Source organism: Ensifer sp. Root278, assembly GCF_001429285.1.
Taxonomy (GTDB): Bacteria; Pseudomonadota; Alphaproteobacteria; order Rhizobiales; family Rhizobiaceae; genus Ensifer.
The window spans coordinates 166,616-224,286 of the sequence record NZ_LMJJ01000044.1 but is presented as its reverse complement, the minus strand read 5'-3'; the positions used below and the strand labels follow the sequence as shown (position 1 = coordinate 224,286).

Annotated in this window: 48 protein-coding genes, 3 tRNA genes and 1 pseudogene (1 of these 52 cut by a window edge); 14 read left to right on the top strand and 38 right to left on the bottom strand. The window is 61.5% G+C overall.

What is annotated here, in order from left to right:
* Positions 1 to 31 precede the first annotated feature (31 nt).
* Together ASE60_RS32715 and ASE60_RS32710 are read left to right on the top strand one after the other, a co-directional pair.
* Positions 32 to 106, top strand: a tRNA-Glu gene (locus tag ASE60_RS32715).
* A gap of 207 nt (positions 107 to 313) precedes the next feature.
* A tRNA-Glu gene (locus tag ASE60_RS32710) sits at positions 314 to 388 on the top strand.
* 60 nt (positions 389 to 448) lie between these two features.
* Here the strand turns inward: ASE60_RS32710 and recJ are convergent.
* From recJ to ASE60_RS32690, 4 genes are all read right to left on the bottom strand, one after another.
* Positions 449 to 2,251, bottom strand: a complete 1,803-nt coding sequence (gene recJ / locus ASE60_RS32705) for a single-stranded-DNA-specific exonuclease RecJ (protein WP_057255864.1) — start codon at positions 2,249 to 2,251, stop codon at positions 449 to 451.
* 236 nt (positions 2,252 to 2,487) lie between these two features.
* Positions 2,488 to 3,810, bottom strand: coding sequence for a homoserine dehydrogenase (locus tag ASE60_RS32700; RefSeq protein ID WP_057255863.1), 1,323 nt, complete (start codon positions 3,808 to 3,810; stop codon positions 2,488 to 2,490).
* A 150-nt stretch (positions 3,811 to 3,960) separates the two neighbouring features.
* Positions 3,961 to 5,178 (bottom strand): LL-diaminopimelate aminotransferase, encoded by a 1,218-nt coding sequence (locus tag ASE60_RS32695; protein ID WP_057255861.1) that lies wholly within the window; start codon positions 5,176 to 5,178, stop codon positions 3,961 to 3,963.
* Positions 5,179 to 5,303: 125 nt separating this feature from the next.
* Positions 5,304 to 5,612 carry a hypothetical protein gene (locus tag ASE60_RS32690; RefSeq protein ID WP_057255859.1) on the bottom strand — a complete coding sequence of 103 codons (309 nt, stop codon included), beginning with the start codon at positions 5,610 to 5,612 and terminating at the stop codon, positions 5,304 to 5,306.
* Between the two features lie 108 nt (positions 5,613 to 5,720).
* Between ASE60_RS32690 and phaC the strand changes: the two genes are divergently transcribed.
* The 4 genes and pseudogenes from phaC (at position 5,721) to radC (ending at position 9,966) form a co-directional block, all read left to right on the top strand.
* The gene (phaC, locus tag ASE60_RS32685) at positions 5,721 to 7,571 is read left to right on the top strand and encodes a poly(3-hydroxyalkanoate) polymerase subunit PhaC (protein WP_057255856.1); all 1,851 of its coding nucleotides are present in this window, start codon (positions 5,721 to 5,723) and stop codon (positions 7,569 to 7,571) included.
* A 19-nt stretch (positions 7,572 to 7,590) separates the two neighbouring features.
* On the top strand, positions 7,591 to 8,310 hold the full coding sequence (gene sfsA, locus ASE60_RS32680; RefSeq protein ID WP_057255854.1) for a DNA/RNA nuclease SfsA: 720 nt from the start codon (positions 7,591 to 7,593) through the stop codon (positions 8,308 to 8,310).
* Positions 8,311 to 8,341: 31 nt separating this feature from the next.
* Positions 8,342 to 9,181, top strand: coding sequence for a type I methionyl aminopeptidase (gene map / locus ASE60_RS32675; RefSeq protein WP_057255853.1), 840 nt, complete (start codon positions 8,342 to 8,344; stop codon positions 9,179 to 9,181).
* Positions 9,178 to 9,966, top strand: a pseudogene (gene radC, locus ASE60_RS32670) (DNA repair protein RadC). Before map ends, radC begins: the two are co-directional and overlap by 4 nt.
* A gap of 14 nt (positions 9,967 to 9,980) precedes the next feature.
* On the opposite strand, the gene ASE60_RS32665 reads toward radC, so the two are convergent.
* Entirely contained in the window at positions 9,981 to 11,024 is a 1,044-nt protein-coding gene (locus ASE60_RS32665) for a magnesium and cobalt transport protein CorA (RefSeq protein WP_082616300.1), read from the bottom strand.
* Between the two features lie 202 nt (positions 11,025 to 11,226).
* Here ASE60_RS32665 and sthA point away from each other — a divergent pair, with 202 nt between their 5' ends.
* Together sthA and ASE60_RS32655 are read left to right on the top strand one after the other, a co-directional pair.
* Positions 11,227 to 12,642, top strand: coding sequence for a Si-specific NAD(P)(+) transhydrogenase (sthA, locus tag ASE60_RS32660; RefSeq protein ID WP_057255851.1), 1,416 nt, complete (start codon positions 11,227 to 11,229; stop codon positions 12,640 to 12,642).
* Between the two features lie 187 nt (positions 12,643 to 12,829).
* Complete coding sequence (locus ASE60_RS32655) at positions 12,830 to 13,654, top strand: endonuclease/exonuclease/phosphatase family protein (RefSeq protein WP_057256075.1); 825 nt, start codon at positions 12,830 to 12,832, stop codon at positions 13,652 to 13,654.
* 86 nt (positions 13,655 to 13,740) lie between these two features.
* Here ASE60_RS32655 and tig read toward each other — a convergent pair whose 3' ends face one another.
* From tig to ASE60_RS32635, 4 genes are all read right to left on the bottom strand, one after another.
* On the bottom strand, positions 13,741 to 15,219 hold the full coding sequence (gene tig / locus ASE60_RS32650) for a trigger factor (RefSeq protein WP_057255849.1): 1,479 nt from the start codon (positions 15,217 to 15,219) through the stop codon (positions 13,741 to 13,743).
* Positions 15,220 to 15,397: 178 nt separating this feature from the next.
* Positions 15,398 to 15,482 (bottom strand) — tRNA-Leu (locus ASE60_RS32645).
* A 183-nt stretch (positions 15,483 to 15,665) separates the two neighbouring features.
* The gene (locus tag ASE60_RS32640; RefSeq protein ID WP_057255847.1) at positions 15,666 to 16,253 is read right to left on the bottom strand and encodes a GDYXXLXY domain-containing protein; all 588 of its coding nucleotides are present in this window, start codon (positions 16,251 to 16,253) and stop codon (positions 15,666 to 15,668) included.
* A complete protein-coding gene (locus tag ASE60_RS32635; protein ID WP_057255845.1) occupies positions 16,250 to 17,359 on the bottom strand; it encodes a DUF2157 domain-containing protein in 1,110 nt (369 codons plus the stop codon). The genes ASE60_RS32640 and ASE60_RS32635 overlap by 4 nt, the downstream gene beginning before the upstream one ends.
* A gap of 938 nt (positions 17,360 to 18,297) precedes the next feature.
* On the opposite strand from ASE60_RS32635, the gene ASE60_RS34295 reads away from it, so the two are divergent.
* From ASE60_RS34295 to trmFO, 3 genes are all read left to right on the top strand, one after another.
* Positions 18,298 to 18,441 carry a DUF1127 domain-containing protein gene (locus ASE60_RS34295; RefSeq protein WP_065376908.1) on the top strand — a complete coding sequence of 48 codons (144 nt, stop codon included), beginning with the start codon at positions 18,298 to 18,300 and terminating at the stop codon, positions 18,439 to 18,441.
* A gap of 420 nt (positions 18,442 to 18,861) precedes the next feature.
* Positions 18,862 to 19,005, top strand: a complete 144-nt coding sequence (locus ASE60_RS36260; RefSeq protein ID WP_082616298.1) for a DUF1127 domain-containing protein — start codon at positions 18,862 to 18,864, stop codon at positions 19,003 to 19,005.
* 100 nt (positions 19,006 to 19,105) lie between these two features.
* On the top strand, positions 19,106 to 20,524 hold the full coding sequence (trmFO, locus tag ASE60_RS32630; RefSeq protein WP_057255843.1) for a methylenetetrahydrofolate--tRNA-(uracil(54)-C(5))-methyltransferase (FADH(2)-oxidizing) TrmFO: 1,419 nt from the start codon (positions 19,106 to 19,108) through the stop codon (positions 20,522 to 20,524).
* Between the two features lie 85 nt (positions 20,525 to 20,609).
* Here trmFO and ASE60_RS32625 read toward each other — a convergent pair whose 3' ends face one another.
* From ASE60_RS32625 to yajC, 5 genes are all read right to left on the bottom strand, one after another.
* Positions 20,610 to 21,077, bottom strand: a complete 468-nt coding sequence (locus tag ASE60_RS32625; RefSeq protein WP_057255841.1) for a hypothetical protein — start codon at positions 21,075 to 21,077, stop codon at positions 20,610 to 20,612.
* A gap of 143 nt (positions 21,078 to 21,220) precedes the next feature.
* Positions 21,221 to 22,063, bottom strand: coding sequence for a phytoene/squalene synthase family protein (locus ASE60_RS32620; RefSeq protein ID WP_057255840.1), 843 nt, complete (start codon positions 22,061 to 22,063; stop codon positions 21,221 to 21,223).
* 22 nt (positions 22,064 to 22,085) lie between these two features.
* Positions 22,086 to 22,472, bottom strand: coding sequence for an Mth938-like domain-containing protein (locus ASE60_RS32615; RefSeq protein WP_057255838.1), 387 nt, complete (start codon positions 22,470 to 22,472; stop codon positions 22,086 to 22,088).
* Position 22,473: 1 nt separating this feature from the next.
* Positions 22,474 to 25,044 (bottom strand): protein translocase subunit SecDF, encoded by a 2,571-nt coding sequence (gene secDF, locus ASE60_RS32610; protein ID WP_057255836.1) that lies wholly within the window; start codon positions 25,042 to 25,044, stop codon positions 22,474 to 22,476.
* A 47-nt stretch (positions 25,045 to 25,091) separates the two neighbouring features.
* Complete coding sequence (gene yajC, locus ASE60_RS32605; RefSeq protein WP_057255835.1) at positions 25,092 to 25,427, bottom strand: preprotein translocase subunit YajC; 336 nt, start codon at positions 25,425 to 25,427, stop codon at positions 25,092 to 25,094.
* Between the two features lie 302 nt (positions 25,428 to 25,729).
* Here yajC and ASE60_RS32600 point away from each other — a divergent pair, with 302 nt between their 5' ends.
* Positions 25,730 to 26,605 (top strand): ATP-binding protein, encoded by an 876-nt coding sequence (locus tag ASE60_RS32600; RefSeq protein WP_057255833.1) that lies wholly within the window; start codon positions 25,730 to 25,732, stop codon positions 26,603 to 26,605.
* 221 nt (positions 26,606 to 26,826) lie between these two features.
* Here ASE60_RS32600 and ASE60_RS32595 read toward each other — a convergent pair whose 3' ends face one another.
* The 15 genes from ASE60_RS32595 to ASE60_RS32525 form a co-directional block, all read right to left on the bottom strand.
* On the bottom strand, positions 26,827 to 28,380 hold the full coding sequence (locus ASE60_RS32595) for a peptidoglycan DD-metalloendopeptidase family protein (protein WP_057255831.1): 1,554 nt from the start codon (positions 28,378 to 28,380) through the stop codon (positions 26,827 to 26,829).
* Between the two features lie 219 nt (positions 28,381 to 28,599).
* Positions 28,600 to 29,244 carry a hypothetical protein gene (locus ASE60_RS32590; protein ID WP_057255829.1) on the bottom strand — a complete coding sequence of 215 codons (645 nt, stop codon included), beginning with the start codon at positions 29,242 to 29,244 and terminating at the stop codon, positions 28,600 to 28,602.
* A 181-nt stretch (positions 29,245 to 29,425) separates the two neighbouring features.
* Positions 29,426 to 30,079, bottom strand: coding sequence for a protein-L-isoaspartate(D-aspartate) O-methyltransferase (locus ASE60_RS32585; RefSeq protein ID WP_057255827.1), 654 nt, complete (start codon positions 30,077 to 30,079; stop codon positions 29,426 to 29,428).
* Positions 30,080 to 30,847 (bottom strand): 5'/3'-nucleotidase SurE, encoded by a 768-nt coding sequence (surE, locus tag ASE60_RS32580; RefSeq protein WP_057255825.1) that lies wholly within the window; start codon positions 30,845 to 30,847, stop codon positions 30,080 to 30,082. It lies immediately after the preceding gene.
* A gap of 27 nt (positions 30,848 to 30,874) precedes the next feature.
* Positions 30,875 to 32,158: a serine--tRNA ligase gene (gene serS / locus ASE60_RS32575; RefSeq protein ID WP_057255822.1), complete on the bottom strand. Its 1,284-nt coding sequence runs from the start codon at positions 32,156 to 32,158 to the stop codon at positions 30,875 to 30,877.
* Between the two features lie 46 nt (positions 32,159 to 32,204).
* Complete coding sequence (gene tatC, locus ASE60_RS32570; RefSeq protein WP_057255820.1) at positions 32,205 to 33,047, bottom strand: twin-arginine translocase subunit TatC; 843 nt, start codon at positions 33,045 to 33,047, stop codon at positions 32,205 to 32,207.
* The gene (gene tatB / locus ASE60_RS32565) at positions 33,044 to 33,721 is read right to left on the bottom strand and encodes a Sec-independent protein translocase protein TatB (RefSeq protein ID WP_057255818.1); all 678 of its coding nucleotides are present in this window, start codon (positions 33,719 to 33,721) and stop codon (positions 33,044 to 33,046) included. Before tatB ends, tatC begins: the two co-directional genes overlap by 4 nt.
* Before the next feature lie 74 nt (positions 33,722 to 33,795).
* Positions 33,796 to 34,002 carry a twin-arginine translocase TatA/TatE family subunit gene (locus tag ASE60_RS32560; protein WP_057255816.1) on the bottom strand — a complete coding sequence of 69 codons (207 nt, stop codon included), beginning with the start codon at positions 34,000 to 34,002 and terminating at the stop codon, positions 33,796 to 33,798.
* 93 nt (positions 34,003 to 34,095) lie between these two features.
* On the bottom strand, positions 34,096 to 35,208 hold the full coding sequence (locus ASE60_RS32555; RefSeq protein WP_057255814.1) for an ABC transporter ATP-binding protein: 1,113 nt from the start codon (positions 35,206 to 35,208) through the stop codon (positions 34,096 to 34,098).
* A 76-nt stretch (positions 35,209 to 35,284) separates the two neighbouring features.
* Positions 35,285 to 36,016 (bottom strand): SMC-Scp complex subunit ScpB, encoded by a 732-nt coding sequence (gene scpB / locus ASE60_RS32550; RefSeq protein WP_057255812.1) that lies wholly within the window; start codon positions 36,014 to 36,016, stop codon positions 35,285 to 35,287.
* Positions 36,009 to 36,827, bottom strand: coding sequence for a ScpA family protein (locus tag ASE60_RS32545; RefSeq protein WP_057256073.1), 819 nt, complete (start codon positions 36,825 to 36,827; stop codon positions 36,009 to 36,011). Before ASE60_RS32545 ends, scpB begins: the two co-directional genes overlap by 8 nt.
* An 84-nt stretch (positions 36,828 to 36,911) precedes the next feature.
* Positions 36,912 to 37,928, bottom strand: a complete 1,017-nt coding sequence (gene nagZ, locus ASE60_RS32540) for a beta-N-acetylhexosaminidase (protein WP_057255810.1) — start codon at positions 37,926 to 37,928, stop codon at positions 36,912 to 36,914.
* A gap of 154 nt (positions 37,929 to 38,082) precedes the next feature.
* A complete protein-coding gene (locus tag ASE60_RS32535; protein ID WP_057255808.1) occupies positions 38,083 to 40,998 on the bottom strand; it encodes an SPOR domain-containing protein in 2,916 nt (971 codons plus the stop codon).
* A gap of 63 nt (positions 40,999 to 41,061) precedes the next feature.
* The gene (argS, locus tag ASE60_RS32530) at positions 41,062 to 42,822 is read right to left on the bottom strand and encodes an arginine--tRNA ligase (RefSeq protein WP_057255806.1); all 1,761 of its coding nucleotides are present in this window, start codon (positions 42,820 to 42,822) and stop codon (positions 41,062 to 41,064) included.
* Positions 42,823 to 42,918: 96 nt separating this feature from the next.
* Positions 42,919 to 44,136 carry a deoxyguanosinetriphosphate triphosphohydrolase gene (locus ASE60_RS32525; protein ID WP_057255805.1) on the bottom strand — a complete coding sequence of 406 codons (1,218 nt, stop codon included), beginning with the start codon at positions 44,134 to 44,136 and terminating at the stop codon, positions 42,919 to 42,921.
* A gap of 213 nt (positions 44,137 to 44,349) precedes the next feature.
* Between ASE60_RS32525 and erpA the strand changes: the two genes are divergently transcribed.
* Positions 44,350 to 44,682 carry an iron-sulfur cluster insertion protein ErpA gene (erpA, locus tag ASE60_RS32520; protein WP_057255803.1) on the top strand — a complete coding sequence of 111 codons (333 nt, stop codon included), beginning with the start codon at positions 44,350 to 44,352 and terminating at the stop codon, positions 44,680 to 44,682.
* A gap of 33 nt (positions 44,683 to 44,715) precedes the next feature.
* On the opposite strand, the gene ASE60_RS32515 is transcribed toward erpA, so the two are convergent.
* Entirely contained in the window at positions 44,716 to 46,179 is a 1,464-nt protein-coding gene (locus tag ASE60_RS32515; protein WP_057255801.1) for a phospholipase D-like domain-containing protein, read from the bottom strand.
* Between the two features lie 206 nt (positions 46,180 to 46,385).
* Between ASE60_RS32515 and xth the strand changes: the two genes are divergently transcribed.
* The gene (xth, locus tag ASE60_RS32510; RefSeq protein ID WP_057255799.1) at positions 46,386 to 47,177 is read left to right on the top strand and encodes an exodeoxyribonuclease III; all 792 of its coding nucleotides are present in this window, start codon (positions 46,386 to 46,388) and stop codon (positions 47,175 to 47,177) included.
* Between the two features lie 58 nt (positions 47,178 to 47,235).
* Here the strand turns inward: xth and exoR are convergent, their stop codons facing one another.
* The 8 genes from exoR to exbB form a co-directional block, all read right to left on the bottom strand.
* Positions 47,236 to 48,042 carry an exopolysaccharide production regulator ExoR gene (exoR, locus tag ASE60_RS32505; protein WP_057255798.1) on the bottom strand — a complete coding sequence of 269 codons (807 nt, stop codon included), beginning with the start codon at positions 48,040 to 48,042 and terminating at the stop codon, positions 47,236 to 47,238.
* A gap of 474 nt (positions 48,043 to 48,516) precedes the next feature.
* Positions 48,517 to 49,797, bottom strand: coding sequence for an OmpP1/FadL family transporter (locus ASE60_RS32500; RefSeq protein ID WP_057255795.1), 1,281 nt, complete (start codon positions 49,795 to 49,797; stop codon positions 48,517 to 48,519).
* A 488-nt stretch (positions 49,798 to 50,285) separates the two neighbouring features.
* Positions 50,286 to 53,126 carry a valine--tRNA ligase gene (locus ASE60_RS32495; RefSeq protein ID WP_057255793.1) on the bottom strand — a complete coding sequence of 947 codons (2,841 nt, stop codon included), beginning with the start codon at positions 53,124 to 53,126 and terminating at the stop codon, positions 50,286 to 50,288.
* Between the two features lie 122 nt (positions 53,127 to 53,248).
* Positions 53,249 to 54,064 carry a PopZ family protein gene (locus ASE60_RS32490; protein ID WP_057255791.1) on the bottom strand — a complete coding sequence of 272 codons (816 nt, stop codon included), beginning with the start codon at positions 54,062 to 54,064 and terminating at the stop codon, positions 53,249 to 53,251.
* A gap of 180 nt (positions 54,065 to 54,244) precedes the next feature.
* Entirely contained in the window at positions 54,245 to 55,615 is a 1,371-nt protein-coding gene (locus ASE60_RS32485; RefSeq protein ID WP_057255789.1) for a TolC family outer membrane protein, read from the bottom strand.
* 286 nt (positions 55,616 to 55,901) lie between these two features.
* Positions 55,902 to 56,567, bottom strand: coding sequence for a protein-L-isoaspartate O-methyltransferase (locus tag ASE60_RS32480; protein ID WP_057255786.1), 666 nt, complete (start codon positions 56,565 to 56,567; stop codon positions 55,902 to 55,904).
* A gap of 237 nt (positions 56,568 to 56,804) precedes the next feature.
* Positions 56,805 to 57,230: a TonB system transport protein ExbD gene (exbD, locus tag ASE60_RS32475; RefSeq protein WP_057255784.1), complete on the bottom strand. Its 426-nt coding sequence runs from the start codon at positions 57,228 to 57,230 to the stop codon at positions 56,805 to 56,807.
* A 3-nt stretch (positions 57,231 to 57,233) separates the two neighbouring features.
* Positions 57,234 to 57,671: the 3' end of a tonB-system energizer ExbB gene (gene exbB, locus ASE60_RS32470; protein ID WP_057255781.1), read on the bottom strand. 636 nt of this gene lie beyond the right edge of the window; the window shows 438 of its 1,074 coding nt (coding positions 637-1,074); the start codon falls outside the window, past its right edge; the stop codon is at positions 57,234 to 57,236.

Sequence of the window (57,671 nt, the reverse complement as noted above, 5' to 3'; positions counted from 1 at the left end):
TCGCTGGCTATAAGGCGCCCACACAGCGAGTGCGCCCTTCGTCTATCGGTTAGGACACCAGATTTTCATTCTGGGAAGAGGGGTTCGACTCCCCTAGGGCGTGCCACTGTGTTGAATTTCTCCCCCACATCTCCAATATAGCTACGCAGCAAACTTGCGCTTGCGGCTCACTTTCGATCGAATCTCGCGACCTTGTCGCCGGAGCGATGCAGTTGGATTTATGTCGTCGTTTGCGCTGAAAAAGCATAATATCCGCAGCTGAATTGCTCACGGCCGCAAGACTGCGTTGCAAGTTCATCAGTCAGAAGCATGGGCGCCCATCGTCTAGCGGTTAGGACGCCGCCCTCTCACGGCGGCAACACGGGTTCGAGTCCCGTTGGGCGTGCCAATCCCTGCTCGCAAGAGCACCAGCCGCCGCTCAAATCTGAGCGATTCCTGTTCGGCGAGGTTACAGGGCCCTCGCCGCATCCGTGACGCGTAGCTGCACGCGGCGCTGGCCTTGCCAAAGGTCCGCCGAGACCGAACCTGCCACATGAATAGACGTGCCGCGGCTCGCGAGCAGGAAATCGCCGAGTGGCGTCTCCGTTGCCCGGAACGCTATGCCGTCGAGCCGGCTGCCGTCCTGGCCCTCCAGCGTCACCTTGATGTGGTTAGCGCCCACCTGCCGGCTGTCGCGCAGCCGATGCTGCGGGAAGGCAAAGACCGGTTGCGGGTGCGCCGAGCCATAGGGGCCGGCTTGTTCCAGGAGATCGATAAGCTCCAGCGTCGCGCCGGAGGCGGCGAGCGCGCCATCGACCTTGAGCGTCTGGATGGCGACGAGATCGCGCACCGCAGATTCCGCACGCTCCTCGAAGAATTGCCGGAGTTTGCCGAGCTTCGCACGCTCCACCGTGAGGCCGGCGGCCATCGCATGACCGCCCCCTTTGACCAGCAGGCCCCCATCGACGGCCGCCCGGACCATCTTGCCCATGTCGAAGCCATTGATCGAACGGCCAGAGCCGGTGCCGCGCCCATTCGGATCGAAGGCGATGGCAAAGGTCGGCCGGCGGAATTTTTCCTTGATGCGGGCGGCGAGCAGCCCGACGATGCCGGGGTGCCAGTTTTCGCGCGCTGTAACGATCACCGAGGCGCCCTCGCCGGTGCCGTATTCCGCCAGAACCTCGGCCTCGGCCTCGGCCAGCATGGCGGCTTCCATGGCCTGGCGTTCGCGGTTGAGTTCATCAAGCTGCGCAGCGATCTTTTCCGCCGCTCCGGCATCGTCCATCGCCAGAAGGCGGCTGCCGAGCGCTGCGTCGCCGATGCGGCCACCGGCATTGATTCGTGGCCCCACCAGAAACCCCAGGTGATAGGGCGTGACCGGACCGCCGATCGCCGCCTTCCTCAGCAGCGCCGCGAGCCCAACATTTCCCATGTGCCGCGCGGCAATCAGTCCCTTGACGACATAGGCCCGATTGAGCCCCTTGAGCGGCACGACATCGCAGACGGTCGCCAGTGCCACCAGATCGAGCTGGGCCAGCAGATCGAAGGATGCAACACGGACATCGCCGGCATTGCGCAGAACGCGCAGCGTGTTGACGAGAACGAGATAGACGACGCCGGCGGCGCAGAGATGTCCTTGTCCGGAAAGATCGTCCTCCCGGTTGGGATTGACGAGCGCATGACAGGCCGGCAGCGCTGAGCCAACCTGGTGGTGGTCGATGACGACCACATCGATGCCGCGTTTCGCCGCCACCGCGAGCGCTTCATGGCTCGTCGAGCCGCAGTCGACGGTCACGATAAGTTCGGCGCCGTTGTCGATCAGTTGTTCGATGGCCGCGGGATTCGGCCCGTAGCCCTCGAATATCCGATCGGGAATATAGATCTCCGCATCGATGCCGAAATGACGGAGGAAGCGGGTCATCAGTGCCGAAGAGGCGGCACCGTCGACGTCGTAATCGCCGAAGACCACGACCTTTTCGCGCCGCTTGATGGCCACTGCCAGGCGATCGGCGGCCTTGCGGCAATCGGTGAGCGAATCGGGATCCGGCATCAGCGACCGCAGCGTCGGATCGAGGAAGCTCGCCGCGTCGTCAAGCACGACACCGCGGCCGGCAAGCACGCGACCGAGCAGATCGGAATAGCCGTGGACCTGGCTGATGGCGAGCGCCCGGTTCTGGCCGGCCTGATCAAGGCGCGACACCCAGCGCTGGCCGCTGATCGACTGCTCGACGCCGAGAAAGGCCCGCTGTACCGGATCCACCAATTCATCCATGCTCGTCCACCCGCCTGCGCTTATCGCTTCTTAGCGCATAACCCCGAAAATCGTGACCGTTTTTGGAACGGCATACACAGAGATCCACGTTCCTCGCCCGTTTTCGGCACCGCCCGCCTGAAATGCCCAAATAGGAAAGCCTCGCCGGCATGCTTGCACGACGAGGCTTCCAATCTATCGGTGGCAATCCAGCGCTACGCGCCGACTTGCCTTGCTGCCTGAGGTCTATGCCGTCCTCAGTTCGCCTTCGGGCGTTCGATGCGGATGACCTGCGGTTCGCCGACGAGATAACCCTCGCCCTTGATCGCCTTGATGGCATCGCGAACGGAATGCTCCGAGGTCGCATGCGTCACCAGGATGATCGTCTGCGGCTCGCCGCCTTCCATGAGTTGCTTGGAGTGCTGCATGATCGATTCCAGCGAGATGCCGTTGTCCGCCATGCGGGTGGCGATGCTGGCGAAAACGCCGGTGCGGTCGACGACCTTCAGGCGGATGAAGTAGCCGCCTTCGTGGCTCTGGATCTGCGCGCGCTTGTAGGGAAGCAGCGCATGGGTCGGGCGGCCGAAGGCCGGAACGTGCTGGGCGCCGGGACGGCTCTTCGCAATGTCGGCGATATCGCCGAGCACCGCCGAGGCGGTTGCATTGCCGCCGGCACCGGGGCCGACCATCAGCAATTCGCCGAGAATGTCGGATTCGATTGCGACCGCATTGGTCACGCCGTCGACCTGCGCGATGACGGAATCATAGGGCACCATCGTCGGGTGGACGCGCTGCTCGATGCCGCTGTCGGTGCGCTGTGCGACGCCCAGAAGCTTGATCCGGTAACCGAGATCGGCTGCCGCATGGATGTCGTCGATCGAGATGTTGGTGATGCCTTCGAGATAGATGTCGTCGGCCGCAATCGCCGTTCCGAAGGCAAGGCTCGTGAGGATCGACAGCTTGTGCGCCGTGTCGTTGCCCTCGATGTCGAATGCGGGATCCGCTTCGGCATAGCCGAGGCGCTGCGCTTCCTTGAGGCAGGCTTCGAAGGAAAGCTCTTCCTTCTCCATCTTCGTCAGGATGTAATTGCAGGTACCGTTCATGATCCCGTAGACGCGCGAGATCGTGTTGCCGGTCATGGACTCGCGCAGAGCCTTGATGACCGGGATACCGCCGGCAACCGCCGCTTCGTAGTTAAGCAGCGCGCCCTTCTCCTCGGCGATCTTGGCGAGCTCGATGCCATGGGCAGCAAGCAGCGCCTTGTTGGCGGTCACGACATGAATGCCGCGCTCAAGCGCCGCCTTGACGGCTGAATAGGCCGGATCGCCCGAGCCGCCCATCAGCTCGACGAAGACGTCGATATCGGCGTCCCGCGCCAGCGAAACGGCATCTTCGAACCAGGTCGCCTTCGAAAGATCGACGCCGCGATCCCTGTTGCGGTCGCGCGCGGTTACGGCCGTGGTCTCGATTGCCCGCCCGCACGTTGTCGCAAGCATCTCGTGACGATCCTGGAGGATTCGCACGAGCGAGGCACCGACGGTACCTAAGCCCGCAATGCCGATTTTGAGGGCATCTGCCATAGCCATTTCCTAACATGTAGAGGGCGAGCCGCGAGAACCGCGGTGCCGGCGTGGAAGGAGGCGCACACGAAGCGCGCCGCCCGTCTTGGATCATAAGTTAAGCGGGATGCGGGCGGAAAACCGAGTACACTTTTCCTCATCCCGCTCCAATCACCTGTGCGCGTTGAGCGAGATGACGTTGTGCATCGTCTCGTCGGCGGTCGACAGGAATTTCTTGATGTTGCGCGCCGCCTGGCGAATGCGGTGTTCGTTCTCGACGAGAGCGAGACGCACGTAGTCGTCGCCCTGCTCGCCAAAGCCGATGCCCGGAGCAACTGCCACATCAGCCTTCTCGACCAGGAGCTTCGAGAACTCGAGCGAACCGAGATGACGGAACTTTTCCGGGATCTTCGCCCAGGCAAACATGGTCGCTGCCGGCGGCGGCACGTCGAAGCCGGCCTTGCCGAAGCTTTCGACCATCACGTCGCGACGGCGCTTGTAGATGTTGCGGACTTCGGCGATGTCGCTGCCGTCGCCGTTGAGCGCCTGTGTGGCGGCAACCTGGATCGGCGTGAACGCACCATAGTCGAGGTAGGACTTCACCCGCGTCAGTGCCGCGATCAGCCGCTCGTTGCCGACGGCAAAGCCCATGCGCCAGCCGGGCATCGAAAATGTCTTCGACATCGAGGTGAATTCGACCGTGCAGTCGATCGCGCCCGGAACTTCCAGGACCGACGGCGGCGGCGCGTCGTTGAAGTAGATTTCCGAATAGGCGAGATCGGAAAGCACGATAATGTCGTGCTTCTTCGCGAACGCGATTACGTCCTTGTAGAAGTCGAGCGTCGCCACCTGCGCCGTCGGGTTCGACGGATAGTTGAGGATCAGCGCCAGCGGCTTCGGGATCGAGTGCCGCACGGCGCGTTCCAGCGGCCCGAAGAACGTTTCGTCGGGTTCGACCGAGATCGAACGGATAACGCCGCCCGCCATCAGGAAGCCGAAGGCGTGGATCGGATAGGTCGGGTTGGGGCACAGGATCACGTCGCCGGGCGCGGTAATCGCCTGCGCCATGTTGGCGAAGCCTTCCTTGGAGCCAAGGGTGGCGACGACCTGCGTATCCGGGTTCAACTTGACGCCGAAGCGACGGGCGTAGTAGGCGGCCTGGGCACGACGCAGCCCGGGAATGCCCTTCGACGACGAATAACGATGCGTGCGCGGGTCCTGAACGGCCTCGCAGAGCTTGTCGACAATCGACTGCGGAGTGGGAAGATCCGGATTGCCCATGCCGAGGTCGATGATGTCAGCACCGGCCGCTCGCGCGCTTGCTTTCAAACGGTTGACCTGTTCGAAAACATAGGGCGGCAAACGCCGGACTTTGTGAAACTCTTCCATCTCCAAACCTCATTTGGCGCACGCTCCCGCCAGCGGCTCAAGCCTTGGGAAACCGTGCGCTGTGGTGAACGGCCGTCCATGCGGCCATTGAACGCTTTGCGTCCAAATCACCGGAAAGGCAAGCGCTAATTCTGGATCTCTTTCAGCGTGTCGGTACCGTGCTGTTCGGCGAGTGCACGCATTTCCTTCAGGCGCCGCTGATATTCGGCTTCCGAGATCGCGCCGGACTTGCGCGCAGCGCCAAGCGACGTCAGGCGCGCCTGCATGTCGGCCGCCTCCTCATTGGTCATCTGCGTCGTTGCGGCCGGCTTCTGGCCATAGACCGAAGGATAGTTCTCGAAGTTTGTCTTCTGACTGTTGCAGCCTGCAAGCGTACCTAGCAGAACGATCCCGGCAAGCCAGGTGATGGAACGCTGTTTTCCGACGGCAAGCATACTGAAGACGACCTCTGTTTTGACACGCGACGATGCGCTAGCCCTTGTAATCATTTTCGGGCAGAATGTAAAAATACAAAACAAACAAGATGCTGTGGAGGACGCCGGGTGACAGCAGAGAGGAAAACGGAAGGCACCGCTGGCAAGGACGGCTTCACGGGATTCGACCCCAAATCCGTCGAACCTTATATCGTCAAGGACCCGGAAAGCCTCGCCGTCAACCTCGCCCGCGCCATGGAGCAACTCGGCAAGGCAGCCTCCGCCTGGCTGGCGCCGCGTGAATCGGGGCAGAAATCGGACGTCTTCTCCGAACCCGTCACCGACATGGTGAAAACGCTCTCCAAGGTCTCCGAGTACTGGCTTTCCGATCCCCGGCGCACGCTTGAAGCGCAGACGCACCTGATGGGCAGCTTCTTCGAGATCTGGTCGCGGACGCTCCACCGCATGTCCGGCGACGTCGGAATGCCGGAGCCTGCGGCTCTCCAGCGCACTGACAAGCGCTTTACCGACGAGGATTGGGTGAAGAACCCGTTCTTCGATTTCATCCGGCAGGCCTATTTCGTCACGTCGGATTGGGCCGAGCGCATGGTCGAGGACGCCGAAGGGCTCGACGATCACACCAAGCACAAGGCGGCTTTCTACGTACGCCAGGTTTCGAGCGCGCTCTCGCCCACGAACTTCGTCACCACCAATCCGCAACTCTATCGCGAAACCGTCGCATCGAACGGCGCCAACCTCGTCAAGGGCATGCAGATGTTCGCCGAGGACGTCGCCGCCGGCCGCGGCGACCTCAAACTGCGGCAGACGGATACCAGCAAGTTCGCGATCGGCGAGAATATCGCGATCACGCCAGGCAAGGTCATCGCCCAAAGCGACGTCTGCCAGGTGCTGCAGTATGAAGCGACGACGGAGACCGTGCTGAAGCGACCGTTGCTGATCTGCCCGCCGTGGATCAACAAGTTCTACGTTCTCGATCTCAACCCGCAGAAATCCTTCATCAAATGGGCCGTCGACCAAGGGCACACGGTGTTCGTGATCTCCTGGGTGAACCCGGATGAACGGCACGCAACCAAGGACTGGGAAGCCTATGCGCGCGAAGGCATCGGCTTTGCGCTCGATACCGTCGAGCAGGCGACCGGCGAGCGCGAAGTCGATGCTATCGGCTATTGCGTCGGCGGCACCTTGCTTGCGGCGACCCTCGCGCTGCATGCCGCCGAAGGCGACGATCGCATTCGCTCCGCGACCCTCTTTACCACGCAAGTCGATTTCACCCATGCGGGCGATCTCAAGGTCTTCGTCGACGAGGAGCAGATTCGCCAGATCGAACAGAACATGAGCGTGACGGGCTATCTCGACGGCTCGAAGATGGCGACCGCCTTCAACATGCTGCGCGCCTCCGAGCTGATCTGGCCTTACTTCGTCAACAACTACCTCAAGGGGCAGGATCCCCTGCCCTTCGACCTGCTCTACTGGAATTCCGATTCGACAAGGATGCCGGCCGCCAACCACTCCTTCTATCTGCGCAATTGCTACCTCGAGAACAAACTCTCGAAGGGCGAGATGATGCTGGCGGGCCGGCAGGTGTCGCTCGGCGACGTGAAAATCCCGATCTACAATCTCGCCACCAAGGAAGACCACATCGCCCCGCCGCGGTCGGTTTTCCTCGGCAGCTCTTCCTTCGGCGGCAAGGTCACCTACGTGCTTTCCGGCTCCGGTCACATTGCCGGCGTCGTCAACCCGCCGGACAAGGGCAAGTATCAGTTCTGGACCGGAGGCGCGCCCAAGGGCGAGTTTGACGATTGGTTCAAGGCTGCGAAGGAAACGCCGGGATCCTGGTGGCCGCATTGGCACCAATGGATCGAGAAGCTCGACAAGAGACGCGTTCCGGCCCGCAAGCCCGGCGGCCCGCTGAATTCGCTCGAGGAAGCGCCGGGCTCGTACGTTCGCGCCCGGGCATGAAACAGTTGCAGGACATGTCTTGATCTTCGACCCGCCGCTCGCACAGGCAACCCTCGTGCAGCGCTACAAGCGCTTTCTCTTCGATGCGATCCAGCCCGACGGTACCGCCATGACCGGCTCCTGCCCGAACACAGGCTCGATGCGAGGCCTGACGACGCCGGGCTCGCGCATCTGGATGTCGGAACACGACAGCCCGACGCGGAAATACCGTCACATGCTCGAAATCGTCGAAGCCGACGGCACACTGGTCGGGATCAATACCGGCTTGCCGAACCGACTCGCTGAAGAAGCCATTCGACTGCGCCTCGTTTCCGATCTGCATACATATCAAGGCTTCGCGCGGGAACAGAGATACGGCCGCAATTCGCGGATCGATATCCTGCTCAGCGACGCCGATCGAGGCCTTGCCTATGTCGAGGTGAAGAACGTGCATTTCAGTCGCACGCCCGGTCTCGCGGAGTTTCCAGATAGCCCGACGGCACGCGGCGCCAAACATCTCGACGAACTCGGCGACATGATCGCAGCCGGTCACCGCGCCGTCATGATCTATCTTGTGCAGCGCGGCGACTGCGACCGTTTGAGAATCTGCCGCGATTTCGATCCGGCCTATGCGCAAGCCTTCGATCGCGCCATGGCGCGTGGGGTCGAGGCCTATGCGATCAAATGTCAGGTATCGCCGACGCAAATCCGTCCGACCGGATTGATGGCAGTGGACGAAGGCGCCCTCGCTGCTCTATGAAATCCGACTTGGAACAAATGAAAGCTTTGGAATGGTGACTTACATCGAGGCAGGGTCGGCCCCCTACAAAAACACCGGCGTTATCCGGCTCTACGCACCGGAAGATTTTGAGGGCATGCGCAAGGCCTGCCAGGTGACGGCGCGCTGCCTCGACGAACTCGTTTCGCGCGTTCAGCCGGGCGTCACGACCGACGAGATCGACCGCTTCGTCTTCGAGTTCGGCATGGACAATGGCGCCCTGCCCGCGACGCTGAACTACCGCGGCTACACGAAGTCCTCCTGTACCTCGATCAATCACGTCGTCTGTCACGGCATCCCCAACGACAAGCCGCTACGCGAGGGCGACATCGTCAATATCGACGTTACCTATGTCGTCGATGGCTGGCATGGCGACTCGAGCCGCATGTATCCGGTCGGCGAGATCAAGCGCGCGGCCGAGCGGCTGCTCGATGTCACCCATGAAAGCCTGATGCGCGGCATTGCCGCTGTACGCCCGGGTGCTCGCACCGGTGCCATCGGCGAGGCGATCCAGACCTATGCCGAAGCGGAACGTTGCTCGGTCGTGCGCGATTTCTGCGGCCACGGCGTCGGCAAGCTTTTCCACGACGCGCCGAACATCCTGCACTACGGCCGCGCCAACGAGGGCCCCGAATTGCGCGAGGGCATGATCTTCACCATCGAGCCGATGATCAATCTCGGCCGTCCGCATGTGAAGGTGCTCTCGGATGGCTGGACCGCCGTTACCCGCGACCGGTCGCTTTCGGCGCAGTACGAGCACACGGTCGGCGTGACCGCCGAGGGGTGCGAGATCTTCACGCTGTCGCCGGCCGGCCTGTTCAAGCGGGGTCCCAACAACGTCGGCGCTGCATGAAGAAGCGTCCGATCTCCCCTGAAGGCGACGAAACGCCATCGACGGACGAGAGGACGTTTTTCCCGTAATTGCAGTTGGACGGCGGACCGGCGGCCAAGAAGGCGCCGGCGCCCGAAGCGCATTATCACGGCCATCGCGATCGGCTGCGCGCGCGTTACCGCGAGCACGGCGACGCGGCGCTGGCCGACTACGAGATCCTGGAAATGCTGTTGTTTCGGCTGATCCCGCGCAAGGATACCAAGCCGATCGCCAAGGCGCTCATCAGCCGTTTCGGGACGCTTGCCGGCGTCTTCGGCGCGCCGATTGCGCTATTGCAGGAGGTGAACGGCATCGGCGAGGCCGTTGCCCTCGACCTAAAGCTGATCTCCACCATCGGCCATCGCACCCTGAAAAGCGAGCTTCGCCAGAAGCACCTTCTCTCTTCCTGGAGCGCCGTCATCGATTATTGCCACGCGGCAATGGCCTACGAAACCAAAGAGCAGTTCCGGATCCTGTTCCTCGACAAGCGCAACACGTTGATCGCCGACGAGGTGCAGCAGACCGGTACGATCGACCACACGCCTGTCTATCCGCGCGAGGTGGTCAAACGCGCACTCGAACTCTCCGCCACCGCGATCATTCTCGTGCACAACCATCCGTCCGGGGACCCGACGCCGTCGCGCGCCGATATTGACATGACCAAGCTCATCGTCGAAACGGCGAAACCGCTGGGGATCGCCGTGCACGATCACATCATCATCGGCAAGGATGGGCATGTCAGCCTGAAGGGCCTACGCCTGTTCTAACGGCGCGCCGGCTCTCACAGCCACTTCGCGCGACGGAAGAAGCGAAAGAGCGTCAGGCACAAACCGATGATCACCGCCAGCACGACGAAGTAGCCGTAGCGGAACTTCAACTCCGGCATATCGTCGAAGTTCATGCCGTAGATACCGGCTATCGCCGTCGGCACGGCAAGGATCGCGGCCCAGGACGCCAGCTTGCGCGAAATTTCCGTCTGTTCGGATTGCCCGACCATCAGGCTCGCCTCGAAGGTAAAGGCAAGCACCTCGCGCAACGCATCGATATCCTCCTGCACCCGGCGCACGTGGTCCGTCACGTCACGGAACAGCGGCTGCAGCGCCGCATCCATGCCTGGCAGATCGATGTGCTCGTGCCGGCGGCAGACATCGACGAGTGGCACCACGGCATTGCGCAACCTGAGAAGATTGCGGCGCATCAGGTAGAGTCGTTCGATGTCACCCTTGACCAGTCGCTCCCGCAACAGCCGATCTTCCAGTTCCTCCACCTCCTCATGGATCGCCTCGATGACCGGCATATAGTTGTCGACGATGAAATCGAGGATCGAATAGAGGATATAGTTTTCGCCATGGGCGAGTGCTGCCGGGGAAGATTCGCAGCGCTGACGCACCGCCATGTAGGACGTGGACGCACCGTGCCTGACCGAGACGACATAACCTCGCCCGACGAAGAGATGGGTCTCGCCGAAGGCGATCTCGTCACCAACCATGTGGGCGGTGCGCGCCACGACGAAGATCGAGTCGCCATAGATCTCTAGTTTTGGCCGCTGGTGCGCCTTGCAGGCGTCCTCAATCGCCAGGTCGTGCAGGTCGAACTCCTGCTGTATCTGGCGCAGCAGTTCCGCATCAGGCTCATGCAGCCCAATCCAGACCACCGCGCCCGGCCGCGAGCGCCATTTGCCGGCATCTTCGATGCCGATATCGCGTACCCTTACGCCGTTTTCATAGACCGCCGCCGCAACGACACCCGGCCGATGGTCCGGTTGCCGGATGACGCCCTCGTCGTCAGGCTGCGGCACCGCCCTGTTCGTCAGCTCCAATCCCATCGCCACCCTCCCAGGCAAATACGACACCGATGGGCCCGGCATGTCGTAACGAAGCCAAGCATACGCACATTCCCTTATATTCTCATCCAGCTGTTTCGGCTATGAAAACCACTTCATTAAACCGTGCCATTGACGGTATAGACGCTTGCAAGCGAGAGTTTTTGCGATGCACAACGATTCTTCCCTTCAAACGGAAATGCCCATGACTCAGTTCGATCTCATCGTCGTCGGAAGCGGGCCCGCCGGCCGCCGCGGCGCCATCCAGGCCGCCAAGCTCGGCAAGAAGGTCCTCGTCATCGAACAGGGAAAACGCGTCGGCGGCGTTTCGGTGCACACGGGCACCATCCCCTCCAAGACGCTGCGGGAGACGGCGCTCAATCTTTCCGGCTGGCGCGAGCGGGGCTTCTACGGGCGGGCCTATCGCGTCAAGCAGGAGATCAGCGCCGACGATCTCCGGCAACGGCTGATCATCACCCTCAATCACGAGGTCGAGGTCCTCGAACACCAGTTTGCCCGTAACCGCGTGCAGCAGATGCGCGGCAAGGCAAGCTTCGTCGATCCGACCACGCTCGAGGTCGTCAAGGACGACGGCGAGACCCTGCTTGTTTCAGGCACCAGCATCATGCTTGCCGTCGGCACCAAGCCTTTCCGTCCGGACTACATGCCCTTCGACGGCAAGAGCGTGCTCGACAGTGACGAACTGCTCGATATCGCAGAACTGCCGCGTTCGCTCGTCGTCATCGGCGCCGGCGTCGTCGGCATCGAATATGCGACGATCTTCAGCGCGCTCGACACGCACGTGACGGTCATCGACCCGAAGACAACGATGCTCGACTTCATCGACAAGGAGATCGTCGAGGATTTCATCTACCAGCTGCGCGATCGCAACATGAAGCTGCATCTCGGACAGAAGGCCGAGACGGTCGAGCGGCTCGACGATGGTAAGGTCCTGCTGACGCTCGACAATGGCCGCAAGATCGTCACCGACATGGTGCTTTTCGCCGCCGGACGCATGGGGGCAACCGATACGCTCAACCTGCCGGCCGCCGGGCTCGAGGCAGACAGCCGCGGGCGGCTCAAGGTCAATCCGGAGACGTTCCAGACATCGGTCCCGAACATCTATGCCGCCGGCGACGTCGTCGGATTCCCGAGCCTTGCCTCGACCTCTATGGAACAGGGCCGCATTGCGGCTCGCGTTGCTGTCGGCGCGATTGCCATGGAACCGCAGAAGTATTTCCCCTACGGCATCTACGCGGTGCCGGAAATCTCCACCTGCGGCCTTTCGGAAGAAGAGGTGAAGGAACGCGGCATCCCTTACGAATGCGGCATTGCCCGTTTTCGCGAGACCTCGCGCGGTCACATCATGGGTCTCGAATCCGGTCTTCTGAAGATGATCTTCTCGATGAAGACCCGCCGTCTCCTCGGCGTGCACATCATCGGCGAAGGCGCGACCGAGCTGGTCCACATCGGTCAGGCTGTGTTGAACCTCAAGGGCACGGTCGAGTATTTCGTCGAGAACACCTTCAACTACCCGACGCTTGCCGAAGCCTACAAGATTGCCGGCCTCGACGCCTGGAACCGCATGGGCGAGATCAAGCAGGAACTGCCGAAAGCGTAAGCCGCTAGCGACATATCTGAGCACGCATCAAACGACGACAACGGCAGTCAAAGGGATCCAATTCGATAGGTGACGAGCAATACCGCTTTGTCACCTATCGCCCAGAGCGCCGTTCAAGATTGCGTGCACGCCACCATGCCAGCGAATCGGGTAGCCTTGCCGCTCCTGATGAAGAGACATGAACGCCATGCGCATCCTTTCCCTCAATGCCTGGGGCGGCAAGCTCCATTCCCCATTGATGAGATATCTGGCGGAAGTCGACGCCGATGTCCTGTGTCTGCAGGAGATCGCGCGGTCGCCGACGACCGACGCCGAATGGCTCACCTATCGCGATACAGATGTCGAACTGCCGCAGCGCGCCAACCTCTTCGATGAGATCGCGGCAGCACTTCCTTGGCATGATGGCTGCTTCTGCCCGACGGCGCGCGGCACGCTCTTTGACGGCGACAGGCCGGTGGCCTCGGAATTTGGGCTCGCGACCTTCGTCCGACGCTCCCATTCCGTCATCGGTCAGGCGCTCGGCTTCGTGCATGGCAGCTTTTCATCCGAGGGCTGGGGGCCACATCCACGTGCCCGCAATGCCCATTGCATCCGCCTGTTCGACCATGATGCCGGCACGGCAATCACCATCGCCCAGATGCATGGCCTACGGGAGATCGGCGGCAAGAACGACACACCGGCACGGCACGCGCAGGCAGACGCGCTGGTAAACCTCATCCGTCAGGTCTGGCCGGGCGATGAGCGGCTTGTCGTGTGCGGTGACTTCAACGTGCTCCCGGACAGCGTGACCTTTCAGGTGCTCGCAGAGCTAGGGCTGACTGACCTGGTCGTTTCCCGTGGCCACACGGATACTCGGACGTCGCACTATCTGAAGGGCGGCCGCTTTGCCGATTACATGCTCGTGAGTGGCGAGGTTGATGTCGCCCGGTTCGATGTCGTCGAACGGCCGGAAGTCTCCGACCATCGCGCCCTCCTCCTGGACATCGGCCGGGCCATTTCGCCACGCCGCTGAGACGGCGACGTCACCGACGCCCCTCAAACGAAAAAAACCCTGCCGCAAGCGGCAGGGCTTTTTTGATTCCTAAGGCTTCGGTCCGATTACTCGGCGCTGTCGTCAGCGGCCTTCTTCTTGGCCGGAGCCTTCTTCTTCGGAGCGGCGGCTTCTTCGCCTTCGGCGGCTTCAGCCTTGGCAGCGGCCTTCTTCTTGGCCGGAGCCTTCTTGGCAGCCTTGCCTTCGCCCTCTTCGTCGTCAGCCGTCAGCTCTTCCTTGGAAACCGTCTTGTCGGTTACCGAGATTTCGCCGAGCAGGTGGTCGACGACCTTTTCTTCGAACAGCGGAGCGCGCAGCGAAGCGGCAGCACCGGGGGTGTTCTTGAAGTAGTCGAGGATCTGCTTTTCCTGGCCCGGGAACTGGCGGAGCTGTTCGAACAGCGAACGCTGCAGTTCGTCGTCGCTGACCTGGACGCCGGCCTTTTCGCCGATTTCCGAAAGAACCAGGCCGAGGCGAACGCGACGCTCGGCGAGCTTGCGGTATTCGGCGCGGGCTTCTTCTTCGGTGGTTTCTTCGTCAGCGAAGGTCTTGCCGGCCTGCTGCAGGTCGGTGTTGATCTGGCGCCAGATGTTTTCGAATTCGGCTTCGACGAGGCGCTCCGGCGTTTCGAACTGGTAGAGTTCGTCGAGCTGGTCGAGGATCTGACGCTTGACCTTCTGACGGGTCAGGTTGCCGTACTGGCTTTCGATCTGGCCGCGGACGATTTCCTTCAGCTTGTCAGCCGATTCGAGGCCGAGCTTGGTGGCCAGTTCGTCGTTGATTTCGATGTCCTGGGCGGCAGCGACGTCCTTGACGGTGATGTCGAAGGTCGCTTCCTTGCCGGCGAGGTTTGCGGCCGGGTAGTCAGCCGGGAAGTTGACAGTGATGGTCTTTTCGTCGCCGGCCTTCAGGCCAACGAGTTGCTCTTCGAAGCCCGGGATGAAGCGGTTGGAGCCGAGAACCAGCTCGGCGTCTTCGTCCTTGCCGCCGTCGAAGGCTACGCCGTCGACCTTGCCGAGGTAATCGATCGTGACGCGGTCGCCGTTGGCGGCCTTGCCCTTCTTCGATTCGTAGCTGCGGGCGCTTTCGGCGATCTTCAGGATCTGCTCGTTGACTTCTTCGTCAGCGATCTCGACGACTTCGCGGGTCACCTTGATGCCGCTCACGTCCTTGAGTTCGATCGCCGGGATGATTTCGTAGGCAACGGTGAACTCGAGGTCAGCTTCCGCATTGAGGATCTTGTCGGCTTCGGCCTCGTCCTCGGTCATCGCGACTTCCGGCTGGGTCGCCGACTTCTCGCCGCGGCCCGACAGGATCTCGGTCGGCTTCTCGCGGACGATCTCATTGACGAGGTCGGCCATGATCGACTTGCCATAGACCTTCTTCAGATGCGCAACCGGCACCTTGCCCGGACGGAAGCCGTTGATCTTCACACGGTCCTTCACTTCGGCCAGGCGCTCGTTCATCCGAGCTTCCATGTCCTTGGCCGGGATAACGACCTTGAGTTCGCGCTTCAGCCCTTGAGCGAGCGTTTCGATAACCTGCATGTTCAAACCTTCATTTCACGTTGACTGTGCTCTTCCCCTTCGAAAGGTCTGGCGAGCACGTGAGCCGATCCATTTGCCGGGAGTGGCTTTACGCAGTTCTGCAACCGTTTTGCAAGCAAAATGGCACTCCAGCCCCCTTCATCCTCGCAGAATCCGGACTTTAGGCGCGATCGCTGTCTGGTGCGGGTAGAGAGACTTGAACTCCCACGCCTTGCGGCACCAGAACCTAAATCTGGCGTGTCTACCAATTTCACCATACCCGCGTTCAGACAATCGCACCGCCTGACCGTATTTCCGCAAGTCCAACCAGCGGAATACCGCGGATACAATGGGCATGCTGAAAGTTCAGGGCTTTCCCGAGCGCGGCGTCTCTATATCACTCGTTTTCACGGGATCAAAGGGAAAATGCGGAATTCCACGACGGATCGGAGCGCGTTCGCGGAGCTTCAATAAAGGGGCTCTTCATAGACCGGGCTGCCATTGACCGCGATCTCGCGGATCTGTGCTCTGCCCTTGCCATCAACGCGGATGTTGACGGAGAGCGCCTCGGCATTGCGCGCCTCTTCCAATGTGCGCCCTTCGCCCTCCGGCACGTAGAAGCGCTCGATGCCATAGTCCACGGTCAAGGGTAACGGCGACGGCGACGGATAGTAGGAGAATGGAAGCGAGCGGAGCACGACGCTGTCGCCGGTCACCGGCAGCGGCTGGAACGACGCTTCTGTCGCCGTCCAGAACCCGTCTGGCTGCTTCGCCAGCCGAACATAGAGCATCACCTCGCCCGATTGTGTCGGAAGTCCACCTTTGAACAGTTCCGGCTGCAACCTTGAAATATCATAGCTCAGTATCACGTAGTCGCCTCTGAGCAGGTCGCGCGGATCGACGGGCACGGTCTTCAGAAGGACATCCCGCCCGCTTCTGAGGATCGAAGCCCTGCTTTCGATCATGTAACCGAGCGCCGCCGTCTGGACGCCGGCCACAAGCAGGGCGGCGAGCAGCGGGTTCAGCCAACGTCTGGTCGATGCACCACTGTTCATTGAGAAACCTCCGCCTGGCGCGTTCGCGCCATATGCCCCTCGATCCGAATGACCAGCCAGGCGATGCACGCGACGACCAGGCCCGAAATCAGGAAGAAGCCCGATGTGCCAAGCATCGATCCCAAGGTTTCGAAGGCGAGATAGAGAAGCTCGCCGGCAAAGGCGATGTAACCGAGATAACGCACCGCCCCGTTCTGCGCACCGGCAAGCGCAATGCCCAGGAGCGCAACCAACAGCGTGCCTGTTCCGGTCGCGACCTCCGTCGTCACCCCAACCGCCTCGTATTGAAGTCCGGTGAAACCAAGCAGGGCGAGCGCGAAGGAATAGAAAGCGGGCGCTGAACCCGCCTCGAGCGCAAGTTGGCGCACGGGCGAACCCGGCAGGGTCGCCGCCAGAAAGGCCGCAAGGCCGAGGACTGCGAGGCCGACCGCGAAAGCAAGTGACGGACTATCCAGATAAAGCCAGCCGAGCCAGGAAAGGACGAGCAGATAGGCCAGATGCCGGGCCCTGCCCGCCTCCGTGAAGCGGACCAGAAGAACGACGATCACGGCCAGAACCGGCACGGACCACAAGTGCCAGTCAGAAGCCGTGCTGAAACCATTTTCCGTCAACATGGTACCGAAATAGAACCAAGCGAGCCCGCCAGCGGCCGTTGCCATCGCTGCAGAGCGAAACGCGAGCGCCGAAAGGCAGGCGCCAACGAACCAGAGCAGCGCTGCATCCGCCGCATCGCCCGACAAATGATACATCTGCCCGATGAGCGCGATGCCGCCGCCAAAGGCCGCCGCGCCCAGAACCAGCGCCGCGGCGGCAAATGTCGTCCTGCCATTCTGGATCAGCCAGGCAGCGGCGAAGTGGAAGCCCCAGATCAAGGCGACGATGCCGGCGACGCGCGCGAGGCGCGGCAGTTCCTCCCAATTGGCGGCAACAAGCAACAGGATCGATGCGGATAACAGAAGGGCCGCCAGCATAAGCAGGACGCGCCCTGCCCGGAACGTCGACTCGCGTCCGTCATACTCGGCAAGCATGGCGCGCGCGGCATCTTCCTGCAGCAGCCCCTTGTCGATCCAGTGTTTGAAGTCTCGCTCGAGACGCGCGCGATACATCCTGCCCCCAGCCCTAAGAATCCAATGCTTGAAATGATCCCGTTGCGTCACCAGCTAACCACGTATCGGCGCGGAAACACAATCGCTCTGTCGCGACTGAGGCCCCGAGCCGAAAGAGACTGATGAACGGCTTGCGCGATGCGCATATCTTCCATGCGGATATTGCACTGCACAAATCGATTTAAAGCCCCTATATTCAAATCATCAAAGGCGAACGACGGCATGAAGCCAGACGGTCGCCGGCGGAAGCGGCCAACCGCCTCAGTTTACTGAGAAAGGCCCGGGCAAAACCCGAGAGAATTCGGTCGAGCGTACTCCTCCTCCCAACGCTCCTCCGATCAGATTGGCAACACTCCTCCTCCCAGTTGCCAATCACTTCAAATGACGCTCGCTGGACCTCCTCCCCCAGCGGGCGTTATTGTTTTCAGCCCTCCCCCAGCAAGAAAATCTCCGACTTTGCGCAATTGCACAATATTCGTGCACACTTTCTCTGTATTCGCTCGCAGCCATGCACTCGATGCATAGGTGCCATTCTGGATCAGCGCTACCCTTCCGCCCGACTCCATACTATCTTCAACTCATCGATCGGGGCGGCGCACTCCTCCTCCCAGCGCCCCTCGATTTGGATCGGCGACACTCCTCCTCCCGGTTGCCGATCAGAACAAAGCGACGCTCGCTGGATCTCCTCCCCCAGCGGGCGTTGTTTGTTTTCCGGCCCTCGATTTGGGTCGAAAGCTTCAATCATCAGAACCTGATTGCAGATGCGTTTCGAACGCCATCCGACGTCTGTCCGCCGCGCTCAGGCTTGCACGTGCTGCATGGGTGCGATGCAGCATTATCTCTGTAACTTCTGCTCAAAACGATTATATTCCAGACCATCAGATGACGGCCAGCAAGAGAGATGAGCGCTGGCACACGACCCTAGAAAGGATAGGATCATGAACCTCGCACGTTCTTTCAACAATTGGCGCAAGTATCGTCAGACCTGCAACGAACTCGGCCGCATGAGCGACCGTGAGCTGAGCGACCTCGGCATCGGCCGCGGCGACATCCCCTACGTTGCTCGCCAGGCGATCAAGTAATTCAGGCTGCGCTTCAAGCGCGACCGACCTCCAGTAAACGCCCTCCGGTTCATTCCGGGGGGCGTTTTCTTTTGCCTCTTGCTCTGGCGTCACCGCCGCCCTTTCGCACGTGCGAAATGCTGTAGCCCACCTCGCCGGCGAGCAGCGAGCACCACCCTCGTGCCACGCATTGCAACCGCTCGCGCTCCAATTCCAAAAACATATGAAAAACAAAACACTAGAGCGTAGTGATCCGCATTTTAATCAATCGTTAATTGATGCCACCTTTTGAAGCGGTGCCCATCTATGCGGCGATGCACTGCACAAATGCATAGCAGCTGCATTTTCTTTGCACTCCACCTTCTAATTAGACAAGCGTATAAGAACCTCAACGACGCAGACAGATGGCTGTCGCGACAAACCGATCTTGAGGAAAAAGTCATGAACCCGATTCGTATCGCAAAAAGCTGGATCAACTACCGCCGCACCGTCAGCGAGCTCGGCAACCTGTCGAACCACGCTCTCAGTGATATCGGCATCACCCGCTACGATATCCGCAACATTGCGGCCCGTTCCTTCCGTTAATCTCAACGGTTCGAACTGACTTCCAAAACGGCGCCCTCCGGGCGCCGTTTTCGTTTATTGACATTGGAACGAAGGGCCGAGCCGTGATAGGAAGCCGCCCATGAGCAAAGACACCTCTTCCCATTCTCCCATCCATGTCGTCGGCGGCGGCCTTGCCGGTTCGGAGGCTGCCTGGCAGATCGCCGAGGCCGGAGTCCCGGTCATACTGCACGAGATGCGCGGCGTGCGCGGCACCGATGCGCACAAGACGGACGGTCTCGCCGAACTCGTCTGTTCCAACTCGTTCCGCTCGGATGATGCGACCAGCAATGCGGTCGGCGTTCTGCATGCGGAAATGCGCCTTGCCGGCTCGCTGATCATGAAGTCCGCCGATGCCAACCAGGTTCCGGCCGGCGGCGCGCTCGCCGTCGATCGCGATGGATTCTCTGACGCCGTCAGCGCTGCGATTGCGGCCCATCCGCTGATCACGGTCGTGCGCGAAGAAATCACCGGCCTACCGCCGAGGGAATGGGACCTCGCGGTCATCGCGACCGGCCCTTTGACGGCACCCGATCTTGCAGAAGCCATCCGCACGGAAACGGGCGCCGATGCGCTCGCTTTCTTCGACGCCATCGCGCCGATCGTCTACACCGAGACGATCGACATGGACGTCTGCTGGTACCAGTCGCGTTACGACAAGGTCGGCCCCGGCGGCACCGGCAAAGACTACATCAACTGCCCGATGACCGAGGAGCAGTACAACGCCTTCGTCGACGCGCTGATCGCCGGCGACAAGACCGGCTTCAAGGAATGGGAAGGTACGCCCTATTTCGATGGCTGCCTGCCGATCGAGGTCATGGCCGAACGCGGCCGCGAGACGCTGCGTCACGGGCCGATGAAGCCGATGGGCCTCACCAATGCCCATAACCCCACGGTCAAGCCCTATGCCGTCGTGCAGCTGCGCCAGGACAACGCGCTTGGCACGCTCTACAACATGGTCGGCTTCCAGACGAAACTGAAATACGGCGCCCAGGCGGAAGTCTTCCGGATGATCCCGGGCCTGGAGAATGCCGAATTTGCACGCCTCGGCGGCCTGCACCGCAACACCTACATCAATTCGCCGACGCTGCTCGACCGAACGCTGACGCTGAAGTCGCGCCCGGGCCTGCGCTTTGCCGGTCAGATCACCGGCTGCGAAGGATACGTGGAGAGCGCCAGCATCGGCCTGCTCGCCGGGCGCTTCGCCGCCGCTGAGCGCAAGGGCGCGACTTTGGCCGCACCGCCAGCGACCACCGCCTTCGGCGCGCTGCTGAACCATATCACCGGCGGGCACATCGTTTCCGACGATGAGCCGGGCAAACGTTCGTTCCAGCCGATGAACGTCAATTTCGGCCTGTTCCCGCCGCTCGATCCGGGAGCAATCACCAAGCCGGAGGGCGCCAAGCGCTTCCGTGGCAAGGAAAAGGCCGCTGCCAAGAAGCAGGCAACGGCGTCGCGTGCGCTCGCAGATTGCGCCGCATGGCTCGGCAAGTCCGCCTGACGGCGAATATGAGACCAGAACAACGAAACGGCCCGCTCGTGATACCGCCAGCGGGCCGTTTCTTTTGAATGGAACTGTGAAGTCGCTACTCGCTCGACTGCGCTGCAGGGGACAGTTCCGAGTTGGGCTGCGTGAATTCCGATTTCGGGTTGAAACTGCCGAGCAGCCAGAGAGAAACTTCCGCCGCCTCGCCGGCGTTCTGGAACTCGAAGGCATTGTCCAGATAGGCAAAGTCGGGGAAATGCACGATCAGCCCACGGCCGGTCTCAGAGCTGTTCACCCGGACCTTTCCAGGCTGGATGACGTGGCAGACATAGTGCGTGCCATGCGATTGGATGAAGCCCGCCTTGCCGTCGTGCAGCCTCAGGAAGATCGCCTTCCGATCCGCGGTGGAATGCAGTGCCCGGATCGCCTCATCCGGAAATGCGCGCCCGAATTCCACCATCGCAGAACCTGCATCGGGATTGTCCCAATCCCGCTCGGCACGAGCGTTCATCCACATGTAGAATGCGCCGGCCAGAACAATGACGGCGATGAGCAATAACCAAAGCATCCGCGGGCGCTCCCCTTCGCTCGGCATGACGCCGATAAACCGCTTCTATAGACTACGAGGCTTGTGCCAATTTGGCGTCCCGTCGGGCGCGCCGACGCGGAACGCATCGGGTTCTTAACAAGTAGCGCGTCTGCTTTGCCGCCCTAGAAGCGACGCCGCCGAGCGGCGCGCCACATCCACCATTGCCGCCGCCATTGCGCCGGCCGGATGGGTGTCTTTAAAAGTCCAGCGCCAGCCGCCTCGGCGCGATCGAAGATCGGCTCGGCCAGCGCGAGCGGCACGAACGCCGGAAAATTCGACGGCGAGATCGCCGCCATCTGAGCCCGTGCCTTGGCCAGATGATCCCGCCCGAACCCAGAAAATGCCCTAATCGCCCGGCCGATACCGTCGCTGTCTTTGCCGGCAATAAGCGTTTCCCGATCAAGGCCGGTCGCGCGCAGCAGTTCTGCCGGCAAATAGACCTGGCCGCGTCTCAGATGCAGCGGCAACAGCATCAGGAGGCCGGCGACAGTCTGCGCCACACCGGCGTGACCAGCGGCTTCCGCCGATTTGGCCGCATTCTGCGGGTCGAGCACCAGCGACGAGAGCTGGATCAAGGCCGAAGCGGTCTCGCCGGCATAACCTTCGAGCGCCGAGCGGTCTTCCAAGGGGTCGTCATAGAGATCGAAGATCCGGGCATCGATCATGTTCTGCAGGACCGAGACCGGCAGCCTGTGCTCGCGAATGCACTGCAGAAGCGCTTCGGCGAGCGGATGCCCCTCACCGGAGGCTGCATCGTTGCCGATGAGATCGCGCCACCACTGCATGCGGATTTCGCCTGGAATCGGCTCATGCACGAGATCGCGAATTCGCGCGATTTCCGCGTTGAACGCATAGAGTGCCGCGAGCGAGCGCTGCTTGTCGGCGGGGGCAAGCAGGCAGGCGAGATAGCGGTCGCGGTCCGTATCCCTGAGGTCGGCCAGGATCTGAGCGGAAATATCTTGCACGTCGTCTTCCCCGAATGCCCGATCAGACAGCGATCAGCGCGACGGCGACAGCACGCGATTCGGCCAGCATCACATTGTAGGTGCGAACCGCAGCCCCGGTGCTCATCGGATCCGACGATACATTGACGGCACGCAGCGCGGCCTTCAGGTCTGCGGGCAGCGGGCGGATGTCCTTACCGGTGCCAACCAGCAGTACTTCGATGTCTTTCGCCTCATCGATGACCCTGAGGAATTTCTCGACGGCCAGGGGATCGCCTTCGGCCACGTCCCACGCATAGACGCCCGAGGGCAGCATCAGGATCGAGCCGCGATGCGACATGTCCGCAAAGCGAAAGCCGCCGTTGCCATAGGCATCGATCGGTGCGCGGCCCGGAAAATGCGCTTCGCGAATTTCAATACCCTTGGGCATTTCAAACTGTACCCTTTGCCGCGCCGGCAGCACCCGTATCCGCGCCGGACGCGTTTTCGTCCCCCGGAATGTGGTCGGTCCGCTTCCCGAAGAGGATGAGGATCGGGCCGGCGATATAGATAGAGGAGATCGTCCCGGCGACGACACCAAACAGCATGGTGATGCTGAATGAGCGAATGAGGCCGCCGCCGAAGAGATAGAGCGCGGCGAGCGCCAGAATGGTCGTCAGCGCCGTCAGGATCGTGCGCGAGAGTGTCTGGTTGATCGACGTATCGATCAGCACCGAAAGCGGCATGCGGCGATAGCGGCCGAGATTCTCGCGAATGCGATCGTAGATCACAACTGTATCGTTCAACGAGTAGCCGACGATGGTGAGAACGGCGGCGATACTGCCGAGATTGAACTCGATGCCCGTCAGCACCAGGAACCCAATCGTCAGCAGCACGTCGTGCACGGTTGCGATAATCGCACCGACGGCAAAGCGCCACTCGAAACGCAGCCAGACATAGAGCAGGATCGCCACGAAGGAGATTGCGAGCCCAAGCGTTCCCGCGCGCGTCAGCTCGCTCGAAACAACCGGGCCAACCACTTCGACGCGGCGGAAGTCGTATTCGTCGGCCAGCTCCGTCCTGATGACGCTGGCTGCGGTCTGCTCGGCATTGTCGCCCGCTTCTTGAGACGGAACCCGCACCAGCACATCCTCGCCCGAGCCCAGTTGCTGGACCTGGACCTCGCCAAAGTTCAGCTCGTCGAGGCGGGTGCGGAGGTCGGCAACGTCGACGGGACCGCCCTTGGAGTGCAGCTCGATGATCGAGCCGCCCTTGAAGTCCACACCCAGATTGAGCCCGATACCCGCAAGCAGGAGCACCGAGGCCGCCGACAAGGCGGCCATCAGGATGAACACCGGATTACGGATCCGCATAAAACGGATGTCCAGATCGCTGAAGCGCCCGGTTCGAATGCCCTTCGGCAGGCGTTCCGACTTCCACTGCCGGAGCCAACGCTTCACGATCAGACGGGTCACCGTATAGGCGGTGAAAAGCGTCGTGACGCTGCCGATCGCGAGAGTGACGGCGAAACCGCGCACTGGCCCGGAACCGAGGTAGAACAGGATGGCGCTGGCGATCAGCATCGTCAGGTTGGCGTCGAAAATGCTGCTGAAGACGCGAGAGAAGGCGTTGTTGATCGTGCGGAGCAAGGGCTCGCCACCACGAACCTCCTCGCGAAGGCGCTCGTAGATCAACACGTTCGAATCGACCGCGACGCCGATCGTCAGGATGATGCCGGCAATCCCCGGCAGGGTCAGCGTCGCCCCCGACACGGAAAGCGTCGCAAGGATCAAGACAATATTCAAGGCGAGCGCGATGATGGCAAAGACACCGAAAACGCCGTAGAAGAAGATCATCGAGGCGGCGACGGCGATCGCCGCGACAAAGCCGGCCTTGAGGCCATAGGCAATCGCGTCGTCACCGACACCAGGGCCGACCGTCCGCTCCTCGACGAAAGTCAGCGGTGTTGGGAGCGGTCCGGTCCTGATGAGAGCGGCGAGATCCGCAGCAGAGTCGGCCGGAAGCTCGGCAGAAATGCGCGCCGTGTCGCCTTTGACGGCTTCCGAAAGCTTGGGCGTTGCGGCAACCTGGCCATCAAGAACGATCGCAATCTTCGCCTCCGGCTGCTGCGCCGTGACGGCGGTAACCCGCTGCTGCGCGGCCGCCTCGAGCTTGACCGCGACCGACGCCGTATCGGCGCCGGCATCTGCTTCCGGCTGCGCGGCGACAAAACTGGCCGCCGCCAGCAATGGTTCCTTCTGGACCAGATAGGGAACCGGCGGATCGTCATAGGAATAGAGGACTTCTGCGCCCGCTGGCACCTGGCCATCGACGGCTCGCTCAACCGGCACGGACGTATCCAGCAATCTGAAAGTCAGATGTGCGCTTTGGCTGAGCAGATCTTTCAGTCGTTGCGGGTCGTCGAGCCCCGGCACCTGGACGATAAGCCGATCTTCGCCACGGCGCTGGATCAGCGGCTCCAGAACGCCAACTTCAGCGACGCGGCGACGCACCACATCGATCGATTGCGCAAGGGCCAGTGACAGCCGGTAGTCGATGCCTTCGTCGGTCAGGCGCAGACGGACGAGTTCATCCTCGTCGGCGCTGTCAAACACAACTTCGGAAATCGACCCGGAGCCAAATCCGCCGGCATCGACCGGCGCCGTCAGTGTCTTCAGCTTATCGCGAGCGGCGGGGAGTTGCGCACGGTCCCGAACCCGGAACGAAATCGACTGACCTTCGCCCGATAGGCCGATATAGGCGATATCGGCATCGCGCAAGGACTTGCCGACTTCGCTGGCCACCGCTTCGAGCCTCTCGGCGACGATGTCGCTGCGCGCGGCCCGCAGCATGAAGTGCGAGCCTCCCTGGAGATCAAGGCCGAGCGCCACCTGGCGATGCGGCAGCCAGGACGGTAATCCGGCTGCCTCTTCACGGCTCAGAACATTCGGCAACGCACAGGCGATGCCGGCGAGTGCCACCAACCAAACGAGGATACGTTTCAACGGCGGAAATCTGCGCATGCCTCAAACGCTCCAGTTGCTCGTCGGATGGTGGCTGTCCGCGTCCCTTATTCTTTCACAGGTTCGCCTTTGACGCGAACTTCAGATACGCCACTGCGAACGACGCGGATCTTCACGCCTTCGGCAATTTCGACTTCGAGTTCGTTGTCATCGACGACCTTCGTAACCTTGCCGACGATGCCGCCGCCGGTCACCACCTGATCACCGCGACGGATGTTCTTCAACAGCTCCTCGCGGCGCTTCATCTGGGCGCGCTGCGGACGGATGATCAGGAAATACATGACAACAAAGATCAGCAGGAACGGCAGGATGGACATGAGAATGTCCGCGCCGCCGGTGGAAGGGGCACCGGCTGTCTGCGCAAAAGCTTCGGTAATGAACATCGATCACTCCTTGAGTTCAAATATCGGCGGTTCCTCCGCACCAAATCGGCCGGAATATAGGGGCGCGCGGCCGCTCTGCAAAGCGGCGGCACCCTTACCCGTTCCTGTGCCTCTGACACAATTTGGACAAGAGGAGAACCCCCCGCACGGGGCTCTGCGGCCTTTTCCAGCGCAAACCTGCGTGCTACCGGGTGTCTGTTAACGGTAGCGTCGCAATTGCGGGGCAATCGCGTGCCGTTCCTGGCGCCCCGTTTTCATTGTAGCGCGACCAAATGATTGATTCAGTTGTTGGAGATAGACATATGCCGGAAGCAAAGATCGACGTTCTCATCAGGGAAATGCAGAAGCTTTCCGCGGCGATCGAGCGCATGGCCGGTCCAGCCGCAGCAAGCAATGACTGGGACGGCGCCGAATGCTTCGTCTGGGCTCCAGCCACACATCACCTGCAACCGGTTGCCAAGCCCAACCGTATCGAGTTGTCGCTGATATCAGGAGTGGATCACGTCCGTGACATCCTGCTCGACAACACGCTGCGCTTCGCCGAAGGTTTTCCTGCCAACAACGTTCTCCTGTGGGGCGCCCGTGGCATGGGCAAGTCTTCGCTGGTGAAATCCGTGCATGCGCAGGTCGCTCGCGATACCGGCGTCGCGGTCAAGCTCGTCGAGGTGCATCGGGAGGACATCGCCACCCTGCCCGCCCTGATGGACATCCTCAAGACCGCACCGGTGCCCGTGATCGTCTTCTGCGACGACCTGTCGTTTGATCATGACGACACGTCCTACAAATCGCTGAAGGCCGTACTCGACGGTGGCGTCGAAGGTCGGCCGTCGAACGTGCTGCTCTACGCGACATCGAACCGGCGCCATCTGCTGCCGCGCCACATGATGGAAAACGAGCAGTCGACCGCCATCAATCCTTCCGAAGCGGTCGAGGAAAAGGTGTCGCTGTCCGACCGCTTCGGGCTGTGGCTTGGCTTCCACAAATGTAGCCAGGAAGACTACCTTGCCATGGTCGATGGCTATGCAAAGCATTACGGCTTTGCGGTCGAGGCCGAGACCCTGCATGCGGAAGCGCTCGAATGGGCGACGACCCGCGGCGCAAGGTCCGGCCGCGTCGCCTGGCAATTCATTCAGGATCTTGCCGGACGCATGCGCCATCGACTGGACGCATGGGCCTAGCGATCGGATCGCTGGCCAAATCTGCTCGACCATGGACAAAAAAATACCGCCCGCCGAAATCCGGCGGGCGGTATCTGATTCTTACGCTTCCTACAGCGCCGCGCGTCTTATCAGACGCGCAAAGGTCGCTGTAGCACTTTGATTTTCTGCATGTCTTTGTCTTTAAATCGAGCTCGATTTAAGGAGACATGCAGTAGATCCAGTCAGACCCGGAGACCGGACTATTCGAGGAAAGTCGAAGGGTTCACCGCGGTCGCATTCTTGCGCACCTCGAAGTGCACCTGCGGCTGGCTGGCGCGACCCGTCATGCCGGAAGCCGCGAGCGTCTGGCCGCGCTGTACCTTCTGGCCACGCTGAACCTTGAGTTCGGAAGCGTTGCCGTAGACCGTGACCGTGCCATCGTCATGGCGAACCAGGACAGCGTTGCCGAGTTCCTTCAGGCTGCTGCCCGAGTAGATGACGACGCCGTTCTCGGCCGCCTTGATCGGCGTGCCCTCAGGCACCGAGATGTTGATGCCGTCGTTGCGGTTGCCGTCGACGTTGGCGCCGTAGCCGGCAACCACTGCGCCGCGAACAGGCCAGCGATACTTGCTGATCCCAGTCGACTTCGGCGAGTCCTCATCGACATCCGCCTTGAGCGCAGCAACGTCCGTAACGCTCTGCTTGGCGGCCGGCGGCTGGTATTCTGCCGGTTTACCTTTTTCGAGTGAGGCAACCTGCGGCTGCTCAGCCTTCTTGCTCGGAACCGATGCGGTTTTGACCTGGTCCGGCGCGGCACCCGCCGCACCCGGCAGCTGCAGCGTCTGGCCGACGCGGATCGATTCTGCGCTCAGACCGTTCGCCTGCTTGAGGGCTGCGACAGACACGCCCGTCGTCTTGGCAATGCGATTGAGCGAGTCGCCGGGCTTCACGGTGTAGGTGCCACCGCCACTGCCTTCGCCGTTCGTCGCCGGCTTGCCGGCAACGACATCCGTCTTGCCAGCGTTCTTGTCGCGAGACTGGGCGGAGCCCGGCAGGATTGCAACGTCGCGCTGATCGTTGGGCAAGGGCGAAGGCTGGCGCTTGCTACCATCGAGACCAGCGATCGAGTTGGTCGCAGCCCCCTTCGCAGGGCTACCGACGGAACCAAAGGTCGGGATGACCAGGCGCTGGCCGGTTTCGACCTGAGCAGCCGATTGCAGACCGTTGGCCTTCAGAATTTCCTTCTCGGGAACGCCGAAGCGCTTGGAGAGAACTGCGACGTTGTCGCCGGGCCGAACCATGATCGTCGGCGCATTCTGCGTCGTCCAGCCGCTCTTGCTTGCGGTTTCGTTGACGGCCGCCGGGAGCGTCTGCTGCGTCGCGATTGCCGCCTGCTGACGAGCAGCGGGGAACGGCTGCGCTTCTGGACGCTGACGCGTCGTCGCGCTCGGATCGGTCAGGGTCGTGCGCTGGACGGAGATCGGCGTTGACGCACCACGGGCAGCCGACACCGGAGTGGAAGCGGTATTCACTGGATCATAGCCACCCTGCGCGCTTGCAGTCGGATAGGGTTGGCCGAGAGCACCGTTATCCGCCGGAGAAGCTGCCGCCATCTGGCCGACTGCCACGTCGCCACGCGGAACCGGCGTCGCATCGCGCGGAATTGAATTTGTGGTGATGTTGTCCGACCGGGAGAACAGGCCATCAAATCGGCTGACATCCGAACTGCAGCCCGTTGCGGCGCCTGCTAGCAGGACCGCCACGCAAAGGCGGATCGTGGACTTTCCAACCCCGGGAGATACAAACTGACGCATGACGCTTACCCACTCCGAACGCAACTCGATGTGGGATGATTAAAGCGTATTAGAGTTACCGCCCGGTTAAGGTCAGCACCACCAAAGGACTAATTTGACGAAACGCTAACCATAGGCCCGGCCGGCCATCTGAGAATGCCGATCGGCCTGGCCGCACGCCGCGAGCGTCCCGCCACGCTTCGCGGGCGCAGAAGCCCCGCGTGCGGCAATCGCGAGAACCTAGCTCAGTTCGGAATAGAGACGCTCGATTTCCGAAACGGAACGCCGCTCCGTTGGTTCATCTTCATAGCTGATGCTTGTCAGATCCCAGGCGAAAATCGGACGCCCCTCGGGACGGACCGGGGTTTCGGACTGAGCGGTCTTGTCTTCTTCAAGCAGGACACTCACCAGCGTCTGGAACGTGGTGTCGCCGTCCGCACCGCTCGCCCGTTCATATTCAAGCGACCGCAGACCGGCCACGGCGGCCTCACGCGTCCCAAAATAGCGCAGGCTGTCCTGATCTTCGGGACGAAGGCTGTCGTAGTAGTCGATGAAGTTCTTGTAGTAGCCCTCATGATCCCCGGCATCGAGAAATTTGCCGAAGGCCTGGTATTCGCGCAACGCCAGCTGCGGAGACAGGCGGTTGTTCCACTCGTCGCGGCTGAGCGCCGGCTGTCCGTCCGATGCCTTCTTCGTCTGGCTGAGATAGAGCAGAGCATCGGCGGAAAGCGAGATGCGCGGAGTGGGGTCGAAGAGACTCGCCGCGAGCGCCTGTGCGGACTGTTCGTCCTTGCCGGCGGAATTCGCCTGGCCGGCGTTGCGCCCTGCAAGATTATTCAGCCCGTCGCCCGATGCTGCGGCCGTCAGCCTGTTCGCGATCTGCATTTGCCGTCTCCGTCAATCTCACGATCCGGCAGCAACATCCCAGTCGTGCAAGAGCGACGACTCGCGGGCGGAACCTATCGTGCAGTGGAGGGGTATGGCGCGAAGCTTGCGCGAGGCTGGACGCGGTTAAGAATTCCTTAACGCACCAAAGTGCCGGCGGAGATGTTCGGCAGCGGCCGTATCACAGGAACGACGCGAGCTGCGGCACGATCGGAAGGTAGGGCGCATCGAACAGATCCTCGCGATCGAAGCGGCTTCCCGTTCGGTTGACCCGAACGACCCGGCAATGAGTCTCACTCATCATGATCGGCACCACCAAGGTTCCGCCTGAGACGAGATGATCGGAAAACATGCGCGGCAGGCTATTGAAGGCAGCGGTGATCAGGATGCGGTCGAACGTGCCCTCGCCCGGCACCCCGGCGCTGCCATCCGCATGGCGAACGATGACGTTGCGAACGCCTGATTTCTCAAGGTTTTTCTGCGCCGTACCGACGAGTGTCTGATAGCGGTCGATCGTCAGGACGCGTTCAGCCACCCGCCCCATCACAGCCGCGGTAAAGCCGCTGCCGGTACCGACCTCGAGGATGCGCTGTCCTGTCTTCAGGTTCAGACAATGCAGCAACCGCACCGCGAAATCATAGCCTTCCATGAACGAGCCGCACTCGAGCGGAATCGTGCGCTGCGAGTAAGCCTCGGCCTGATATTGCGGCGGCGCGAACTGGCCGCGCGAGGTCTGCTCGACCGCCTTGAGAAGGTCATGATTGATGATGCCGGCGGCGCGCAGCCGCAGCACCATCTTGGCAAAGCCTTCCTGTTCCGAAACGCGCACGCTCAATCAATGAGCCCCTTCGTTCAAAGCCCGCATCAGACGGTCCTGGACGCTATAGTCCGTCAGGTCGAGCTTGAGCGGCGTCACCGAGATGTGATTCTCGCGCAGAGCGTGAATGTCGGTTCCGGCGCGAAAATCGCCGAACCGCTCGCCGAAGCGCAGCCAGAAGTAGGGAAAACCACGGCCGTCCGTCCGCTCATCGATCGACAGGCCAAAGTCGAGCTTGCCTTGCGACGTTACCTCGATCCCGGCAACGGTGTCAGCCGAGCAGTTCGGGAAATTGACGTTGAGGAACGTGCCATCGGGCAGGTCCACGGCCATCATTTTGCGGATCAGGCCCGGCGCGTGTGTCTCCACCACATCCCAAGGCACAGCCTTGCCGACGGCGTGGTGATAGGCCTGGCTGAGCGCGATCGCGCGAATACCCTGCAACGTGCCCTCGATAGCGCCCGCAACCGTGCCGGAATAGGTCACGTCATCGGCCATGTTGGCACCGATGTTGACGCCGGAGAGCACGAGATCAGGCTTGCGATCCAGCACCTTGCGAACCGCCATGATGACGCAATCCGTCGGCGTGCCCCGGAGGGCAAAGCGCTTCTCGGCGATCTGCCGGAGCCGCAGCGGCTCCGACAGGGTCAGCGAATGCGCCAAACCGCTCTGGTCCGCTTCGGGTGCCACGACCCAGACATCGTCCGAGATCGTCCTGGCGACCCTTTCGAGCACAGCGAGACCTTCAGCATGAATGCCGTCATCGTTTGTCAGCAGGATCCGCATGGTTGCCGTCCTTCCCTTGACGTCCGCTCAGACGGCCTTCTCGATGCGCGTCTGGCCGCCCATATAGGGCACCAGCACATCCGGCACCGATACCGAACCGTCTTCGTTCAGATAGTTTTCGATGACGGCGATCAGCGCGCGCCCGACGGCGACACCGGATCCGTTCAACGAATGAACGAAGCGCGTGCCCTTGTCTTCCTTGGTGCGGTAGCGGGCATTCATCCGGCGGGCCTGGAAATCGCCGCAGACCGAGCAGGACGAAATCTCGCGGTAGGTATCCTGTCCCGGCAGCCAGACCTCCAGATCATAGGTCTTGCGTGCACCGAAGCCCATGTCGCCGGTGCAGAGCGTCATCACACGGTAGTGCAGACCCAAGCGCTTCAGCACCTCTTCCGCACACGCCGTCATGCGCTCGTGCTCATCCACCGAAGTTTCGGCATCGGTGATCGAAACCAATTCGACCTTGTTGAACTGGTGCTGGCGCAGCATGCCGCGGGTGTCGCGACCGGCCGAACCCGCCTCCGAGCGGAAGGACGGCGTCAGCGCGGTGAAGCGCAGCGGCAGCTTTTCGCCTTCGAGGATCTGCTCGCGAACGATGTTGGTGAGCGGCACTTCTGCAGTCGGGATCAGCCAGCGACCGTCCGTCGTGCGGAACAGGTCTTCGGCAAATTTCGGCAGCTGTCCCGTACCGTACATCGCATCGTCGCGCACGAGGAGCGGCGGCTGCACTTCGGTGTAGCCGTGTTCCTGGGTGTGCAGGTCGAGCATGAACTGGCCGAGCGCACGCTCGAACCGGGCCAGCTGGCCTTTCAGGATCGTGAAGCGCGAGCCGGAAATGCGGGCAGCCCCTTCGAAATCCATGAGGCCGAGCGCCTCGCCGATCTCGAAATGCTCGCGCGGCTGGTGATTCCAGGTGGGCTTGTTGCCGACCACGCGCTTGACGACGTTGCCGGTCTCATCTTCGCCGACCGGAACGTCCTCGAGCGGGATGTTCGGAATGCGGGAGAGCGCGTCGTTGAGCTCTGTTTCCACCTTGCGGCTGTCTTCCTCAAGCGCCGGCATGGCGTTCTTGAGTTCGGCCACCTCGGCCTTCAGTTTTTCGGCAAGCTCGGCGTTCTTCTGCGCCATAGCGGCGCCGATGTCCTTGGACGCAGCGTTGCGGCGCGACTGCATGTGCTGCAGCGACTGAAGGATCGTGCGGCGGCGTTCGTCGAGGGCGATCAGCGACGCCGACAAAGGCTCCGCGCCCCGCTTCGCCAGGGCGGCGTCCAGCATCTCGGCATTTTCACGGATCCATTTAATATCAAGCATTGTCGTTCCACGCGTTGGTCAACTCACGGCGCGAAATCTCGAATGCTCAGCCCTTGGCGGGGCCGACCTCTCCGGAAGATCCTTCCTGCGACTCGGCAACTTCGCTCTTGAGCGCGTCCGCTGCCCGCTGTCTTTCGATGAGTCGCGCCGTATAGATCGAAATTTCGTAGAGAAGGATGGCTGGCAGTGCAAGGCCGATCTGGGAAACGGGATCGGGCGGCGTCAAGATGGCTGCGACGAAGAACGCAATGACGATCGCGTACTTTCGCTTATCCTTGAGGCCCTGGGAAGTGACGAGCCCGACGCGCGCAAGCAACGTCGTCACCACCGGCAACTGGAAGACGAGGCCGAAAGCGAAGACCAGCGACATGATCAGACTCAGGTATTCCGATACCTTTGGCAGGAGCTGGATTGCCACCTGCCCTTCGCCGCCGCCCTGCTCCATGGCCAGAAAAAACCACATAACCATGGGCGTGAAGAAGAAATAGACCAGGGCGCCCCCCATGAGGAACAGTATCGGCGACGCGACCAGGAATGGCAGGAAGGCAGCGCGTTCGTTCTTGTAGAGGCCTGGGGCGACAAACTTGTAGATCTGCGCGGCGATCACGGGAAAGGCGATGACCATAGCGCCGAACATCGCCACCTTGATCTGGGTAAAGAAGAATTCCTGCGGGGCCGTATAAATCAGCTCGACATTGCGATGGTTCAGGCCGGCCCAGCCCACTGCCCATTTGAACGGCAGCACCAAAAGGTTGAAGAGGCCCTTGGCAAAGTAGAAGCAGACGAGGAACGCCATGAAGAACGCACCGACGGCCCACATCAGGCGTCTGCGCAATTCGATCAGATGCTCGATCAGCGGCTGCGGCCGGTCCTCGATATCGCCGCTCATGCTTCACCTTTCTTGCGCGTGCTGGCGCGCGGCTTGGACGTCTTGGTAGCCGGCTCGGCTGGAGCGGGCTTCGACGACTTCTTCTCGGCCACCGCCTTTGCGGGTGCCTTTGCCGGAGTTTTGGGCGCAGCCGCCTTTGGCGTTGCAGATTTCTTTGCCACCGGTGCCGGATCGGCCTTCGCCTTTGGCATCCGCTTGGGCTTTTCAGCCGGGACGGCAACCTCGGCGCGCTCGAGCTGACGAGTGGCAGAGCCTACGGCCGCAGCGGCGACCGCATCTGCGGGCTTCGCTTCCGCGACAGCTACCGGAGCGGCCATGACCGGCTCCGCAGTCGCGGGCTCGGTGGTACCCGTCGTGGCGGGCTTATCAGGCGTCGCAGCCTTCTGCAGGTCCGATTTGATATCGTTGCCGATCTGGCGAAGCGGATTCATCGCATCCCTGAGCGCATTGGCCGGGTTGAGACTTTGCGCATCGCTGATCGTTTTTCGGACGTCGTCCAGATCCGCTTCGCGCAACGCTTCATCGAACTGCTGACGGAACTCGGAGGCCATGCCACGCAATTTCGTGGTCATGCGCCCGAATGCCCGCAGCATCGGCGGCAGATCCTTCGGCCCGACAACGACAATGAGAACGATTGCAATGACGACAAGCTCGGTCCAGCCGATATCAAGCATTTGATATGTCCTGCAAATCCATGATCCAGCCCGCCTGGCATCAATGCCAGCCGGGCCCTACGGACGCTTGATCGTTAGCGAACTTCGTCTGACTTGTGGTCGACCGTCTTGTTGTCGATCGTCTTGTCAGCCGAACCGGCGTCGTCCTCGCTCATGCCCTTCTTGAAGTTCTTGATGCCTTTGGCAACGTCGCCCATCAATTCCGGAATCTTGCCACGGCCGAACAATAGCAGGACCACCGCCAAAAAGATTAGCCAGTGCCAGATGCTTAAGGACCCCATGCTCTTACTCCCTTGAGGCTCTCATCAAAATTAAGAGCCTGCCACATGTCAAATTTCAGCCGTGCCACGGACAATCGCGCCTTGCGATCGACCCTAAGACGTTGGTGCGTCTTTTTCAAACAGCAATATATCCCGCTCGTTAACCGAAAGCATTACGTCACGCAATCCTTGCGGCAATTGGTCCGCGCGGATACGGGCGCGCACAATGTCCTCGCAGCCCGGCACGGCCAGTTCCAACAACTCCACCACACCGATGAACCGGCGGGAAACGATGCGCGCAGGCGTGTCGCCATTCTCCTCGCCGACGCGCACCCCGGAAAGCCGCACCGCGACCGAAACGCGCTCCCCTTCGCCGTGGCGCCCGGCCGCTACGGTGCCGACCGGCGTATCGACGCGGCCATTGCGAACCTGCGCATTGAACACGTTGATTTCCGAGAAGAAACCGGCCGCAAAGAGGTTTCTCGGATGGCGGTAAAGCTCATCTGCCGTACCAACCTGGACAAGTCGCCCATCTTGCAGCAGCGCAATTCGATCGGCCATGCGCATCGCTTCTTCCGCATCGTGGGTGACGACGATCGCCGTCGCCCGGGTCTCTCTGAGGATAGCGAGCGTATCGGCGCGGATCGAATCCTTCAGACGCGAGTCGAGGCCGGAAAACGGTTCGTCCATCAAAAGTACGGCAGGACGCGGCGCAAGCGCGCGCGCAAGCGCCACACGCTGCTGCTCGCCGCCGGAAAGCACGTGCGGGTACTGGTTAGCGTAGTGGGAGAGCCCCACACGCTCGAGTGCCGCGTCCGCCTGGTTCAGGGCTTCCTTCTTTGGAATCGCCGTCAGGCCAAAGCGGACGTTGTCGCGAATGGACATGTGCGGGAAGAGCGCGAAATCCTGGAACATCAGCCCGACACCGCGTTTTTCGGGCGGCAGGAAAACCGTGGGGCCGGAAATCTCCTGGCCATTGAGCAGAAGGCGTCCCGTGCTCTGCTTCTCGATCCCTGCGGCGATACGCAGCAAGGTCGTCTTGCCGGACCCAGACGGACCGAGCAGGCAAAGGACCTCGCCGGCCTTGGCCGCCAGGCTGACGCCCTTGATCGTTTCCTTGGCGTGATAGCTGTGATGAATATCTTCGAAGGCCAGGCTCGCCGCGAAGGATACACCCGCCGTCCGTCGCGTTGTCATGACGGGAGCGTCCTGCGGATCTGAAACCATGCTTGCATTCCTTGACACCAGTCGCGCCCGCTGAAACGGCCGGGCGCCAGGGAAAGCCGATATCCCCATTCAGGTTTTAATCAGCTTCTTCGCCCTTCGGTGTCAAGAGCCCCAGTTCTTCAAGGTCCAGCTGGGTGATGGGGTCTTCGTTCTCGGCAAGTTCGTCTTCGCCTACCGGAACGGGAATATTGAGATTGGACGGCACGCGGCCGGAAAGCAGCCCCGCCCCCTTCAGCTCCTCGATACCCGGCAGGTCGCGCAGTTCTTCGAGACCGAAGTGATCGAGAAAATCGCGGGTGGTGCCGAAGGTGACCGGCCGGCCCGGCGTGCGCCGGCGTCCCCTGAAGCGGACCCAGCCCGCTTCCATCAGCACGTCGAGCGTGCCCTTCGACGTCTGAACCCCGCGGATATCCTCGATCTCCGCGCGGGTCACCGGCTGGTGGTAGGCAATGATGGAAAGAACTTCGAGCGCAGCGCGCGAGAGCTTGCGGACCTCCTGTTCGTCGGTCTGCACGACGAAGGAGAGATCGGCTGCCGTGCGGAAAGCCCAGTGGTCGGCGACCTGAACCAGGTTGACGCCGCGCGTCGCGTAGAGCGCCTTCAGCCGCATCATGATGCGACCGACATCGGCACCACGCGGCAGGCGACTTTCGATATAGGTCTCCGACACCGGCTGCGCCGAAGCAAACACCAGGGCTTCCGCGATCCGCTCGGCTTCCTGCTCCATCCGAGGATCGAAGGTCGGCGTCGCTCCGATCTCATCGTCCTCGTCGGAAGCTTCGGGCACGTACTTTTGGGCTTCAGCCACGGGCTGCCTCCATTTCGGCAAGCGTCTCCGCATCGATCGGGTTCGGTCCGCGCCGAAGATAGATGGGCGCAAAGGCCTCTTCCTGGCGGATCTCCAGCCGGCCCTCGCGAACCATCTCGAGCGAAGCTGCGAAGGAACTGGCGATCGCCGTTGCCCGCTCCTTCGGCGTCGTCATGTAGCGGATGAGAAAATGATCGAGCGCTGTCCAATCGTCGAGACCGCCGATCATGCGCGCCAGTATCAGGCGCGCGTCGGCAAGCGACCACACATGGCGCTTCTCGATCGTCACCTGCGTGATCGCCTGACGCTGACGCAGGCTCGCATAGGCGCTCAGGAGATCATAGAGCGAGGCATCGAAGCCGGACTTCTTCTCGGTGACGATATGTTCCGGGGCACCGCGAACGAAGACATCCCGGCCGAGCCGGTTTCTATTGATGAGCCTTGTTGCCGCCTCACGCATCGCCTCCAGGCGTTTCAGCCGGAAAGCCAGGGCCGAGGCCATTTCCTCGCCCGTTGGACCGTCGTCCTTCGCCTGTTGTGGGATCAGCAGGCGCGATTTCAGATAGGCAAGCCATGCCGCCATGACGAGATAGTCGGCGGCAAGCTCGATGCGGATGCTGCGCGCCCGCTCGATGAAGGCGATATATTGCTCGGCGAGTGCAAGTACGGAGATGCGCGAAAGATCGACACGCTGGCTGCGGGCAAGATGAAGCAGGAGATCGAGCGGGCCTTCGAAACCGGCAAGATCAACCACCAGCGCTTCTTCATGCAGCCCGCGCTCTGAAGTCTCTTCCTGCCACAGGGGCTCCATCGGCGCCTTCGACGCAGGCTTGCCTTGTCTTTCGCCCGCATTGCTCACTGACAGTCCAATCCTTTCCTGCCGGCCGCGCCTACCTTACACCGTCGCGAACTGGCCGTTAAACTCCGTCCGTAGATCGCTTTCGCTCGCATCGTCAGGCGCCCGGAACGCCGCTTCGACAGCCTTCGCCCGACGCAGGCTCTCGCCGGCGAGAACCGGCACCACGTCGGCGACGGCCTTCATTTCTTCCATTATGCCATGACAATGCAAGACGAGATCAAGCCCCGCGGCGATGATGTTGCGCGCGCGAGTGGTCATGTCGCCGGCCAGCGCGTTCATCGAGACGTCGTCCGACATCAAAAGACCGTCGAAACCGATGTGACCGCGAATGATCTCGCGCACCACCTTCGCCGAGGTTGTCGCCGGATTGTCCGGGTCGATCGTCGTGAAGACCATGTGCGCCGACATCGCCATCACCTCGTCCTTCATCGCAACGAAGGGCAGGAAGTCGCTGGCGGCAAGCTCTTCGAAAGTAGCCCTGACCACAGGCAGATTGTGGTGCGAGTCGACGAAGGTGCGGCCGTGACCGGGCATGTGCTTCATGACAGGCAGCATGCCGCCGGCCTTCAACCCCTCGCCCATCGCGCGGCCGATCGCCGTTACGGCCTCAGGGGCGTGACCATAAGCGCGATTACCGATGACGTCGTGGCTGCCGGGCACCGGCACATCGAGCACCGGCAGACAATCGACCGTGATGCCGAAGCGCATCAGGTCGAAGGCGTGGAGGCGTCCCATCAGCCAGGCAGCACGCAGACCGAGCTCCCGGTCGCGGCGATAGATTTCGCCGATCGCCGCGCCATTCGGGTATTGCTGGACGAGCGGTGGCCGAATGCGCTGCACGCGCCCGCCTTCCTGGTCGATGAGCACAGGCGCGTTCGGATTGCCGATGCTGTCGCGAAGTGACGCCACCAGATCGGAAATCTGCTGCTCCTCGCCGATATTGCGCCCGAACAGGATGAAGCCCCATGGCCGCTCGCCGGCAAAGAACTGGCGTTCGTCTTCGTTAAGAGAAAGGCCCTTGCAGCCCGAGATAAATGCTTTTGATTCGCTCATTGAGAGAGCATAGAGCGGGCGCCGCCCGGCGCGAAGCCACAAAGACGAAGCCCCGTCGTTCATGCACAAGGCCATGGGGCAAACGAAAACCCTGAAATGCGAAGGGCGCGGCCTATGAGCCGCGCCCTCCTCAACTCTATCCGTTGTGCCCGACTTACTTGGTCACCAGGCAGCTTCCGCCAGCGCCCTTGTACTTGGAGCACAGGGCATTTGCCTCTTCCTTGGAGCCGGCCGGGATGCGGACGCGATAGTAGGTGCCCTTGCCGGCGATCTCCGCCTTGCGGATATCGACGCCACGGCCGCCAATGACGCTGCCGAACTTGCTGGAAAGGCTGTTGTAGGACTTCTGTGCTTCGGCTTCGGACGGCAAGGATGCGACCTGGATGAAGTATCCGCCGGTCGGAACCGATGCGGTTGCAACCTGCTGCGCCGGCTGGGCTTCTGCAGTGGCAACCGCCTGCTCTTCGGCCGGACGCACGTTGCCGCGCTCGGTAGCAGTGCCGGCAACTTTAGCCGGCTGCTCGACCGGACGCGCCTGCGGCGTCGGCGCCTTGTCGCCTGTTGCCGTCGTCGTCACGCTGCGAACCGGAACCTGTTCGATATCGGCATTGCCCGTTGCGGCAAGCGCCACCTGATCGACATTGGCCGATGCCTGACCGGCAGCAGTGACATCAGCCGAAGCGACTTCCTTCGAGGCCGCTTCCGGCAGCGGCTGCGTCGCACCGGCGACATCGGTCGCCGGTGCGGCAACCGGCTCTTCACGAGCAACCAGCGTGCCATCCGGCTTGACGATCATTGTGCGCACTTTGCGCGGTGCAACGGCCGGTGCCTTGTCTTCTTCCTGAGCGGCAGTCTGGGCGCCGCCATCCGGCAGCAAGCGAGCGCCGTCCTCGTCATCCGCCGGCAGGTTGGCCTGCACGCCGTCCGAGTCGTCGCTGCCTTCGAGCGGCAGCGTTTCCGGCGTCAGCGTCTTCTGAACGACGTCCATCGGCTCTTCGGTCGAAGAAACCAATGCTTCCTGCTGCGGCGCTCCGGCTTGGGCTCCAGCGACGCGATCGTAAACGGCCTTATCCTGGTTCGGTACGGTCTTGCCGCCCTTTTCTTCCGGCACGACCTTAACCGGTCCCTTGTCGGCGAGAATGATCTTGGGACCCTCGGCAGAGGTTACCGCACCACTGCCGCCCATCCAGGCGTAGACAGCCGCACCACCGAGAATGATGACGCCAGCAACGCTTGCCGCAAGCAGCATCGTGCGCTGCGATCGCCGACCCGAGCCGTAGTCGTGATAGTCGCCCGCATCGTCCTGGCTCTGCACCGGGGAAACCCGCTCGGCATCACGCGTCGGGGACTTCCGTTCGGTGATGGAGCGGCGGAAGTCCTCTTCCATCGCCTTCTCGAATTCGTCGAAATCGTCGAGCGCGCCGCCTCCGAACGACGGATTTGCATTTGCTGCCGGGGCCGGACGAGCCGCCTCGGCCTTTTCAACCGCGGCCGGACGGGCATCCTTGGCGGCCGGAGCCGGCGTGCCGAACAGCTGCGCCATTTCCGCGTCGATATCGAGGTCGTAGTCTGCCGGATAGGCGACCGGCTTTTCCGTTTCGATGACGGGCAGTTGCGGCACGTCCATGTCGGCGATCGGCGCAACGCCATTCTCGGCGTCGGCGATCATCGAGGGATCGAAGGGCAGCGTGCTTTCAGGCTGCACGTCCTGCTGCTCCACCGGGGCCGGAGCCACGAAGGTCTCGACGGAACGTTCCGGTTCACGCTGCGGAGCAACCGCTTCGATGACCGGCTGCGCAGCAGCCTGCGGCACGACCGCAGGTGCGACGGCAATCGGTTCGGTCGGCCCGAGGTCCGCAAGATCGAGCTTCAGTGCGGCATCGGAGAGCTCCATTTCGAAGTTCTCGATGTCGAAGCCCGGCTCGTTCTCCGGTTCTGCAACGGGCTGGACCGGCTGGACCGGCTGGGCAGCCTCGACCACCGGCGTAACGGCAGGAGTGGCGACTGCGGCAGCTGCCGCAACAGGCGCTGCCTGTGTCACGAGCGGACCGGCGAAGGCGCGCTGCTGGCTGGCGCCCGAGGGCGAAGCAACGGGCGTCGCCCGGCTGAAGGTCGGCGTAAAGGGATAGGGGCTCTTCTTCGCCGGCGTCGCAACCGTGTTTACCGGGGCGGCGGCGGGAGCAACGACCGGCTGTTGCGTGGCGTGAAGGGCAGGATGAGACTGCACGGCAGCGGCAACCACGGCGGTCACCGGCGGAACCGGGAAGCGCTCGATATCCGCAAGAAGATCGTCGCGGGCAGTGTCATGGCCAGCGGGCTCTTCCGGGATTGTCTCGCTCACGTATACGGTCTCGTCCGCGCGGTCCTCAGGAACGACGTCGAGGCTAGTAGCATCAAGGTTGGCGACCTCAAGGCTCGGCTCGTCGTAAACCGGGAACGGCTCGGGGACAGCAGCGGGCTCGGACCAAGCCGTCGACAATTCTGCGGCCGGTGCCTGCCAGTCGTCGACTACCTGTTCCTTCGCCTCAGATACCGGCTCTTCTTCGAACGGCAACAGATCGGCTTCGCCGAGCGACAGTTCGAGCTCGCGCTCCAGGTCGAACGCCGGCTCGTCGGCGACGAATTCCGCGCTATCGACTTCGGCACCCTGAGGGGCGGCCGAGAACGACTGCACCTCGACAACCTGCTCCGGTTCCTCTTCGGCGACAGCGGCCGGTGCTGCGACCGGCTCGGGCTGACGGAATATCGGCGCCTCGTACTCTTCCGCGAATTCGGCTACCGGCTCGATCCGGGCCTCTTCGACCGGCTGCGGCGCCGAAGCCGGCTCCACAACAGGCTGCTGCCCAGCACGGGGTGCATCGTAGCTGTCGAAAGCGCGAAGGAGTTCGTCTTCGAGATCGAAGGCGGGTTCCTGACGGACCGCCTCCTGATGTCGCTGCAACTCTTGCAATTGCTGTACGGCCGAACGGGCATCGTAACCGACGATCCGGGCGAGTTCGGCCAACGGATCATCGTCTGCCAATACATCGAATTCAGCCGGCCCGCTTCGTGCGAATTGTTTGTCTGCCATGCTCTCCACTCACAATTGCCTGTATTTATGTGCCAGTGCATTGTGGGAAAATGGTGACAATACTTATCGCATTTCCTCCGGTGCGGAGGTGCCTGTAATAGACAGGCCGGACTTCAATACCGAAGCGACAGCATGCACCAGCCCGAGTCTGGCAGTACTTAATTGTCTATTTTTATCGTTAACAAAACGTAATTCCGGATTCTCTTTACCTTTGTTCCAGTGTCCGTGGAAGGCAGCGGCAAGATCGTACAGGTAAAACGCGATGCGATGCGGCTCCTGAGCCAGTGCCGCGGCCTCGATCACGCGCGGATATTCTGCGAGCTTGGCAACGAGCTGAAGCTCCGTCGGATCCTCGATCTGCCCCTGAACCGCACCGGCGAAATCAAGCGATTCGATGTCCAGATCCGGGAACGCGTCCGCCGCCTGGCGGAACACAGACCGGCAACGCGCATGCGCATACTGCACGTAAAAGACCGGATTATCCTTGGACTGTTCTGTAACCTTGGCAAAGTCGAAGTCGAGCGGCTCGGAATTCTTCCGGTAGATCATCATGAAACGAACCGGATCACGGCCGACTTCATCGACGACTTCGCGCAGCGTGACGAAATCGCCGGAGCGCTTCGACATCTTCACCGGCTCACCGTCGCGGAAGAGCTTCACCAGTTGGCAGAGCAGAACCGTAAGTTTCGACGAACCGCCTGACACGGCGCGTGCCAGCGCCTCAAGCCGCTTGACGTAACCGCCGTGGTCGGCGCCCAGCACATAGATCATCTCGTCGAAGCCGCGGTCGAACTTGTCCTTGAAGTAGGCAACGTCGGCGGCGAAGTAGGTGTAGCTTCCATCCGACTTGATCAGCGGCCGGTCGATATCGTCACCGACCTCCGTCGAGCGGAACAGCGTCTGCTCGCGATCTTCCCAATCCTCCGGGAGCTGCCCCTTCGGCGGCGGCAACGTACCCTTGTAGACGTGCCCCTTGAAGGTCAGGTCGTTGATTGCCGTACGAATCGCAGCCGCCCCATTGGCGTGAAGCGTGCGTTCGGAGAAGAAGACGTCGTGAGTGACGTTCAACGCCGCGAGATCCTCTCGGATCATCACCATCATGGCATCGATCGTCCGGTCCTTGACGAGCGGCATCCACTTGTCTTCGGGCATCAGGCGCAGGCTCGTGCCGAATTCATCGGCGAGCGCTTCGCCAACCGGGACGAGATAATCACCCGGATAAAGACCCGGCGGGATTTCGCCGATGTCTTCACCAAGCGCCTGGCGATACCGCATGAAGGCAGAACGTGCGAGAACGTCGATCTGCGACCCGGCGTCGTTGATGTAGTATTCCTTGGTCACCGCATAACCGGCAAAGGCCAAAAGGTTGGCAAGCGCGTCCCCGACCACGGCGCCGCGGCAATGGCCGACATGCATCGGCCCCGTCGGGTTGGCCGAGACATATTCGACGTTGACCTTGCGGCCCGAACCGACGGTGCTGCGACCATAGTCGGGGCCGGTGCGCACCATGTTCGACAGCAGCTTCTGCCAATAGGAAACCGAAAGCCGGACGTTGATGAAGCCCGGACCGGCAACGGTCACTTCGGTGACTTCCGGATCCTGCTTGAGCTTCTCAACGATGAGTTCAGCGAGCGCCCGCGGGTTCAGGCCGAGGGGCTTGGCCAGTACCATGGCGGCATTGGTCGCGACATCACCGTGGCTTGGATCGCGCGGCGGCTCGACATTGACACGGCCGAAGTCAAGCTCGGATCGCTTTTCTCGAACGCTGTCAAGCGTTTCGAGAATGTCCTTAATTCTTGATTCGAAGTCCGTGAAGAGATTCATCTGATCCGTCCGCTTTTCCCGACCACATGTGGCCGGCGCAAAACTCAAAAAGGAGGCTCGGTTCGCTTGAACCGTAAGCCTCCGGGCGGGGCGTCCCTACCGCAAATCCGGCGTGTGGTCAAACAAGCGCTTGTGCACGCTGATCGCGAAGGTATCGGTCATGCCGGCCAGATAGTCGCCGACATGACGGGCCCTCGCCGGTTCGGCCATGCCCGAGATCTGATCGATCCAATAGTGCTCCCGCATCAATTGTGGGTCGTCCATGAAGGCATGATAGAGATCGCAGACGATCGACGCCGCACCTTCCCGCACCCGCATCACTTCCGGGTGGCGATAGATCCGGGTCATCAGCAGACGCTTGATCTGCTTGTCCGTCTCGCTCATCTCCTCGGAGAACGTCGCCATGACCGTACCCGCCTGACGTACCTCGGCTACGCTCTCGGGGCGAATGTCCGCGATACGCTGCTGGGCGACGCCGATCACGTCCTCGACCATTGCCGTGATCTGACGGCGCATGATTTCGTGCGTGAAGCGGCTGCTTTCAAGACCGGGATAGCGATCGTGAACCTCGCGCATCAGACGGGCAAGGAACGGCACGTCTTCCAGCATTTCGAAGGTCAGGTAGCCGGCCCGCAGGCCGTCATCGATATCATGGGTGTTGTAGGCGATATCGTCGGCGATGGCCGCGACCTGCGCCTCCAGGCTCGCGTAACTCGCCAGTTCCAGATCGTGAAGAGCACAGTAGTCCAGGATCGGCTGAGGGACCGGTCCACGCGTGCCCTGCCCGTCGGGCGTGAGCAACGGCCCATTGTGTTTGACCAGCCCCTCAAGACTCTCCCAGGTCAGGTTCAGCCCGTCGAACTCGGCGTAGCGCCGCTCGAGTTTGGTGACGATGCGCAGCGACTGGGCATTGTGGTCGAAGCCGCCATGGGGCTTCAGCATCTCGTGCAGGGCGTCCTCGCCCGTATGGCCGAACGGCGTGTGACCGAAATCGTGAACGAGGGCGACGCCTTCGGCGAGGTCCTCGTCGAGCTTGAGGGCACGCGCCAGGGCGCGGGCGATCTGCGCCACTTCGATCGTGTGCGTCAGCCGCGTCCGATAGTGGTCGCCGTCGGCAGCGATGAAGACCTGTGTCTTGTGCTTCAGCCGGCGAAAGGCCGTCGTGTGGACGATGCGATCGCGATCGCGCTGGAAATCCGAACGTGTCGCGCTCGACGCTTCCGGATAGAGCCTGCCGCGCGTCGCCCAGGGGTTCGACGCGAACGGCGCGTGTTCACCATAACCGAAGCCCAGCGCATTTTTGTCGAATGTCATTTTCCACCCAAATCGTCATCCCATTGACGGGACATTGAAGCCTTCATACCTATAGTGAAAGCCACGGAAACGCGTCGCGCAAGCATCGACCGATTCCGCAAGCGAAAGCAACGGCTTGGCCGCGGGGGTTGAAACGACCTCCGGCGTTGGCCGAGGCGGTGCTGCAAACGACAATCAAATCTCTCCGGTTCTTGACCCCGGCAGGAGGCAGATATGACGCAAGAAACCGTGACCCTTTCGGACGCTGCTGCAAAGCGGATCGCCACGATCCTTCGTTCGGACAGTCACAACAACGCGATGCGGGTGTCCGTCGAAGGCGGCGGCTGCTCGGGATTCTCCTATAAGTTCGACCTGGTCGACAGCGCCAACGACGACGATCTGGTGCTGGAGAAGAACGACGCCAAGGTGCTGATCGACAGCCTGTCGCTCGTCTATATGGGCGGCTCAGAGATCGACTTCGTCGACAACCTGCTCGGCCAGTCGTTTCAGATCAAGAATCCGAATGCGGTAGCAAGCTGCGGATGCGGAACGAGTTTTTCCATCTGAGCCAACGGCCACCTGGCCTGCCTGCGGTCGCCGTCAGAGATACGGCGACCCCAGCCAAAGCACACGGTTCGCCAGCCGGTCGATAAGTGGCTTGGCGCGCAAGGCCTCGAGCGTGACCGGTTCGGCCGAAGCCAGCACATCCGATATCATGCCGCCGATCGTATGGGCGAAACCATCGTCCAGCACTTCGAGATCGAACTCGAAGTTGAGACGCAGGGAACGCGGATCGAGATTGGTCGACCCAACATAGGCCCAGCGCTCGTCCACGATCAGAAGCTTCGAATGGTTGAAGGCGCCCTCGGCGCGCCAGACCCGACAATGACCTTTCAATACCTGATCGAACTGGGCGGTCATTGCGCGATCGACCAGAAGCAGATTGTTGACCGCCGGCACGATGATGTCGACCTCGACGCCCCGGCGCGCCGCGGTCACCAAGGCGCTGATCAGTTCGCGGTCCGGAAGGAAATAGGGCGACATCAGGCGGATGTTCTTGCGCGCCACCGAGAACGCCCCCATCAGCATCTTGTGATTGGTTTCGTTCGTGGCGTCCGGCCCTGAGGGTATGGCGCGCATCAGCACAGAAGACGTTTCTGCCGGCAAAGGCATTTCTTCGAGCGCCCAGGCACCGCCCGTCAGCATCTCCCCGCCGGAAAACTGCCAGTCCTCGGCGGCGACCTGAAAGATGTCGGCGACCACCGGGCCCGTTACCCGAAAGTGCGTGTCGAGGGCCGGCTCCTCGCCGGCAATCTCGCTGCTAAAGCCCGCCCGGATGTTCATGCCGCCGGCAAAGGCGACGCGGCCGTCGACCACGAGAATCTTTCGGTGCGTGCGCAGATTGGCATAGGGCAACCTCAGCCCCATGATGATATTGCCGTTGAAGACGGCCGTCGGAACGCCGGCCGTCTTCAGATGACCGACAATGCTGGGGACGGAGTAGCGCGCGCCGACTGCGTCGATCAGTACGCGCACCTGGACGCCACGCGCGATCGCGGCGATCAAGGCGTCGGAAAAGCGAAGGCCGACCACGTCGCGATCGAAGATATAGCTCTCTATCAGGATGCTGCGCTGCGCACCGGCAATGGCCACCAGCATGGCCTCATAGGCAGCATCCCCGCCGGCCAGCACCTCGATGCCGTTGCCGGAACACATGCGGTGCCGGGAAACACGGTCGCCGAGGATTTTCATCGCGGCAAAACGATTCCCGAAACTTCCGGCAATATCTGTTTCAGAGATATCGAACCTGCCGAACTGATCGGGGCCTTGCCCGCGCAGCAGTGCGCGTTGCGAGCCGATCGAGGAGCGGCGGATACGGTTGATGCCGGCAACGGCATAGAGCAATGCCCCGACGATCGGCGAGAGCAGAACGACACCGACCCAACCTGCGGCGGCGCGAACGTCGTCCTTGGTCATGGCGGCGTGAATGGCAGCCGGGATGCCAAGCGCGAAGGACAGCAGCGCCAGGATATGCGGCCAGTAGTTCTGCACGAGATCGATCATGCGCCGGACTATAGCCGGCCATGGATCGGAATCAATTCAAGCAGCCGCACCTATACCGTATATAAACTGCGCGCGGCGTCGCCCGTCGTCGTTGCAGCTCTGCCCAGCGCTGAAAGTCCGCAGGTATCGGATTTGTCAAAAGAATCCGGAGCGGCTAGAAGAGTCCCGCCGCAAGGACTCACCTGTATGGAAGGGCGTTTCGAGCCATGAAGATTGCCACCTGGAACATCAATGGCGTCAAGGCGCGAATCGACAGCCTGTTGGCATGGCTGAAGGAAGCCAATCCGGACATCGTCTGCCTGCAGGAGATCAAGTCTGTCGACGACGGCTTTCCTCGTCTGGAGATCGAAGCCCTCGGCTATCATGTCGAGACCCACGGCCAGAAGGGCTTCAACGGCGTCGCCCTGCTCTCCAAGCTGCGTCCGGACGAAGTCAACCGCGGCCTGCCGGGCGACGACTCCGATGAGCAGTCGCGTTTCATCGAAGGCGTGTTCTCGGTTGCCGGCGGCGTGATCCGTGTCTGCTCGCTCTACCTGCCGAACGGCAATCCCGTCGATAGTGAGAAGTACCCCTATAAGCTCGCCTGGATGCGCCGGCTGACCGCCTATGCCGAGCAGCGCCTTCTGCTCGAAGAGCCCTTCATCCTGGCAGGCGACTACAACGTCATCCCGGAGGAGCACGACTGCTGGGACATCAAAGTCTGGCAGAACGACGCACTTTTCCTGCCGGAGACGCGCGCGGCCTATCGGCGCCTGCGCAATCTCGGTTTCACCGACGCGGTGCGGGCCACCTCAGACGCGGTGCCGCTCTATACGTTCTGGGATTATCAGGCCGGCTGCTGGCCGAAGAATTTCGGCATTCGCATCGACCATCTGATGCTGTCGCCGGAGGCAGCCGATCGACTGGTTTCGACGTCGATCGACAAACATGTTCGCGCCTGGGAAAAGCCCTCGGACCACGTTCCTGTTATCGGCGAGTTTGCTTTCGCGGCCGCCTGAGGTGCGGATCTGCCGTTCGGCTATTCGGTGCTGGCTGAGGGGTAGCCGTGCGGTGAACTCAGTCGTCGTCGACCTGCATATGCAGGTTCTGTGACAGCGAGATCGCCGTACGGCGATCATCTTCGGTGGCAAGCGAGAACGCCTGCTCCTGCATCGACTGGAGCCAGGGCCGATCCTTCGGCGAACACTGGTCGAGCGCGGCGGTCATATAGGCGAGACCGCGAATGGTCTGGCCTTCCTGGAAGATTACGTTGCCGAAGACACCCATGGCACCGGCATGGCCGCTCTTGCGGGCACGGTTGAGCCACTTCTTGGCTTGCTGAACGTTGACGCTACCGCCCTCGCCCGACAGCAGCATGCGCGCAAGCTGGAACTGCGCCTCAGCGACACCAAAGGTCGACGCCGCCTGGAAATAGAGCTGCCGCGCCTGGGCCATATCCGACTGGATCGGGCTGTCGGGAATGCCGCGTCGGTAGTAGCCGGCAAGAGAGATCAACGCGTTGACGAAATAGCCGGTATCCTCAGAACCCGGCTCCACACCCTGCTGGGCGATCTCGCTGTAGATCTTGAAGGCCTCGAGGTCGTTTTCGGCGACACCGTCGCCATAGGCATACATGTTGGCCAGAGCCCAGCGGGAGCCGGTATGCCCCTTCTCCGCAGCGTATTTGTAGGCCTCGACGGCCTCGTCCTTGCGGCCGTTCTTGTAAGCGGAGAAACCGAACTTGAAGAGCGCGAAGGGACCGGATTCCTTCGTGACGCCTGCCCCCGGATCAAAGGCAAGGGCCGGCATGGTGCTGGTCCCGCAGACCGCCAGCGACACGCCGAGTATCGCAACCTTCAGTGACTTCAGTTCACCCGCAAGCATCACAGTCTAATTCTTCCGTTCCAGCCGGCCACGCCGAACTCATCACCGCTGCAAACACAAACGCCCGGACGACCCGTCGCCGCCCAAAACTTCACCAATTCCGCCGAGAACATCGACGCACCATTCCAGAACGAAACTTCGACACATGCACCGAAAAGACCATTTCAGTCGACCACTTGCACAAAAGTGCCGAAGGCCACATCTGACATGAACATCGACGGTCCAAGTTTCACTTCACACCAAACGCCGCAGGTTTCGTTTTCACGGTTGCAGCTTTGTCCCTACTATCGCTGCTCCCTGTTTGTGGCGGGAAATGGACATAGCCGGGACGAGTCCGATGCTAGCAAACTCTAGCATTAAATGTGTTGCTGAATCGTCACATTAGCGAACGGTGCAAAGGCAACAGCGAACAGTTCCACATCAAAAAGAAAGGCCCGGTCGAAACCGGGCCCAAACACTCAGATTGGCGAAGGATCAGAACTTGACCTTAAGGGACGTCGATATGGCGCCGAAGAAATCGTTACCGTAGTCGTAGGACACATCGCCGCCGATAACCTGCCCGTCGAAGTTAACGGGGCCCGAACTGCCGCTCGTCAGGATGCCCACTGCACCAGCCAGTCGAAGCTCGATATTCTTGTTTGGCGAATAGGATACACCCGAGCCAAGCGACCAAGTATCGGACTGAGTGCCATAGCCGTGGCTGGTACCGCGGTCCCAGGTCAGGCTAACAGCGCCGTTCCACTGATCGTTGAACTTGTGACCAAAGCCGCCTGAAATCGTCCAGCCGTCTCGATAAAGCAGGTCAAGCGAGGTGCAGGGCTGAGCCAGGGTTCCGCCCGACGAAGGGCAAAACTTGAGAACCTGGAGTTGGCTCCAATCCGTCCATTTGACCGAGCCGAAGGCGACCCAGTCGGGCGCAATACCGGACTGAATCTTCAATTCGAGTGAATCCGGCATCGATGCAAAGCCGGAGACCCCATAGAAGTTAACCGGAGTCGGCCCGCGAACGTCACGCAGGTCGATCGTTCCCGCAAGGTTGTCGAGGTCCACGGCACTGTTGTAGACGAGGCTCGCCCGCACTGCGTATTCAGGAATTTCGTAGCCGACGCCAGCGCGCCAGCCCCAACCATCCCCCTCGAGATCCAGCCGACCGATGCCGGTACGCCCGGCGGCCAATACCGGTGGCACGCCCGTGAAATCCTGAACCAACCGCTCCTTGAAGCCGCTGACCTCTTGGTAGAAGACGCCGCCGATGATGCGGAACTGACCTTGGCCGACGTCCCATTTATGGGAGCAGGTTGCGGCGTAGTTGTCGCTTTCGACCTTCGTCTCGACGTTGTTGTTTGCACCGGCCCAGTTGAGGCCCGGGTTGGTATGCGCACCCCAGGGCTGTGAATAGTCGGCCATACAGTCGATATCGTCAGCAAAGCGCGCTTTGACCCCAACGCGCGGAACCCAATAGCTCTCGGTATCGTCGGCGGTATTCGGTCGGGAATTCAAGTTACCACCGCCAGCACCCGGCCCCGTTCCATTAAACGGGAAAACCGCAGACGTCGTATCCGTGTCTCTGACATTCTTCAGTTCGCGCTGCGGATTGACGTAGGTCGCCGAAGCTTCGCCGGCGTAGTCCGACGGGTCGAACAGCAGATCGATGTTGTAACCACCGCGCTCAAGACCGCCGGCGTGGGCCGCCGACGCAACCAGCAAACCAGCCGCCACCGTCAGGACGCCACGCTTAAAATTCATGTGAGCCATCAAGCTCCTCCCCTGCACTGCAATCTGCGACATTCCACCTCATGCCGCGTATGGCGGAAGTATTCTCACGAACATGTGAAATCGCAAATGCCAGATGCAGAGGCGGTGCGGCACTATGCGTCACATAATTTACGTAAGATTCTCATGATTTAGACACATTCGCGCATTTCCGAAATGATATTCCGGAAAATAGGTAAATAACCCAATAAAATAGGAAAAACTTCCAACACTCGCGAAAGCTGTGTCGTAGAGACAACAATATTGGTTTTTGCTGAAGATCAACAAAAATGGCCGTTGAAACTCCGCCTGCCCATGCCAAGCGATTTCGTGAACGGCCGACAGTATTCAGCTCAGCGATTCGATCGCGAAGCGCGCCCCGGCAAGTATATAAAATCATACTAAAATAAAAAATCCGCGACGGACCTGTCGCGGATTTTGACTTCCTTGGCCGATCAACCCTGTGGGCGGTTGCACCCTTAGCGTGCTTCCTAACCGGCTTCCGCCACGCGCGTGAGCGCGACGCCAAGCGAATCTTTCTGAAGATCGAGTTCCACCAGGCGCTCACGCTCCGCTTCCACCAGTTCCGGTTTTGCGTTCGCGACGAACTTTTCATTGGCCAATTTGCCAAGAATACGCTCGCGCTCCGCATCCACCTTGGCGATCGCCTTCTCCAGGCGCGACTTCTCGGCGGAGAGATCGATCAGGTTGCCAAGCGGGAGGCACGCGGTCGCCTCACCCACAACGATCTGGGCACTGCCGCGCGGGGCGACAGTCGCATAGTCGATGTGTTCGACACGCGCCAGGCGCGCGATTGCCGGAGCATGCTGCTGCAGGCGTTCGCGCGTCAGATTGTTCGCACCGACGACAATCAGCGGCGCGGTTGCTGCCGGGGGAACATTCATCTCCGAGCGGACGGAGCGGATGCCCGAAACGAGGTCGATCAGCCAGTTGATCTCGTCGGCGGCCGCATCATCGGCATAGGAAGCCGCCGGCCATTCGGCGTGGCAGAGCAGCGTCTCGCGTTCACGGCCCTCGCCTGCCGTCTGCCCCCAGAGCTCCTCGGTCATGAACGGCATGAACGGGTGCAGCAGCTTGTAGATCTCATCGAGAACATAGGCGACGCAGGCCTGCGACTCGCGCTTGGCCGCCTCGTCCTCGCCGTTGAAGACCGGCTTCAGCAGTTCGAGATACCAATCGCAGAACTGGTTCCAGACGAAACGATAGAGACTGCCGGCGGCTTCGTTGAAACGATAGGCCTCGATCGCCTCGGTGACGTCGCGGATGGTGCGCGAAAGCTCCGTCAGGATCCAGCGGTTGATGGTAAGCGACGCGGCTTCGGGGATGAAACCGTCGCTGTCGACCACGCCGTTCATCTGGGCAAAACGCGTCGCGTTCCAGAGCTTCGTGCCGAAGTTGCGATAACCGGCGATGCGGGCGGGATCGAGCTTCACGTCGCGGCCCTGGGCAGCCATGATCGCCAGCGTGAAGCGCAGTGCGTCGGCCCCATATTCGTCGATAAGTTCGAGCGGGTCGATGACGTTGCCCTTCGACTTCGACATCTTCTGGCCGTTCTTGTCGCGAACGAGCGCATGGACGTAGACCGTATGGAACGGCTCGACCGGGGTGCCGTCGGCATCCTTCATGAAGTGCAGGCCCATCATCATCATGCGGGCGACCCAGAAGAAGATGATGTCGAAGCCTGTCACCAGGACGTCGGTCTGATAGTACTTCTCCAGTTCCGGCGTCTCGTTCGGCCAGCCGAGCGTGGAGAACGGCCAGAGCGCCGACGAGAACCAGGTGTCGAGCACGTCTTCGTCGCGAGTCAGGATTTCGCCCGGCTTGAAGTTTTCGAGCAGGTCCTCGACATAGGCCTTCATCGGGCCTTCATGCGCGAGATAGTGCTGGATCGCGGCGTGCAGCGCCTCTTCCTCGGTCTTCTCGACGAAGACCTGACCATCCGGGCCGTACCAGGCCGGGATCTGATGCCCCCACCAGAGCTGGCGCGAGACGCACCAGGGCTGGATGTTTTCCATCCACTCGAAGTAGGTCTTTTCCCAGTTCTTCGGAACGAAGTTCGTCCGGCCTTCCTTGACGGCGGCAATCGCAGGCTTCGCGAGCGTCTTGGCGTCGACGTACCATTGTTCCGTCAGGCGCGGCTCGATCGGCACGCCGCCACGGTCGCCATGGGGGACCATGTGCTTGTGCGGCTCGATCTTGTCGAGCAGGCCAGCCTCTTCGAAGATGCGGACGATGATCTTGCGCGCCTCGAAGCGGTCCTTGCCTTCGAGTTCGTCCCACGCACCATGCAGGGCTGCCGGATCGGAAAGCCCTTCGAGGAACTCCTCGTTGTCCTTGATGGTGATGCGACCTTCGATCGTCATGACGTTGATCGCGCTGAGGCCTGCGCGCTTGCCGACGTCGAAGTCGTTGAAGTCGTGCGCAGGCGTGATCTTCACCGCGCCGGTGCCGGCCGTCGGATCCGCATAGCTGTCGGCGACAACCGGAATGCGCCGGCCGACGATCGGCAGGATGACATGCTTGCCGAGGAGCGGTTTATAGCGCTCGTCGTCCGGGTTGACGGCAATGCCGCTGTCCCCGAGCATCGTTTCCGGGCGGGTGGTCGCGACGACCAGATAGTCGCGCTTCTCCCATTCGGTCGCCTTGCCTTCCTCATTGAAGGCAACCGGATGTTCATAGGTGACACCCGGTTCGAGCGGATAGCGCAGATACCAGAGATTGCCGTTGATCTCGTGCTGCTCGACCTCCAGATCGGAAATCGCCGTCAGAAGCTTCGGGTCCCAGTTGACCAGGCGCTTGTCCTTGTAGATCAGCCCTTCCTTGTAGAGCGAGACGAAGACCTCCAGAACGGCTTCCGAGAGGCCGTCGTCCATGGTGAAGCGTTCACGCGACCAGTCGCAGGATGCGCCGAGCCGCTTCAACTGATTGAAGATCAAGCCGCCGGATTCGGCCTTCCACTCCCAGACCTTCTCAATGAAGGCCTCGCGCCCCATCTGCCGACGGTGCTGCTGGGTTTCCATCAGCTTGCGCTCGACGACCATCTGGGTCGCAATACCGGCATGGTCCATGCCCGGCTGCCACAGCACGTCCTTGCCGCGCATGCGCTCGAAGCGAACCATGACGTCCTGAAGCGTGTTGTTGAGCGCGTGGCCCATGTGCAGCGAACCGGTTACGTTCGGCGGCGGGATCACGATGCAGAAGCTATCGGCGCCGGGCTTGGCACCCGCTCCTGCACGAAACGCGTTTTCTTCGTCCCACTTCTTGGCGATACGTGGGTCGACGGATGCGGAATCGTAGGTCTTATCAAGCATTTTGGAGCCAATTTTGGAGAGTGATGTCTGTGTCTTGTAAACCGGAACGGCCGGTGCAAGTCAACACGAACGCAAAAAGCCGCGACGGTCGCCGCGGCCCCACGCATCAAAAGATCTGAATTTCAGCGACGCGGCCCGCGGGCAACACGCTCGATTTCCTCGCGAACCAGCCGTTCGACGAGTGTCGGCAGATTGTCGTCCAGCCATTCCTGTAGCATCGGCCGCAGCATTTCCTGGGCGATTTCGTCGAACGAGCGCCTTGCGCCCTGATCGACCGCGAGAGCGAGGTTGTCGAAGGACTGCGCGACCTTCCGGCCGACTTCCGGAGAGACGATGGCTGCGATCGCCTTCTCGGGGGCCACCGTGTCGATCACGGGCGCCGGCGCCGGCGCTGGCGATTCGACGCTGTCGCGACGCTCCGATGGCTCTGGGGCAGCGACGGCTTCCGCATCCTCGTGTGTTTCTGGGGCCACGATCGACTGAACGGCCGGAGCCTTGGGCGCTGATACCGCGGCCATGCGCGACGTTACGACGGGGCTGTCCTGGATCGCCGGCGCTGGCGCGACTGGCTGCGTTTCGCGCGGGGCAAACCCCGTTGCGTGACGCTCCGAAGCCGCACGAACGCGTGCTGCGACATCAGCCAGCGAAAGCGGCGGCTGTGCAACCGACGCGCTGGCCTCGGACGAGACGATGGAAAGCTCTACGGCAGGAGCCGCGGGGGCGGGCCTCGATGTTTCGGCAGATTCCTCGCGCCGCCCGAAGGCTACGGTCTCGATCTCGCTGTCGATCGTCAGCTCGATCTCGTCACCCGCCTCGTCCTCGAAATGCTCCTGCGGCGAAAGCCCGGCCTGCCCAGGCTCATTGCTCTCGATGATCTTGCGAATGGATGCCAGGATCTCATCCATCGAAGGTTCACGCGCGACATTGAGCTGTGCCATTTCTATCCCCGTTTGACGCGGCCGGCATGTGTTTCAAAACAGGACATGCGCCGATTTCCGACAAACCTTATGTGAGTTCGCGGACGAAACATACGCCACGAATCAGCCACTCAGATCCTTGCACAGATTTGTTTTCAGGGGGAAAAATAGAAACGCCCCGGGGAGACCGGGGCGTTTTCTTTAGCGACCGTCGACAGTTCGAAGACCGAACCATTTATCCTTGACCGCCTCGTAATGTTCTTCGGCGCGATATTCGGCCACCTGCAGACCCTGGCTCTTCACGGTCAGCCTCGCGGAGGCTGCAAGCAAGGTATAGCTCGCGACGACCGCATCGCGCTGCGCAAGCGCCAGGAGTTCCTGCGCCTGCAGCACGTCCTGCTGCGAATCGAGAACGTCGAGGGTCGTGCGCTGGCCGACTTTGCGCTCTTCAATGACGCCATCCAGTGCCAGCTTGGCGGCAGAGATCTGCGCCTTGTTGGCGGAAATACGCGCGATCGCTGCTTCGAGCTGTGCGTAGGCCGAAACAATCGTTTCCTGAATCGATGCTCGCGCCGAATCAACCAGAATGCGCTGCTGCCCCAGGCGTTCCTTCGCCTGCCGGATCTGGCCGTATTCGAGGCCGCCCTGATAGATCGGGACTTCGAGGCGAGCAGTGATGCTCGATGTGTTGCTGTCGATGCCATCACCGACATTGCCAGTGGTGCGGCCGACCTGTCCCTGAAGCGTCACGCCGGGCAGCATCGTGCCCTCAGCCGACTTCACCTGGTAACCGGCCGAATCAACCGAGTACTGCGCCGCCAGAATGGTCGGGTGGTCGCGCAGGCCGCTTGCGACCGCCTGGTCGAGCGAGCGCGGCAGGCTCTTCGATGCGGGAGACGCCTGCTTGATGTTCTTCGGCAAGTCGCCGACGATCCGCACATAGGTCGCTTCGCTCTGCTTCAGCTGCGCAACAGCGACGATAAGCTGCGACTGCGCGTTGGCGAGCGAAGCCTCTGCCAGGCTCACGTCCGTACGGGTGCCCTCACCCACATCAAGCCGCGCCTTCGCGGCGTTCACCTGTTCCTGAAGGAACGCGATGTTCTGCTTGCGGATCGACACGAGCTGCTGATCGCGGGCGATATTGGAATAGATGGTCGCCGCCGAAAGCAGGATCTGCATCTCGTTGGCGAGCAGCGATTCGCGGGTGGCAAACACATTCGATTCGGCCGCGCGAACATTGTTCAGCGTCTGAAAGCCATCAAAGACCATCTGCGTTATGGAGATGCCGACCTGCCCCTGGTGAACGTCCTGAGTTCCGGAACTCTCCCTGTCGATGGTCGAAAGCGTCCCGCTGGCGAAACCAGCCACCTGGGGGCGAAAGCCGGACTTGGCGATCGGTACGCTCTCGTCGGTGGCGCGCAGCCCCGCCCGCGCAGCGTTCAGATCCGGGTTGTTTGCGTAGGCTTTGGCCATTGCGCCGAAGATCGTCTCGGCCAGTACTGCGTGCGGGGCAAGCAGCACACTCGTCGAGACGGCGGCCCACAGGGCCGCTTTGCGGACAATCGACACCATTACTTCTCTCTCCGATCGGGGGCGGCAAAGCCTGCCCTCATTTCCCGCAGCGCTGTCCTCGTTACAAAACGGCGCTGCCTAGACACGGCGATGAGCGCTCACACCGCCCACTGGTGAGCAAATCACTACCACTGCACTCTTTGAAACCCGGATTCCAAATTCCGACAACTGCGCAGCCCTACTCTGCGCAGGCATTTCAAAAAGAAACAAGTACCGCGTTGCGAATTGGCAACATTGTTATTTTAGCAGTACATTCAAATGTTGATATCCCTCAATAAGCGGGACCTCAAAAAACAAATTCCTGCTCGCGGCGGAAGCCGGGAAGCGGCTTCACCGCAGTGTTGAAGTCGGCACGCTCGGAGGTTTTTCCGTGCTCGTGCACATAGAGTTTAGCGCGCGAAGCGTTGCCAAATCCTTCGACCACCACGAGTCGGCCGCCATCACGCAACTGCTCGAACAGAGCCGCAGGCAACACTTCCACCGCACCGTGAACGAAGATGACATCGTAAGGCGCTTCGGCAGCGTAGCCCTTCTCGAGTTCGCCGGTGACGACGGCGATATTGTCATAGCCGAGACGTGCCAGCGTTTCGGTCGCGGTGGCGGCAAGACCCTGATCGCTTTCGAGCGCGACGACGGAACCAGCAATCAGGGAAAGCAGTGCCGAGGCATAGCCGGTACCGCAACCGATCTCGAGCACGACGTCGGACTTGGCGATCTCGGCGAGCTGCAGAAGCTTGGCAAGCGGCGACGGCTCCATCAGGAAGCGCGGCCCTCCGCCGTTGGCGGCGTCAAGCGCGATGTCGGTGTCGATATACGCGAGCTCCTTCATCTTCGCGGGCACGAACTCCTCGCGCGGCACGGTGAGGAAGGCGGACAAGACCGAGTGAGACGTCACATCCGTGGTCCGGATCTGGTTGTCCACCATCTTGGTGCGCGCTGCTTCGAAATTCATGCTGGTGCCCTCGTATCCGGATAGGCGCGGCGCCGCTTTTCGGAGAAGCCCGCGCGATCGTCTTGTGGCTCTCAACGGAAAGCCTTTGACGTAAGCTCTTAAATCGCCGCCCCGCGGGATTCAAGCGACAGCGGCAAATTGCGCCGGAAAAACGGGGAAGAAGAGCCCTGATCGATCATGGCGGCGACGCGCGGACATGGGCGCGACGCATTGCTGGCACGTGGACCGCGGGCAAACTCAGCGCCCGGGTGCGCCTTCCAGGCCCACGAGGGCGATCTTGGTGTAGCCGGCGTTCTGGATGAGGTTCATGACCGTCATCAGCTCGCCGTAGTCCACGGCCTTGTCGGCCCGGAGCAGGACACGCGTCTCGGTGTTGCCCTCCGTCAGGCGCTTCAGCTCGTCGGCGAAGGTCTCACGCGCCGTTTCCTCGTTGCCTATGGCCAGCGCCAGATCGGCCTTCAAGGTCACGAAGACCGGCTTGTCGTCGCGCGGCGCTGGCTTTGCCGCCGATTGAGGCAGATCCACCTTCATATCCACCGTGGCAAGCGGCGCCGCCACCATGAAGATGATCAGCAGCACGAGCATGACGTCGATGAAGGGCGTGACGTTGATTTCGCTGTTCTCGTCCAGATCGCCGCCGTCCTGGCTTACTTTTCCGGCCATGGGTCACCCGATCCGTGCGATGGTCGTTTCGGCATGGACGAAGCCTTCCTGCCGGCGGGGCTGCGCCTTGCGGACCATGCGGTGGTCGAGGTCGCGGCTGACGAGCCGTTCAACGGCGGCCGTAGCATCGGCAAGGATCACCTTGTAGCCACCCACTGCACGTGCGAAATAGTTGTAGATCACCACCGCTGGAATTGCCGCAACAAGGCCGATAGCAGTGGCGAGCAGCGCTTCGGCAATGCCGGGTGCGACGATCGCGAGATTGGTCGTCTGCGCCTTGCTGATGCCGATGAAGGAATTCATGATCCCCCAAACCGTGCCGAAGAGGCCGACGAACGGTCCGACCGAGCCGATCGAGGCCAGAATACCGGTGCCGCTCGTCATGCGCTTGCCGGCGCGAACCTCGATGCGGGTCAGCAGCGAAGAGACGCGTTCCTTGAT

Bases quoted from the DNA above. Each gene is read 5' to 3' on its own strand.
- recJ (WP_057255864.1), bottom strand. From the start codon at position 2,251: ATGGATGAATTGGTGGATCCGGTACAGCGGGCCTTTCTCGGCGTCGAG.
- ASE60_RS32615 (WP_057255838.1), bottom strand. From the start codon at position 22,472: ATGCCCAAGGGTATTGAAATTCGCGAAGCGCATTTTCCGGGCCGCGCA.
- sthA (WP_057255851.1), top strand. From the start codon at position 11,227: ATGACTCAGTTCGATCTCATCGTCGTCGGAAGCGGGCCCGCCGGCCGC.
- ASE60_RS32525 (WP_057255805.1), bottom strand. From the start codon at position 44,136: ATGACATTCGACAAAAATGCGCTGGGCTTCGGTTATGGTGAACACGCG.
- ASE60_RS36260 (WP_082616298.1), top strand. From the start codon at position 18,862: ATGAACCCGATTCGTATCGCAAAAAGCTGGATCAACTACCGCCGCACC.
- exoR (WP_057255798.1), bottom strand. From the start codon at position 48,042: ATGCTTGCGGGTGAACTGAAGTCACTGAAGGTTGCGATACTCGGCGTG.
- secDF (WP_057255836.1), bottom strand. From the start codon at position 25,044: ATGCGCAGATTTCCGCCGTTGAAACGTATCCTCGTTTGGTTGGTGGCA.
- yajC (WP_057255835.1), bottom strand. From the start codon at position 25,427: ATGTTCATTACCGAAGCTTTTGCGCAGACAGCCGGTGCCCCTTCCACC.
- ASE60_RS32535 (WP_057255808.1), bottom strand. From the start codon at position 40,998: ATGGCAGACAAACAATTCGCACGAAGCGGGCCGGCTGAATTCGATGTA.
- ASE60_RS32545 (WP_057256073.1), bottom strand. From the start codon at position 36,827: ATGGAGCCCCTGTGGCAGGAAGAGACTTCAGAGCGCGGGCTGCATGAA.
- ASE60_RS32690 (WP_057255859.1), bottom strand. From the start codon at position 5,612: ATGCTTGCCGTCGGAAAACAGCGTTCCATCACCTGGCTTGCCGGGATC.
- ASE60_RS32555 (WP_057255814.1), bottom strand. From the start codon at position 35,208: ATGGTTTCAGATCCGCAGGACGCTCCCGTCATGACAACGCGACGGACG.
- ASE60_RS32500 (WP_057255795.1), bottom strand. From the start codon at position 49,797: ATGGCTCACATGAATTTTAAGCGTGGCGTCCTGACGGTGGCGGCTGGT.
- nagZ (WP_057255810.1), bottom strand. From the start codon at position 37,928: ATGAGCGAATCAAAAGCATTTATCTCGGGCTGCAAGGGCCTTTCTCTT.
- ASE60_RS32480 (WP_057255786.1), bottom strand. From the start codon at position 56,567: ATGAATTTCGAAGCAGCGCGCACCAAGATGGTGGACAACCAGATCCGG.
- ASE60_RS32485 (WP_057255789.1), bottom strand. From the start codon at position 55,615: ATGGTGTCGATTGTCCGCAAAGCGGCCCTGTGGGCCGCCGTCTCGACG.
- ASE60_RS32625 (WP_057255841.1), bottom strand. From the start codon at position 21,077: ATGCTTTGGTTATTGCTCATCGCCGTCATTGTTCTGGCCGGCGCATTC.
- ASE60_RS32635 (WP_057255845.1), bottom strand. From the start codon at position 17,359: ATGTATCGCGCGCGTCTCGAGCGAGACTTCAAACACTGGATCGACAAG.
- surE (WP_057255825.1), bottom strand. From the start codon at position 30,847: ATGCGGATCCTGCTGACAAACGATGACGGCATTCATGCTGAAGGTCTC.
- serS (WP_057255822.1), bottom strand. From the start codon at position 32,158: ATGCTTGATATTAAATGGATCCGTGAAAATGCCGAGATGCTGGACGCC.
- trmFO (WP_057255843.1), top strand. From the start codon at position 19,106: ATGAGCAAAGACACCTCTTCCCATTCTCCCATCCATGTCGTCGGCGGC.
- ASE60_RS32655 (WP_057256075.1), top strand. From the start codon at position 12,830: ATGCGCATCCTTTCCCTCAATGCCTGGGGCGGCAAGCTCCATTCCCCA.
- ASE60_RS32695 (WP_057255861.1), bottom strand. From the start codon at position 5,178: ATGGAAGAGTTTCACAAAGTCCGGCGTTTGCCGCCCTATGTTTTCGAA.
- ASE60_RS32595 (WP_057255831.1), bottom strand. From the start codon at position 28,380: ATGCGTCAGTTTGTATCTCCCGGGGTTGGAAAGTCCACGATCCGCCTT.
- ASE60_RS32515 (WP_057255801.1), bottom strand. From the start codon at position 46,179: ATGATCGATCTCGTGCAGAACTACTGGCCGCATATCCTGGCGCTGCTG.
- map (WP_057255853.1), top strand. From the start codon at position 8,342: ATGGTGACTTACATCGAGGCAGGGTCGGCCCCCTACAAAAACACCGGC.
- ASE60_RS32590 (WP_057255829.1), bottom strand. From the start codon at position 29,244: ATGCAGATCGCGAACAGGCTGACGGCCGCAGCATCGGGCGACGGGCTG.
- tig (WP_057255849.1), bottom strand. From the start codon at position 15,219: ATGCAGGTTATCGAAACGCTCGCTCAAGGGCTGAAGCGCGAACTCAAG.
- ASE60_RS32600 (WP_057255833.1), top strand. From the start codon at position 25,730: ATGCCGGAAGCAAAGATCGACGTTCTCATCAGGGAAATGCAGAAGCTT.
- ASE60_RS34295 (WP_065376908.1), top strand. From the start codon at position 18,298: ATGAACCTCGCACGTTCTTTCAACAATTGGCGCAAGTATCGTCAGACC.
- argS (WP_057255806.1), bottom strand. From the start codon at position 42,822: ATGAATCTCTTCACGGACTTCGAATCAAGAATTAAGGACATTCTCGAA.
- ASE60_RS32665 (WP_082616300.1), bottom strand. From the start codon at position 11,024: ATGGGATTGGAGCTGACGAACAGGGCGGTGCCGCAGCCTGACGACGAG.
- ASE60_RS32490 (WP_057255791.1), bottom strand. From the start codon at position 54,064: ATGGCACAGCTCAATGTCGCGCGTGAACCTTCGATGGATGAGATCCTG.
- tatB (WP_057255818.1), bottom strand. From the start codon at position 33,721: ATGCTTGATATCGGCTGGACCGAGCTTGTCGTCATTGCAATCGTTCTC.
- ASE60_RS32640 (WP_057255847.1), bottom strand. From the start codon at position 16,253: ATGAACAGTGGTGCATCGACCAGACGTTGGCTGAACCCGCTGCTCGCC.
- xth (WP_057255799.1), top strand. From the start codon at position 46,386: ATGAAGATTGCCACCTGGAACATCAATGGCGTCAAGGCGCGAATCGAC.
- ASE60_RS32495 (WP_057255793.1), bottom strand. From the start codon at position 53,126: ATGCTTGATAAGACCTACGATTCCGCATCCGTCGACCCACGTATCGCC.
- ASE60_RS32560 (WP_057255816.1), bottom strand. From the start codon at position 34,002: ATGGGGTCCTTAAGCATCTGGCACTGGCTAATCTTTTTGGCGGTGGTC.
- tatC (WP_057255820.1), bottom strand. From the start codon at position 33,047: ATGAGCGGCGATATCGAGGACCGGCCGCAGCCGCTGATCGAGCATCTG.
- erpA (WP_057255803.1), top strand. From the start codon at position 44,350: ATGACGCAAGAAACCGTGACCCTTTCGGACGCTGCTGCAAAGCGGATC.
- exbD (WP_057255784.1), bottom strand. From the start codon at position 57,230: ATGGCCGGAAAAGTAAGCCAGGACGGCGGCGATCTGGACGAGAACAGC.
- ASE60_RS32700 (WP_057255863.1), bottom strand. From the start codon at position 3,810: ATGGCAGATGCCCTCAAAATCGGCATTGCGGGCTTAGGTACCGTCGGT.